The 57671-nt window shown below is 59.3% G+C and carries 52 protein-coding genes and 1 pseudogene; 23 read left to right on the top strand and 30 right to left on the bottom strand.

Annotated elements, in window-relative coordinates; translation table 11 throughout:
* Window positions 1-89: 89 nt before the first annotated feature.
* Both WNZ15_RS19800 and WNZ15_RS19795 read right to left on the bottom strand, forming a co-directional pair.
* Entirely contained in the window at window positions 90-2033 is a 1944-nt protein-coding gene (locus WNZ15_RS19800; protein ID WP_342894751.1) for a multiheme c-type cytochrome, read from the bottom strand.
* 86 nt (window positions 2034-2119) lie between these two features.
* Window positions 2120-3334, bottom strand: coding sequence for an AI-2E family transporter (locus WNZ15_RS19795; RefSeq protein WP_342894750.1), 1215 nt, complete (start codon window positions 3332-3334; stop codon window positions 2120-2122).
* A gap of 127 nt (window positions 3335-3461) precedes the next feature.
* Between WNZ15_RS19795 and WNZ15_RS19790 the strand changes: the two genes are divergently transcribed.
* Window positions 3462-3758 (top strand): hypothetical protein, encoded by a 297-nt coding sequence (locus tag WNZ15_RS19790; protein ID WP_342894749.1) that lies wholly within the window; start codon window positions 3462-3464, stop codon window positions 3756-3758.
* A gap of 9 nt (window positions 3759-3767) precedes the next feature.
* Window positions 3768-4259 (top strand): phage holin family protein, encoded by a 492-nt coding sequence (locus tag WNZ15_RS19785; protein WP_342894748.1) that lies wholly within the window; start codon window positions 3768-3770, stop codon window positions 4257-4259.
* A 113-nt stretch (window positions 4260-4372) separates the two neighbouring features.
* Here WNZ15_RS19785 and WNZ15_RS19780 read toward each other — a convergent pair whose 3' ends face one another.
* Both WNZ15_RS19780 and WNZ15_RS19775 read right to left on the bottom strand, forming a co-directional pair.
* Window positions 4373-4936, bottom strand: a complete 564-nt coding sequence (locus WNZ15_RS19780) for an HdeD family acid-resistance protein (RefSeq protein WP_342894747.1) — start codon at window positions 4934-4936, stop codon at window positions 4373-4375.
* A gap of 314 nt (window positions 4937-5250) precedes the next feature.
* Window positions 5251-5400, bottom strand: a pseudogene (locus WNZ15_RS19775) (pyridoxamine 5'-phosphate oxidase family protein); the annotation flags it as partial.
* A 66-nt stretch (window positions 5401-5466) separates the two neighbouring features.
* Between WNZ15_RS19775 and WNZ15_RS19770 the strand changes: the two are divergent.
* Window positions 5467-6282: a hypothetical protein gene (locus WNZ15_RS19770; RefSeq protein WP_342894746.1), complete on the top strand. Its 816-nt coding sequence runs from the start codon at window positions 5467-5469 to the stop codon at window positions 6280-6282.
* Window positions 6283-6484: 202 nt separating this feature from the next.
* Here the strand turns inward: WNZ15_RS19770 and WNZ15_RS19765 are convergent, their stop codons facing one another.
* Window positions 6485-7384 (bottom strand): helix-turn-helix transcriptional regulator, encoded by a 900-nt coding sequence (locus WNZ15_RS19765; protein ID WP_342894745.1) that lies wholly within the window; start codon window positions 7382-7384, stop codon window positions 6485-6487.
* Between the two features lie 112 nt (window positions 7385-7496).
* Here WNZ15_RS19765 and WNZ15_RS19760 point away from each other — a divergent pair, with 112 nt between their 5' ends.
* From WNZ15_RS19760 to WNZ15_RS19725, 8 genes are read left to right on the top strand one after another with little or no spacing between them, the layout of a single operon-like run.
* A complete protein-coding gene (locus WNZ15_RS19760; RefSeq protein ID WP_342894744.1) occupies window positions 7497-8999 on the top strand; it encodes an aldehyde dehydrogenase in 1503 nt (500 codons plus the stop codon).
* A 44-nt stretch (window positions 9000-9043) separates the two neighbouring features.
* The gene (locus tag WNZ15_RS19755) at window positions 9044-10342 is read left to right on the top strand and encodes an ABC transporter substrate-binding protein (RefSeq protein WP_342894743.1); all 1299 of its coding nucleotides are present in this window, start codon (window positions 9044-9046) and stop codon (window positions 10340-10342) included.
* A 15-nt stretch (window positions 10343-10357) separates the two neighbouring features.
* A complete protein-coding gene (locus WNZ15_RS19750) occupies window positions 10358-11089 on the top strand; it encodes an ABC transporter ATP-binding protein (protein WP_342894742.1) in 732 nt (243 codons plus the stop codon).
* Entirely contained in the window at window positions 11086-11811 is a 726-nt protein-coding gene (locus WNZ15_RS19745) for an ABC transporter ATP-binding protein (RefSeq protein ID WP_342894741.1), read from the top strand. Before WNZ15_RS19750 ends, WNZ15_RS19745 begins: the two co-directional genes overlap by 4 nt.
* Window positions 11808-12716 carry a branched-chain amino acid ABC transporter permease gene (locus WNZ15_RS19740; protein ID WP_342894740.1) on the top strand — a complete coding sequence of 303 codons (909 nt, stop codon included), beginning with the start codon at window positions 11808-11810 and terminating at the stop codon, window positions 12714-12716. Before WNZ15_RS19745 ends, WNZ15_RS19740 begins: the two co-directional genes overlap by 4 nt.
* Complete coding sequence (locus WNZ15_RS19735) at window positions 12713-13732, top strand: branched-chain amino acid ABC transporter permease (protein ID WP_342894739.1); 1020 nt, start codon at window positions 12713-12715, stop codon at window positions 13730-13732. Before WNZ15_RS19740 ends, WNZ15_RS19735 begins: the two co-directional genes overlap by 4 nt.
* A 13-nt stretch (window positions 13733-13745) precedes the next feature.
* A complete protein-coding gene (locus WNZ15_RS19730; RefSeq protein ID WP_342894738.1) occupies window positions 13746-14531 on the top strand; it encodes a coniferyl-alcohol dehydrogenase in 786 nt (261 codons plus the stop codon).
* A 14-nt stretch (window positions 14532-14545) separates the two neighbouring features.
* Window positions 14546-15991, top strand: a complete 1446-nt coding sequence (locus tag WNZ15_RS19725; protein ID WP_342894737.1) for an aldehyde dehydrogenase — start codon at window positions 14546-14548, stop codon at window positions 15989-15991.
* Window positions 15992-16006: 15 nt separating this feature from the next.
* On the opposite strand, the gene WNZ15_RS19720 is transcribed toward WNZ15_RS19725, so the two are convergent.
* From WNZ15_RS19720 to WNZ15_RS19675, 10 genes are all read right to left on the bottom strand, one after another.
* Window positions 16007-16933 (bottom strand): sugar phosphate isomerase/epimerase, encoded by a 927-nt coding sequence (locus WNZ15_RS19720; RefSeq protein WP_342894736.1) that lies wholly within the window; start codon window positions 16931-16933, stop codon window positions 16007-16009.
* Complete coding sequence (locus tag WNZ15_RS19715) at window positions 16930-17895, bottom strand: sugar phosphate isomerase/epimerase family protein (protein WP_342894735.1); 966 nt, start codon at window positions 17893-17895, stop codon at window positions 16930-16932. Before WNZ15_RS19715 ends, WNZ15_RS19720 begins: the two co-directional genes overlap by 4 nt.
* A gap of 4 nt (window positions 17896-17899) precedes the next feature.
* The gene (locus WNZ15_RS19710) at window positions 17900-18799 is read right to left on the bottom strand and encodes an ABC transporter permease (protein ID WP_342894734.1); all 900 of its coding nucleotides are present in this window, start codon (window positions 18797-18799) and stop codon (window positions 17900-17902) included.
* Complete coding sequence (locus WNZ15_RS19705; protein ID WP_342894733.1) at window positions 18796-19737, bottom strand: ABC transporter permease; 942 nt, start codon at window positions 19735-19737, stop codon at window positions 18796-18798. Before WNZ15_RS19705 ends, WNZ15_RS19710 begins: the two co-directional genes overlap by 4 nt.
* Window positions 19734-20756 carry an oligopeptide/dipeptide ABC transporter ATP-binding protein gene (locus tag WNZ15_RS19700; protein WP_342894732.1) on the bottom strand — a complete coding sequence of 341 codons (1023 nt, stop codon included), beginning with the start codon at window positions 20754-20756 and terminating at the stop codon, window positions 19734-19736. Before WNZ15_RS19700 ends, WNZ15_RS19705 begins: the two co-directional genes overlap by 4 nt.
* Complete coding sequence (locus WNZ15_RS19695; protein WP_342894731.1) at window positions 20753-21733, bottom strand: ABC transporter ATP-binding protein; 981 nt, start codon at window positions 21731-21733, stop codon at window positions 20753-20755. The genes WNZ15_RS19700 and WNZ15_RS19695 overlap by 4 nt, the downstream gene beginning before the upstream one ends.
* Window positions 21734-21783: 50 nt before the next feature.
* Window positions 21784-23349 (bottom strand): ABC transporter substrate-binding protein, encoded by a 1566-nt coding sequence (locus WNZ15_RS19690; protein WP_342894730.1) that lies wholly within the window; start codon window positions 23347-23349, stop codon window positions 21784-21786.
* A 115-nt stretch (window positions 23350-23464) separates the two neighbouring features.
* Window positions 23465-23956: a permease gene (locus tag WNZ15_RS19685; RefSeq protein WP_342894729.1), complete on the bottom strand. Its 492-nt coding sequence runs from the start codon at window positions 23954-23956 to the stop codon at window positions 23465-23467.
* The gene (locus WNZ15_RS19680) at window positions 23947-24570 is read right to left on the bottom strand and encodes a permease (protein WP_342894728.1); all 624 of its coding nucleotides are present in this window, start codon (window positions 24568-24570) and stop codon (window positions 23947-23949) included. The genes WNZ15_RS19685 and WNZ15_RS19680 overlap by 10 nt, the downstream gene beginning before the upstream one ends.
* Before the next feature lie 239 nt (window positions 24571-24809).
* Window positions 24810-25727, bottom strand: coding sequence for a LysR family transcriptional regulator (locus WNZ15_RS19675; protein ID WP_342894727.1), 918 nt, complete (start codon window positions 25725-25727; stop codon window positions 24810-24812).
* A 154-nt stretch (window positions 25728-25881) separates the two neighbouring features.
* Between WNZ15_RS19675 and WNZ15_RS19670 the strand changes: the two genes are divergently transcribed.
* The 3 genes from WNZ15_RS19670 to WNZ15_RS19660 are packed head-to-tail and all read left to right on the top strand — an operon-like array spanning window position 25882 to window position 28446.
* The gene (locus tag WNZ15_RS19670; RefSeq protein WP_342894726.1) at window positions 25882-26661 is read left to right on the top strand and encodes a CmcJ/NvfI family oxidoreductase; all 780 of its coding nucleotides are present in this window, start codon (window positions 25882-25884) and stop codon (window positions 26659-26661) included.
* A 15-nt stretch (window positions 26662-26676) separates the two neighbouring features.
* Complete coding sequence (locus WNZ15_RS19665) at window positions 26677-27645, top strand: LLM class oxidoreductase (protein WP_342894725.1); 969 nt, start codon at window positions 26677-26679, stop codon at window positions 27643-27645.
* A gap of 12 nt (window positions 27646-27657) precedes the next feature.
* Window positions 27658-28446: an SDR family NAD(P)-dependent oxidoreductase gene (locus WNZ15_RS19660; RefSeq protein WP_342894724.1), complete on the top strand. Its 789-nt coding sequence runs from the start codon at window positions 27658-27660 to the stop codon at window positions 28444-28446.
* 47 nt (window positions 28447-28493) lie between these two features.
* Here WNZ15_RS19660 and WNZ15_RS19655 read toward each other — a convergent pair whose 3' ends face one another.
* The 4 genes from WNZ15_RS19655 to WNZ15_RS19640 are packed head-to-tail and all read right to left on the bottom strand — an operon-like array spanning window position 28494 to window position 34053.
* A complete protein-coding gene (locus WNZ15_RS19655) occupies window positions 28494-29888 on the bottom strand; it encodes a sugar porter family MFS transporter (protein WP_342894723.1) in 1395 nt (464 codons plus the stop codon).
* Window positions 29885-31219, bottom strand: a complete 1335-nt coding sequence (locus tag WNZ15_RS19650; RefSeq protein WP_342894722.1) for a sugar porter family MFS transporter — start codon at window positions 31217-31219, stop codon at window positions 29885-29887. The genes WNZ15_RS19655 and WNZ15_RS19650 overlap by 4 nt, the downstream gene beginning before the upstream one ends.
* Window positions 31220-31237: 18 nt before the next feature.
* The gene (locus tag WNZ15_RS19645) at window positions 31238-32728 is read right to left on the bottom strand and encodes a GMC family oxidoreductase (protein ID WP_342894721.1); all 1491 of its coding nucleotides are present in this window, start codon (window positions 32726-32728) and stop codon (window positions 31238-31240) included.
* A gap of 11 nt (window positions 32729-32739) precedes the next feature.
* Window positions 32740-34053 (bottom strand): DegT/DnrJ/EryC1/StrS family aminotransferase, encoded by a 1314-nt coding sequence (locus WNZ15_RS19640; protein WP_342894720.1) that lies wholly within the window; start codon window positions 34051-34053, stop codon window positions 32740-32742.
* A gap of 686 nt (window positions 34054-34739) precedes the next feature.
* Between WNZ15_RS19640 and WNZ15_RS19635 the strand changes: the two genes are divergently transcribed.
* Window positions 34740-35726 (top strand): zinc-dependent alcohol dehydrogenase family protein, encoded by a 987-nt coding sequence (locus tag WNZ15_RS19635; protein WP_342894719.1) that lies wholly within the window; start codon window positions 34740-34742, stop codon window positions 35724-35726.
* 138 nt (window positions 35727-35864) lie between these two features.
* Here the strand turns inward: WNZ15_RS19635 and WNZ15_RS19630 are convergent, their stop codons facing one another.
* Window positions 35865-36878, bottom strand: coding sequence for a zinc-binding alcohol dehydrogenase family protein (locus WNZ15_RS19630; protein ID WP_342894718.1), 1014 nt, complete (start codon window positions 36876-36878; stop codon window positions 35865-35867).
* Between the two features lie 183 nt (window positions 36879-37061).
* Window positions 37062-37352, bottom strand: a complete 291-nt coding sequence (locus WNZ15_RS19625) for a putative quinol monooxygenase (protein ID WP_342894717.1) — start codon at window positions 37350-37352, stop codon at window positions 37062-37064.
* Window positions 37353-37456: 104 nt separating this feature from the next.
* Here WNZ15_RS19625 and WNZ15_RS19620 point away from each other — a divergent pair, with 104 nt between their 5' ends.
* From WNZ15_RS19620 to WNZ15_RS19585, 8 genes are all read left to right on the top strand, one after another.
* Window positions 37457-38365 (top strand): LysR family transcriptional regulator, encoded by a 909-nt coding sequence (locus tag WNZ15_RS19620; protein ID WP_342894716.1) that lies wholly within the window; start codon window positions 37457-37459, stop codon window positions 38363-38365.
* A gap of 563 nt (window positions 38366-38928) precedes the next feature.
* Entirely contained in the window at window positions 38929-39828 is a 900-nt protein-coding gene (locus tag WNZ15_RS19615; protein ID WP_342894715.1) for a LysR family transcriptional regulator, read from the top strand.
* An 87-nt stretch (window positions 39829-39915) separates the two neighbouring features.
* Window positions 39916-40800: a putative hydro-lyase gene (locus WNZ15_RS19610; RefSeq protein ID WP_342894714.1), complete on the top strand. Its 885-nt coding sequence runs from the start codon at window positions 39916-39918 to the stop codon at window positions 40798-40800.
* Complete coding sequence (locus WNZ15_RS19605) at window positions 40800-41837, top strand: TRAP transporter substrate-binding protein (protein ID WP_342894713.1); 1038 nt, start codon at window positions 40800-40802, stop codon at window positions 41835-41837. Before WNZ15_RS19610 ends, WNZ15_RS19605 begins: the two co-directional genes overlap by 1 nt.
* A gap of 31 nt (window positions 41838-41868) precedes the next feature.
* On the top strand, window positions 41869-42417 hold the full coding sequence (locus WNZ15_RS19600; protein ID WP_342894712.1) for a TRAP transporter small permease subunit: 549 nt from the start codon (window positions 41869-41871) through the stop codon (window positions 42415-42417).
* Entirely contained in the window at window positions 42414-43697 is a 1284-nt protein-coding gene (locus tag WNZ15_RS19595) for a TRAP transporter large permease (protein WP_342894711.1), read from the top strand. The genes WNZ15_RS19600 and WNZ15_RS19595 overlap by 4 nt, the downstream gene beginning before the upstream one ends.
* 159 nt (window positions 43698-43856) lie before the next feature.
* Entirely contained in the window at window positions 43857-44306 is a 450-nt protein-coding gene (locus WNZ15_RS19590) for a hypothetical protein (protein WP_342894710.1), read from the top strand.
* Between the two features lie 44 nt (window positions 44307-44350).
* Window positions 44351-45751: a hypothetical protein gene (locus WNZ15_RS19585; protein WP_342894709.1), complete on the top strand. Its 1401-nt coding sequence runs from the start codon at window positions 44351-44353 to the stop codon at window positions 45749-45751.
* Between the two features lie 581 nt (window positions 45752-46332).
* Here WNZ15_RS19585 and WNZ15_RS19580 read toward each other — a convergent pair.
* The 9 genes from WNZ15_RS19580 to WNZ15_RS19540 all read right to left on the bottom strand — a co-directional run.
* Window positions 46333-47088 carry a hypothetical protein gene (locus WNZ15_RS19580; RefSeq protein ID WP_342894708.1) on the bottom strand — a complete coding sequence of 252 codons (756 nt, stop codon included), beginning with the start codon at window positions 47086-47088 and terminating at the stop codon, window positions 46333-46335.
* A 134-nt stretch (window positions 47089-47222) separates the two neighbouring features.
* Window positions 47223-48011, bottom strand: coding sequence for a hypothetical protein (locus WNZ15_RS19575; protein ID WP_342894707.1), 789 nt, complete (start codon window positions 48009-48011; stop codon window positions 47223-47225).
* 121 nt (window positions 48012-48132) lie between these two features.
* Window positions 48133-51537, bottom strand: a complete 3405-nt coding sequence (locus tag WNZ15_RS19570; protein ID WP_342894706.1) for an AAA family ATPase — start codon at window positions 51535-51537, stop codon at window positions 48133-48135.
* Window positions 51534-52712: a metallophosphoesterase gene (locus WNZ15_RS19565; RefSeq protein WP_342894705.1), complete on the bottom strand. Its 1179-nt coding sequence runs from the start codon at window positions 52710-52712 to the stop codon at window positions 51534-51536. The genes WNZ15_RS19570 and WNZ15_RS19565 overlap by 4 nt, the downstream gene beginning before the upstream one ends.
* Before the next feature lie 67 nt (window positions 52713-52779).
* Window positions 52780-54624: a UvrD-helicase domain-containing protein gene (locus WNZ15_RS19560; RefSeq protein ID WP_342894704.1), complete on the bottom strand. Its 1845-nt coding sequence runs from the start codon at window positions 54622-54624 to the stop codon at window positions 52780-52782.
* Window positions 54621-56711, bottom strand: a complete 2091-nt coding sequence (locus WNZ15_RS19555; protein WP_342894703.1) for an AAA family ATPase — start codon at window positions 56709-56711, stop codon at window positions 54621-54623. Before WNZ15_RS19555 ends, WNZ15_RS19560 begins: the two co-directional genes overlap by 4 nt.
* Before the next feature lie 166 nt (window positions 56712-56877).
* Window positions 56878-57021 (bottom strand): hypothetical protein, encoded by a 144-nt coding sequence (locus tag WNZ15_RS19550; RefSeq protein ID WP_342894702.1) that lies wholly within the window; start codon window positions 57019-57021, stop codon window positions 56878-56880.
* Between the two features lie 32 nt (window positions 57022-57053).
* Window positions 57054-57401, bottom strand: coding sequence for a CHAT domain-containing protein (locus WNZ15_RS19545; RefSeq protein ID WP_342894701.1), 348 nt, complete (start codon window positions 57399-57401; stop codon window positions 57054-57056).
* A 91-nt stretch (window positions 57402-57492) separates the two neighbouring features.
* Window positions 57493-57671 (bottom strand): integrase core domain-containing protein (locus tag WNZ15_RS19540; RefSeq protein ID WP_342894991.1); only part of this gene is annotated, 179 nt, incomplete at its 5' end.

The following is a 57671-nucleotide window of genomic DNA, read 5'->3' as shown; positions in this document are numbered from 1 at the left end:
TTCAATCACGCATGATTTTTTTGAAAAAATCGAACTATAAGTATGTTACGTTACAAGAAATAATCTTTGGCCGGTGGTTTTTGTAAAGTCTATTTTTGCGAAAGCTGATTTCTAAGCCTCAATAAAATCGCGTTATCAGGAATATTTTGCAGTGCTCTTTGAAGGGCAACTTCCGCGCGCGCCAAATCGCCAACTGCCATATGCAACCGGACCTGCATGATCCAACCCCCGGCAAGTTGCCTGTCGAGACTGGTCGCTTCCTGAAACGCGCGGATCGCAGCTTTTGAATTCCGCAACACCAGGGCGGTCCCGCCGAGCGCCATGTGCGTTTCGGGAAAATCCAGTCTGGCGGCAAGACTTTCCTGCCATTCTCGCTGCGCCGACCGGGCGGCCGAGCGGACCGGTTCGGACGGCATCTCAAGGGGAACGCGGAGCAGTTGGCGCGCAGCAGCGATGCGCACGGATTTGACAGGATCCTCCAGGGCGTCGATCAGAGTGGCACCGTCATCTTGCCCCATACCCAGGAACGGCACAGCGGCAGCGCGAACGAGAGGGTCCGGATCGCTCAGAAGGGCTGCAGCCAGAACGCGTTTGTCCTCTGCCACGCGGTTTTCAAGCAGGCTGAGAGCGGAGGCCCGAACGATCCCCGGGAATTCCGTGTGCCGGGCTATGTCCAGCAGGTCAGCGCCCAATTCGCTCGTGTCGGCTCTGGCGGCGGCGAAGACCTCCGCAAAATGCGCGCTCCTGTGACGGCTGTCGGGATACCGCTGTACCAGGGCTTCCGTGGCCCAGGCAGCCGTCTTGTCCGTATGGCAATCGGTGCAGGCATTCGGCGTGCCGATCTTCACGCTGAGATCGGGACGGGGCACGCGGAACGAATGATCCCGGCGGCCGTCAATGCCCATGTAGGTCCGCTCGATCATGTGACAGGAAACACAAGCGGCGCCGTCAGTGTCTGTTTCATGAAAATGATGCGCCGGGTCGTCGTAGGACTTCAGCGCCAGCGAGGGAAACGCCAGGTTGCCTGCAGGCGAGTGGCACTGCGTGCAAACGGCATTGCCTTCGGCTTTCAGGCGCACGCTATGCGGATCATGGCAATCCGAACAACGGACCCCCTTCGCAAACATCTTCGACTGCAGGAAAGACCCGTGGACATAGACCTCGTCCTGGATCTGGCCATCCGCGTGATACAGCCCCGCGCGCAGCAAGGCGAGCCGGTAGCTGTCGTGAAACGGCGTGCCGGGGGTGGGGTTCCCATCCTCGAAAGCTTCCCGCCTCGAATGACAGCCGGCGCATTGCCCGATTTCGGTTGTGGCCGGTGTCTCCCTGAAACTCAGCAGAAGCCCTTTGGTGTCTGTCCCGGGAAACGGGCTCCGAAATCCGCTGCCGCCCTCGGCCGCCCATGCGACATGTGCCTCGCCCGGGCCATGGCAGGCCTCGCAGCCGACACCCGTTTCCACCTGGCTGCTTTCATACCGGCGGATACGGGCATCGTAATTCTTGCGAAACCCCGTTGCATGGCATTCCGCGCAGCGCGCGTTCCATGTCTTGTAGGGCCCCGTCCAGTGGAATCCGTCATCGGGAGGAAGAACCTGATCCGGATAAAGGTGGTACCAGGTCTTTTTCTCCTGATCCCAGACCACGTCGAAGGATTGCAGCCTGCCGGGTTCGGTTTCCACGAGATACTGCTGCAGTGGTGCGATCCCTGCGATGCCCTTGACTTCCAGCACCTTGGGCCCGCCGGCGACATCCGCGGTTTCGATGAGGTAACGGTCGCCGTCCCGGAAAAAACGGGTGGTTCTACCGCGGTGTTCAAAAAACGCGTCATTGAAGTCGCCATCGACAGTCTGGTCGGTCACCGGCAACCAGGCGTCGGCGTGATGACTGGACTGCCAGGACTTGAGGGCGTCCGAATGGCAGGTTCCACAGGAACCGGACCCGACATAAGACGGCACGACTTCGGCGGAGGCAGCCGCGTTCACAGCGCAGCCGAACCCGAACAACGCCAACAGACCAAGTCCCAGCCAGTTCATTGCACCTCCCGAGCGCCCGGTCATCATGGCGACTGTTTCCACTTCCCTCAATCAACTCACTATAACCACGTCTTCAATCGAAGATTTCACTTCCGTTTTTTCAACTCCTCCAATTCGGCGCGCAAGATTGCAATTTCCCGGTACGGGCCTTCGGTTTCCGATGCGGCCGGATCGTTTGAAACAGTGTCCGTCGCGGTGTCGTCAGTCAGGCCGTTTGTCCGCAGCGTGTGTTCGAAGACAGCCCAGACCGTCATGAAAAGTCCTGCGATAACCGGGCCGACAACCAGGCCGACCGCGCCGAAGGACGCCAGGCCGCCGAAAGTGCTGATGAGAACGAGAAGGTCCGGCATCCGCGTGTCGCGTCCGACAAGAATGGGCCGCAACAGATTGTCGACGGTGGTGACCACCATCGCGGTCCACACCGCAAGCCCGACGGCTGCGATCACGTGATCGTTCGCCGCCAGAACGATCACGCCCGGAATGAGAACGAGCGTCGGCCCGATGCCGGGAATGACGGACAACACTGCCATGACGCAGCCCCAGAATGCCGCACCCGGAAGTCCGGCCACCCAGAAACCGATCCCGCCCAGAACACCCTGGGCAACACCGATCAGGAAGGTTCCCTTGATCGTTGCACGGCTGATGGAAAGAACCCGGTCTCCAAGCTTTTCCTGCACGTCTCGTGGTAGTCCCGAATGAACCAGCATCTGCTGGAACATGTTGGTCGGCTGCGGCAGGAAAAAGACCATGGCGTAGAACATGATGAACAGGCTCAAAAAGAAGGAAGCCGTGCCCTTGGTCACATGGGACAACGCGGTAACGAAAAAATTGGCGATCTGACCGGCCGCTTCCCCGATCTTTTGCGTCACTGTTGCACCCAGGCCTGCAAGATCCACGTCAAACGGCAGCCAGGCCGGCAATGCCTTGCCGAGGGCCTCCACATCGACGGTCTCGACCCATGCGGAGGTCGATTTGGCGACAGTGGTGGCTTGCTGGACACCCAGGACAACGATCGCCCCGAGCGGCAACAGCACACCGACCGACAGGCCGACAAGTGTCAGTCCGACCGCGAGGCCCTTGTGCCGGCCGGTGTGGTCATAAATCCAGCGGTACATCGGAGCCGACATGGCGCTGAATATGGCTGCCAGGAACAGGGCGATCAGATAGTCGCCGATCAGTCCGAGAAAAACGGCGCCGGTCGCCAGCGCAATGAAGCCGATGACACCCATCTGGAACCGGGTTCTTTCGCCCTGTCTCTTGTCCTTAGTCACCTTGTCGCTCTCCATCGCCCACTTGCCCATACTGCCACCAGTTCAGGAAAACCGATAGTTCGCCCGGTTGCTCCAACCTGCCGGTATTCCGCAACTTTTGCCTTTGACGACGTGGAACCTTACGGTACGCTCTCCCTCGAACGCGAAGGAAATCTCAATGCCGGGCGCCTCAGATCTCAAGACCGAGATTTCACAATTGAAAGCGGAAACCGACAGCAAGCGCCGATCCCGCAAGCCGCGGCCCAGGAAACCGCTCGACGAGACGGCGGCCGCGCCGGCGACGGAGGACGCGGATCCGGCCGAACCTTCCGCACACCCTGAAATCAGCAATCTCGCCGACAGATTGTCGGAACTGGTCGAAGAGGCCGGCGACGAAATCAAGGAGCGTCCGGTTACGGCGGTGCTTGGAGCTTTCGCTCTCGGCGTTGTTGTCGGCGCTCTTCTTCGAAGATAGGAGATCGTCATGGACAGTCTTGTGAGGACCATGCGGATTATCTGGCGCGCGGAGCTCCTGATCATCGAGGCAAAACTCAATGTGGCTACCAAACGCATCGGCTCGATGGCGTTTGCCGGCCTGATCTTCGTGTTTGGTCTCGGGATGCTCAATGTCGCTGGCTTTTTCGCGCTGGAAGAGGGCTGGGGTCCTGTCTACGCGGCTCTTGGCGTGGCGGTCGCAGATTTTCTGATCGCAACACTGCTTGTTGTCTGGGGCTCCCGTCTGAGCACCGGCCCCGAACTGGACCTTGCCCGCGAAGTCCGGGACGCCGGCCTGCTTGAACTCGAGGCCAAGGCCGAACACATCCAGGACGAGGTCGACGCAGTCCGGGAAGAACTGCTGACGTTGAAAAAGGGCCTGCTGGCCTTTTCCCGAAATCCGCTGGATGGAACAATCAACGCTCTCCTGACACCGATCCTGACGTTGCTGATCAAATCCCTGACCAAGGGCAAAGGCTGATCGGACATTTGCGGGGCGGCAACCGGCCGGAAGACCTCTGTTGCCGCCTGGAAAACCCTTCCGGGCCGCAATGGCTCGGACGAGGCTCGATGGCGCCCCCGCGGTTTCTGGCGTCAAGCGCTTTCGTCGACGGCTCTGGACAGCATGATCATCGACAGGCCCGTCGACAGGAAATTGATCCCCATGATCAATCCGAGCACGAAGAGAGACGTTCCGGGCAGCTTGCTGACGATCAGCAACCCCGCGCCAATGCTGATCAAGGCCGAAACCAGCATCCAGCCCCAGCCCTTGGCAGGCCTGAATTCGAAAGCCGCGAACAGTTGATAGGCACCTTCGAACACGAACACCAGTCCGACGGTTATGGTGAGGATGAGAATGCCTTCAAGCGGGTTTGAAACAAGAAAAACACCCGCGACCACAGTCACCAGTCCCATCAGCAATGCGCCGAAGAAGGGGCCGGTCCCCTTGATCGAAAACGAATGCCAGATGCCGAGAACCCCGGCAAACAGAAACAGAAAGCCGACCATGTAGTTCGTGGTCACGGTCGCCGCGAACGGGAAAATGATGGCGACCGCCCCCACGACAGCCATGAGGATCCCGATCCACATGACGCTCGATCTGTTGTCCTTGAGGGCCTGTTTGAAACTGGCTGGGAGATTTGTCGATGTATCGGTCATGGTTTTCTCCTGATCTGGTTTGGAAAGTGTCTGTCGCACCATTTCGTACCTGAACTTCCAGATCCCGGCTATCCGTCCGGGAGGACATAGTTGAGATAGCTGTAGAACCGGATCGCGACGCGCCGGATCATCGACGTCTGCTGAATGCCCTGGCTGGAACAGATCGCCACCGCGCCCGAGGCTCCCGGGGGCAATTCACGCGCCTTTGCCTCGGTGTCGAATTCGAACAGGACGAAAATCTTTGCACGCGGCACACCTGCATCGGTGAGCGTCGGAACCGCGGTATTCGCGGCGATGATGCCGCTGCCGCTGGCCTCCGTGTTCTGCGTCCCCAGACACACAAACGGTGACCGCCCGATAAAGGCCTGTGCATGGACCCAGAGTGCAGGCAAGCACTTTTGAACGGCCAGGTCGTGCGTCAGACTGAACAGATTTCGAAGAGTTTGTTCATCTGTGAAGAAAATGACGAGGTGTTCTTGCGAGTCTCAAGCGCGTAAGGTCATGCAGGGAATGCCGGTGGAGGGGTCGACATGATGAAAACGGGACTGAAGAAGCGAGCGCTGCTCATCGCCACCATGGCTGGTGCGGCGGCATGGCCCGCCGAAACGGTTTTGGCCGCGGAAGACCAGCGAAATCAGGTCAACGTGCGGGTCGACCGGGCCTGGCAGTTCATCGTTGCGCCTTATTTCGTCGGCGCGAACATCACCGGCACCAGCCAGGTGGGACGTCTGCCCAATACGGACGTCGATGTCAGCACGGGCGACATCCTCGAAAACCTTCATTTTGGCGGCATGATCCACGCCGAGGCGCTTTACGACCAGACCTTCGGCGCGTTCATCGACATCGCCTACATGAAACTTGGCAATGCCCAGGATATCTTGCGCACGGGTGGCCGGGCGCGTGTGGGCGTCAGCCAGTTGATTGTCGAAACCATGCTGACCTACCGGGCCTACAGCTCCGGCAACGGCTTCATCGATATCTATGCCGGCGGCCGGTACTGGGACATCTCGATGGATCTCAATGTTACCGGCTCGATTGCCGGGAATTTCACCACCACCCGGGGCGACAACTGGTGGGACCCGGTAATCGGCCTGCGCGGGTCGCACGATCTGACCGACAAATGGTCGTTGAACGCCCGCGCCGATATCGGCGGCTTCGGTCTGGCCTCTGATTTCACCTGGAATGTCCAGGGCGGGGCAGGGTACCGTTTCAGCGAAGTCTGGGCGGCGCACCTGCAATACAAGGTCTTGAGCGTCGATTATGACAATGGCCGGAGCGGTACCTCCAGCTTTGCCTACGATGCCATCACCCATGGCCCGGTTCTGGGTGTTTCAGCCACGTTTTGAACCCTGCCGAGGTCATTGCCCGAGGTCCTTGAACGGGCTGACCACCCGGGAGCGGACCGGCCACCGGATTTCGGTCCCATTGGCCATGACACAGGGCATGGAGCATAGAAGAAGCGCGTGAGGTCTCTTCTGGAGATGCCCCATGCCGAACACTGCAGGGGCGCCTCTTCGGCAGGGCTGGAAATTTTCCGTTTCTCGTGTGTCAGGGCCAGTCGGCGAATTCACCCAACGCGGCGCCTTGCTGGCTGGTTCGCTCGGCATGCGCCATTGTGCGAAACTGATAGGGCGACACCTGCATCGCGCGCTTGAAGAAATGCGAAAACCGGGTCGGGTCGTTGAAACCCAGACGCTGCGAGATCGAATGAATGCTTTCGTCCGATTGCCTCAACCAGGTGGTCGCATCCAGAAGGATCCTTTGGTGAACCAGGGACAGCGGTGTCCGGTTCAAATTGCGTTGGCAGATGTCATGCAGCCGGTCGTAGCTTAGATTCAGATCCTGACAATAGTCGTTCACCTTCCTGCGGGACCGGTAGCCCAGTTCGACCAGTTGGCGAAACCGGTGCAGGATATGAATGTCATTGGTGCCTTCGACCAGTTCGTCGCCGATGAGCATCCGGCTTGCCGCGATCAGCAAAAGTCGAAACAACGCGGCCGCCGCCGCCTGGGAGCGTTTGGCCGGGTCGGCCAGTTCATCCGCCAGCAGGGGCAATAGCGGCAGAATGCTCCGTTCGACCACGTCGCGGTTCCCCGGTGTAAGCGTCATTCGGCCCAGCACCATGTTGAGCATCAGGCTCTCCGTGCCGCTGCCGACGATCAGTGGCTGCAGCGGCCGCGCAAAGCCGACCAGCCATGCGCGGGTTCCAGCCGGAACGCGGATCTGAGCAGGCTGGCCATGCGGCAGAATCAGGACCGCATGGCTTTCAATCTCGACCTCGACCTCTGCATCTTCGCTGAGGACGTCGGCGCGTCCGCGCGCCACGATCGCGAATAAATTGAAATCCGCAAAACTGCCCGCACCTGCGGAAAACGTGCGGGGCCGAAGCCCCGACTGGATGCTTTCGAACCTGATCAGCGAAACCAGCGCGCTGTCTTGAGCCACCATGTCGTCAAAACTTCCCAGAAAACAACATTACTTATCCATTTTACATCATGTCATGTTCAAAGGAAACGTGTGAGGCTTTCCTGCGCTTTGAGGAAAGCGTTGGGAGGACATCTTGGAAAACACGCCGAAACCGACTCGTTCAGAGCAGGTTCCGATCACAGATGATGGACAGGCATCCCCGGTCCGGGTGGGACTGTTCATCAATGGCGAACAGGTTCCTGCGGAAACGCGCGGCAGCTTCGAGCGCCTGGATCCGACAACCAGTCTGGTCGCGTCCCGCGCCGCCAGCGGACGTGCAGCGGATGCGGAGCACATGGCGGCGGTCGCCGCCGAGAATTTTTCCGGCTGGGCTGCGCTGTCCGGACAGAAACGGGCCGCCGTCCTGCTGCGGGCAAGATCCCTGCTGCCGGCATATGCCGAAAGATTCGCCTCCCGCATGACTTCCGAGATGGGCGCGACAGCGGACTGGATCGCGTTCAATCTGACGGTCGCGACCGACGTCCTGACTGCAACCGCCGAACTTGCGGAGAAATTCAATTCCGACCTGCCGGCGCTCGGCGAAACGGCATCGGTGATTGTGCGCCAACCTGTGGGTGTTTGCCTGGCTATTGCGCCCTGGAATGCGCCGATTGCGCTCGGCATGCGTTCGATCGCCTTTCCGCTTGCTTTCGGCAATTCGGTGATCTTCAAGGCATCCGAACTGTGCCCGGCAACCCATATGCTGCTGGCGGAACTTCTTCATGAGGCGGGCGTGCCCGCCGGTGTGCTCAGTGTGATGACAAATGCACCCGAGCATTCCGAAGAGGTGGTTGAGACCCTGATCGCCCATTCGGCGGTGCGTAGGATCAATTTCACCGGGTCCACCCGTGTCGGCCGGATCGTGGCGGGTATCGCTGCGGGACATCTCAAGCGGTGCCTGCTGGAACTGGGCGGCAAATCGCCGTTTGTTGTCCTGGCCGACGCGGATCTGGAAGCCGCCGTCGAGGCGACGATATTCGGTGCCTATCTGAACAACGGCCAGATCTGCATGGCCACCGACCGGATCATCGTGGAAGACGTGGTGGCCGACGCCTTCGTCGCGGCCCTTGCCGAGCGAACCCGCCTGCTGGTTGCCGGAGACCCGCGCCAGCCGGGCATCCGGCTCGGCCCACTGGGCACGCCCGGAATTGCGACCCGCCTGTCCGCCCTCATTTCCGATGCACTGGAAAAGGGCGCGCGCCTTGTGACCGGCGGGCCTGCGCACGGGCCGTTCATGGACGCCACCATTGTCGATCACGTTTCGCCGATGATGCGGCTTTATGCCGAGGAATGCTTTGGCCCCCTGGTCGGGATCTACCGCGTGGGATCCGCGGACGAGGCCGTCACGGTTGCCAATGATTGTGAATACGGCCTGTCATCGGCAGTGTTCAGCGCCGACCTCGACAAGGCGGCCGCCATAGCCGCTCAGCTTGAGACCGGAATTTGCCATATCAACGGCCCGACGGTGGCCGATGAGCCGTCGATGCCGTTCGGCGGCATGAAGTCCAGCGGCTATGGCCGGTTTGGAGGCGTTTCCTGCCTCGACGAATTTACCGAAGTCCGCTGGATCACGACGTCGGGCCGCACTGCCCGCTGACACATCAAACGAGAACGACAACAAAAACAACAGGGAGAGAGACCGTGAACACCATTTTATCCAGAGCTGTCCTGAACCGCCGGAGGTTCGTCACGACGTCTGTCGCCGCCGGAACAATCGTTCTGGCCGGCGCCAATGGCGCGCTGGCGCAGAAAGCCGACACGATCCGTATCGGCTTCGTCAGCCCGCGCACCGGACCGCTTGCCGGCTTCGGCAAGACCGACGGCTATGTTCTCGACCGGGCACGCGAGGCACTCGCCAACGGACTGGAGATTGGCGGCAAGACCTATGCCGTGGAAATCCTCGACCGGGACACCCAGTCGGACCCCGCGCGCGCGGCACAACTTGCCAAGGACCTGATCAACGAGAACATCGATCTGATGCTCGCCATTTCCACGCCGGAAGTCATCAATCCGGTGGCCGATGCCTGCGAAGCCGCCGGCGTGCCGTGCCTGTCCACGGTGATGCCCTGGGAGGCCTGGTATTTCGGCCGCGGAGCCAAACCCGGCGAACCGTCGCCTTTCAAGTGGACCTACCACTTCGGTTTCGGCGTCGGCGAATTTCTGAAGACCTATCTGTCGCAGTGGGGACTGATCGAGACCAACAAGAAAGTTGGTGTCATGTACCCCAACGACGCCGACGGCAACGCGGTCCGAGCCGTTCTGGCGCCGCAACTGGAAGCCGGCGGATACACCATTGTCGACCCCGGCGCCTATGAGACCGGCACCACCGACTATTCCACCCAGATCGCGCTGTTCAAGGACGAGGGTGTCGAGATCATCAACACCTTCCCGATCCCGCCGGATTTCGCGGCATTTTGGCGACAGGCGGCCCAACAGGGACTGACCTCGCAAATCAAGATCATCCAGACCGCCAAGACTGGCCTGTTTCCCGCAGATATCGAGGCACTCGGCTCCCTTGGTCTCAATATCTCGTCAGCGGCCTATTGGCACCGTGATTTTCCCTACACATCGCCGCTGACCGGTCTGAACGGACAGGAACTCAGCGATGGCTGGGAAGCGGAAACCGGCGAGCAGTGGACACAACAACTGGGCGCGACCCTGTCGCTGCTGGACGCAGGTGTCGAGGCCCTCAAGGCCTCGGCGGATCCCACGTCCCGCACAGCCATCCGCGACGCGATTGCCGTCTTAAATGTGGAAACCATCTCCGGCAAAGTGGACTTCACGTCGGGTCCGGTGCCCAACGTGTCGCCGGGGCCGATCATCGGCACCCAGTGGGTTCAGTCGCAGAATGGAGATTATCCGCTCGATTATGTCGTGACGGAAAACGCAACCGACCCCAACGTCCCGGTAGCAGCCGAGCTGCTGCCCTACAAGCGCTAGGCAGGGGCAAGCGGCATGGCCCACGACGTCCACCTCAGCGCGACCGGGATCCACAAGTCCTTTGGCGCGGTCTCGGTTCTGAACGGCATCGATTTTTCGGTGCGGTCGGACGAGGCAGTCGGTGTCGTGGGTCCGAACGGGGCCGGAAAATCCACGTTGCTTGCGGTGCTTTCCGGAGCACTTGCACCAACCAGCGGCACTATCCGCATGAACGACGCGGATATCGGCGAGCTGCCGGCACGGGAACGGGCAAAACGGGGTCTGGTGCGCACACACCAGATCCCCAAGCCGTTCCTGGGAATAACCGTGTTTGAAAACGTGCTCGTTGCCGCCACTCACGCAGGCGGCGCCAGCCAGTCTGATGCCTACGACCTGGCGCTTGATGCCCTTGATATCTGCGGCATGATGCCGGTCGCCAACCGGTCCGCCGAAAACGTCGGACTGCTGGACCGCAAACGTCTGGAGCTGGCCAGGGCACTGGCGACGCGACCCAGACTGCTGCTGCTCGACGAGATCGGCGGCGGCTTGACCGATGCCGAAGCTTCCGAACTGGTCGAGACGATCCTCCAGCTCCGGGCGCGCGGAATCGGCATCGTCTGGATCGAGCACATTGTCCATATTCTTGTACAGGTTGCCGAGCGGCTCGTCTGCATGGATGCGGGCCGCATCATTGCCGAAGGCGCGCCGGACGCGGTCATGAGCGACGCCGACGTGATGAAGGCCTACCTTGGGGGGGCGCCGGCATGAGCATTCTATCCGTGAAGGATCTCGATGTCCGGTACGGGCAGTTCCGGGCCGTGCGCGGTGTCAGCTTTGACATTGCCAGGGGCGAAGTCCTTGCCCTGGTCGGGGCCAATGGTGCCGGCAAGACCACCTTGTTGCGCGCGCTCGCCGGAGCCAACCCCGTGTACGCCGGGTCTGTTCACCTTAACGGCACCGACATCACCCAAATGCCCTCCCATCGGCGTGTCGCGGCCGGACTGGCACTGGTTCCCGAGGGGCGCCGCCTGTTTCTCGACATGACCATCGAGGAGAACCTGTCGCTGGGCCGGACCGCCGGCCGTGAGGGCGAGTGGGACATCGACCGGGTGCTCGAGACATTCCCCAATCTGGTGAAACGCCGTCACGCCTTGACCGGCACCATGTCGGGAGGCGAACAGCAGGCCACCGCCATTGGCCGCGCACTGATGTCCAATCCGGACATTCTGATCCTCGACGAGGTCAGCCTGGGCCTGTCGCCGCTGGTAGTCGATCAGGTTTATGCGTCCCTGGATGGATTGTTGAAAACCGGCACCACCATCATTCTCGTCGAGCAGGACCTGACCCGGGCCATGACGGTCGCCGACCGCGTCATATGCATGCTCGAAGGCAGGGTCCAGCTGGACAGCGCGATGACGAACACCAGTCGAGACGCCATCACCGATGCCTATTTCGGCAACTCCCGCCGAAAGGAAGGACTTTCCGCATGATCAATATCCTGCTCCAGTCCGTGCTGCTCGGTGGCTATTACGCCCTGATCGCCTGCGGTCTGGCATTCATGTTCCAGGTGATGAAAATCATCAATCTCGCCCACGGATCCCTCGCGGTGGTGAGCGCCTATATGGTCTGGTCTCTGGCTGAAACCACCGGTGTGTCTCCGTTCCTGACACTCCTGGCCGTGATCCCGGTCATGGGATTGGCCGGCTGGTTGCTGCAACGCGCGATGCTTGAACGCGCTGTCCGCGGCGGCGACCTTTTGCCGGTGCTGACCACCTTCGGCCTGGCTATCGTGCTGGACAACCTGATGTTCCAGCAGTTTGGTGCCAACATCAGGTCGCTGGCCCCCTATGTCGGCGACCTGAGCTGGGAGGCCTTTGAACTTCCCGGAAACATCTATGTCGGCAAGTTGCCCGTCTACATTCTCGTGAGTGCCATAGCCATTATTGGCGCCCTCGACCTGATGCTCAAGCGAACCGCGCTTGGCCGCCAGATCCGCGCCACTGCCGCCGATCCGGTGACCGCCGGGCTGGTCGGCATCAATGCGCGCCGCGCGGCAGGAATCGCCGCCGCCATCGCCACCATGACGGTCGCCGTTTCCGGAGCCGCCCTGGGATTGCGCGGCACCTTCGACGCCTATGCCGGCAGCCCGCAGCTGTTGTTCGCATTCGAGGCGACGATCATAGGAGGCACCCGCTCGCTGTGGGGCGTGCTCGCGGGCGCCATCGTTCTGGCGATTGCGCAATCGCTGGGCGCACAGATTCATCCGCAGGGATTTCTGCTCGGCGGACATCTGGCGTTTCTGGTGGTCCTGTTTCTGCGCCTGGCAAGCCACGGCAGGCCTTGGTCGCTTGCCGGACTGATCTCGATCGTCACACCGAAGGGGACGGCACGATGACCATCCAACGCTGGACGCCTCTGGCACGGACTTCTTTCGTCATCGCGGCGCTTTTCCTCGCCCTGCTGGTCGTCATGCCTGCGTTCGCGTCCGTCGGTGCCATGCAGCGTCTGACCGTGCTTTTCATCTACATCATCATGGCGGCGATGTGGAACGCGCTCGCGGGCTACGGCGGTCTCGTTTCAATCGGCAACCAGCTGTTCTTCGGCCTCGGGGCCTATCTGACCATTCGCGTGGCCAATGCCGGGATCGACCCGTTCGCGGCATTGTTGGTAGCCGCAGTGATGGTGGCGGCGATTTCCTGGGTGCTGTCGCAATTCATGCTGCACCTGAGGGGCGGTGAATTCGCCATCGGCATGTGGGTTCTCGCCTCCATAGCGCATCTGTGCGTCAATCTCGATCCGCTGATCCAGGGCGAAACCGGCACCTCGTTGATATCACTCAACTCCTACGACATGGACTTGCGCCGGTATTACATCTACTGGGCGGCGCTCAGTGCCATGGTTGTATTGCTCGGCCTGCTGTTTGCCGTGCTGCGCACACCGACAGGGCTGGCAATGCAGGCAATCCGGGACGACGAGGAAGCCGCCGAGTCCCTCGGCGTCAACCCGATGCGCAACAAGCGGCTGTTCTTCGTGCTGGCAGGCTTCGGAACCGCCATCGCGGGCGCGCTCTGGCTGGCTCAGGTTCAGTCGTTCCAGCCCAAGACTTATTTCTCGGTGCAATGGACCGCCTACATGATCTTCATGGTGCTCGTCGGAGGCCTGGGCCGGTTCGAAGGGGCCATCCTCGGGGCGCTGATCTTCTTCGCAGTGGAAACCTGGTTCGCCGATACGGGCGTCTGGTACCTGATCGGGCTCGGCGCGACGGCCATGCTGTTCTCGCTGTTTCTGCCCAAGGGCCTCTGGGGGGCCATTGCCTCACGGTCCGGTGTCAGCGTGATGCCGCTGGGATATCGCGTCAGGACATTGCCGGACCCCGGTTCACCAAGGGACGTAACCCGCTCAACGGAATGAAAGGACAAACGTCATGCTTTTCGGAAAGACCATCGTGGTCACAGGTGTTGCCAGCGGCATCGGTCGCAGAACCGCGGAACTTGCCGGGCAACTCGGCGCGGAGGTGATCGGCGTCGACCGGAGCAGACCGGACCGGACCACAGGCACATTCGTCGAGGGCGACCTGTCGACCGAAGCCGGCGTAAAGGCTCTCGCCGACGTTTTGCCCGGACAACTCGACGGGCTGTGCAATGTGGCGGGCGTATCGGGCAACACCGGCGCTGCCAACACCCTGGCCATCAACTTCTTCGGACTTCGCGGCCTGACGGAAGCTCTGCTGCCGAAGATCCGCGAAGGCGGATCCGTGGTCAATGTGGCCTCGATCGCCGGCTTTGGCTGGCGGGAAACCCCGGGCAGGGCAGCGGCCATTGCACGGACCAGCGGGTTTCCCGATGCCGGGAGCATTGTGGCCGAGCATCAGATTCCCGATGAGGCCGGCTATCCCGTCTCGAAGGAAATCCTGCTGGTCTGGACCATGCTGGCGGCCCACCAGGATGCGTTCCGGGCCCGCGCAATCCGGGTCAATGCGGTTTCCCCCGGACCGGTCGAGACACCCATCCTGACCCAGTTCAGAGAGGTTCTGGGCGACGAACGGGTCAATTCGGACGTGGACCGGGTCGGACGGGCAGGCACGCCGGGAGACATCGCACCTGCGATCCTGTTCCTGTGTTCTGACGCGGCACGCTGGATCAACGGCCACAACCTGGCGACCGATGGCGGACTGGAAGCCGCGATTGTCGCCGACACCCAGAATTTCTGACAGAGAGAACGGACATGACTGTACAATTCGTCATCAACAACACCGATACGGACGCCTCCGGCGGCAGGACATTCGACCGCCACGATCCGGTGACCAACAAGGTTGCAAGCACCGCCGCGGCAGCCTCCGCCGATGACGCGCGCATGGCGGCCCGGACGGCTGGTGCGGCGTTTCCGGCCTGGGCGGCAAAGGGCCCGGGCGAACGCCGTTCAGTGCTCAACAAGGCTGCCGATGTGATGGAGAGCAAGCGCGACGCCTTCATCGCAGCCATGATCAGCGAGACCGGCGCGACCGGTCCCTGGGCCGGTTTCAATGTCATGCTCGCGGCGGGGATCATTCGCGAGGCGGCGGCACTGACTACCCAGGTCGGCGGCGAGGTCATTCCGGCCAACAAGCCCGGGACACTGGCCATGGGCGTTGCCCGCCCCAAGGGTGTCTGTCTTGGCATCGCCCCGTGGAACGCGCCGGTCATTCTGGGGACCCGCGCCGTTGCCACGCCGCTGGCATGCGGCAATACGGTGATTTTCAAGGGCGCTGAACTCTGTCCGCTGACCCATCGCCTGATCGTCGACTGCTTCGTCGAAGTCGGCCTGCCGGAAGGCGTTCTGACGTATATCTCGAACGCGCCCGCCGATGCTGCCGAGGTGGTCAAGGCCCTGATCGAAGCGCCCGAGGTCAAGCATGTCAACTTCACCGGCTCGTCGGCGGTGGGCCGCATCATCGGTGGCCTTGCCGGCCAGAACCTCAAGCCGGCCCTGTTGGAACTGGGGGGCAAGGCGCCACTGGTGGTTCTTTCGGATGCCGATATCGACGGTGCGGTGAACGCGGCGATATTCGGGGCATTCATGAACCAGGGCCAGATCTGCATGTCCACCGAGCGGATCATCGTTGATGACGGCATTGCCGACGATTTTGTCGAAAAGCTCGCGGCGCGCGCCGCCGGTCTGCCATTCGGAAATCCGCGCGAACAGGTAGTGCTCGGTTCGCTGGTCACGCCTGAGGCGGCTGAGAAGATGGACGCCCTGATTGCGGATGCGACCGCGAAAGGCGCGAAGGTCGTTGCCGGCGGCACCCGCGATGGCGCGATGCATTCGGCAACCCTGCTCGATGGTGTCACGGATGCCATGCGGATCTATGCCGAAGAGAGTTTCGGTCCGGTCAAGTCGATCATCCGTGTCAGCGGTGACGCCGCAGCCATCGCGTGCGCCAACGACACCGAATACGGCCTGTCGGCGGCGGTCTTCAGCCAGGACATCACCCGCGCCCTGTCCGCCGCAAACCAGATCAAGAGCGGCATCTGCCACATCAACGGCCCGACCGTGGCCGACGAGCCGCAGATGCCTTTCGGCGGCGTGGGAGATTCCGGTTATGGCCGGTTCGGCGGAAAGGCGGCGATCGCCGAATTCACCGATCTGCGCTGGATCACCATCGAGGACCCGAACCAGCACTATCCGTTCTGATCGGAACCTGCAGCCTCAGGCCCTGCTAAGGGCGCTCGCGAACAGTCGGGCGCCTTGCAGGGTTTGCGGTGCGCTGTGGAGGAAATGGTTTTCCTTCAGCTCAATGACAATGGCAGTGCCTTCCTGGACGGTCAGGCCGGCGGCGAGCCGGTCAAAGTCGATCTCTCCCATGCCGGGAGGGGCATGCATGTCGCCAACGCCGAAGAAAAGCCGTTCGCCTTCGTTGTCCCACTGGATCGTTGCCGGAATGCCGGTTGAATCGGAAAAATGAACATGCCCGACATGGGGCGCCAGGACCTTGACCTGATCGTACATGTCGAACCCCTGCAAAACGGCACCCTGCCGGGCATGACTGACATCGAGACAGGCAACCAGCGCCTTGTGGCCGACGGCCGCCAGCTGGGCCGCCAGGGCCGCCATGTCCAGCGCATAGGACGTTTCCGTCCCGCCGACGATCCGACGGTTCGGGCTCATGTTTTCATAGGCGATCCTGACACCGAGTTCATCGGCCCGGTCGGCCAGCTCGGAAAGTGTGTCCTGTTCCCTGTTGAGGAGCGCCCGCGCCTTGTCGGCCCAGAGCGCGGGATGGACACGTCCGGGATGAATGACGACGGTATCGGCCGCGCATTCGCTCGCAAGTTCAAGGCTTGCCCTTGCGGCCCGGAGATGGAGATCGAGATGCGGCTCGTCCATCAGGTTGACGGCGATCGGGGCGTGCAATGTGTAGCGAATCGCATGTTTGGCAAGCACGGCCCTGAGCGCGACAAGCCGGTCCTCCAGCAACCGGCAGGCAGAAACTACATCGAGGCGCACGGCTGCCAGTTCGCAGACGTCGCCCCCCAGTTCCACGATCGTGCCGATCCGGCGGTCCAAAGCAGCCAGATCGCCCTGGGTGCCGAACTGACCGGCATTGAAACCTGTGTGGGAAACGGGACCACTCATTGCTGTTTCTCCGGGCGTTGCGCCACTTCCAGGGCTTCGGCCAGCGGCAATTCCGAATTCCAGTACCGCGCAAAGGCTTTTGCCGAGGCGGCCACCTGGCCCTCGACCGCGCGGTAGCGCCCGCGCAGCTCGATCATGGCATAGGTTCCCGCCCGGAACTTCATTGCCGGCAACACCTTGTCCCAGGGAATGGTTCCCCAGCCCATGGGCAGATGCAGATCGCCGATGCCCATGGAAACCCGGGACCCTTCGTCCGCATGGGTTTTCAGGTCCGGGCGTCCGAAATTGTCGTGCAGATGGAGATGCCAGACCTCTTCGGAAAAGGCTGCCATGGCCTCCACGAAGTCGAAGTTTACCACCGGCGCGGACAGATAGGCGTGGCCGAAGTCGAGGCAGCCACCAATGGCCGGGTGCTCCGTCCTGCGCAACTGGTCCGCCAGACGCCGGGGATCGGCACCGGACACCACACGTTTGCCCGAAGGATCGGCAATCAGGTTTTCAACGGCGATCCTGACACCGGCGTTGGCGGCAAGATCCCCGAGGCGCTTGAAGGCCTCCCGCTCGAGATCCAGCAGCTTGCCCGCGGAATCGAGCCACACATCCACCGGCGCATTGCCGGAGTGGATTACCATGGAAGTCATGCCGTAGCGGCGACAGAGGTCCACGGAGGCTTCCGCGACAGCCCACTGCATGTCGGCGCCTGGAAGATCCATGAAATTGATCGCGTGATCGGCATGCAGCACGTAGGACAGGGGATGTTTTTCCAGAACCGCCTGCATCGCCGAGGCGCGCTCTTCGATGATCCGGCCACCGACGATCACGTCGAGGCGGCGGGATGTGATCTCGACATGGCTCTGGTCATAGGCTTCATACTGACCCAGCAGAGCATCCAGCCCCGCCGCGTCTCCGGCCGCCAGGAAGTTGGTGTTCAGGCCGGAGCCTCTGCAAATCTGGTTCGTCATGAAATCAATCCTGAAGGGAGGGGTCAAATCGGGTGCGCAGCCAATCGCCGAAGATCGACATGGACAATGTGGTGAGAAAGATGATCGTGCCCGGAACCACGGCGAGCCACCAAGCGGTGATCATGTAGTCCCGTCCGTCACCCAGCATCTGGCCGAGCGAGGTCATGGGCGGGCGGATGCCCAGCCCGAGAAAGGACAACGACGTCTCGAACAGGATGGTTTCCGGAAAATTGATCGTCAGCTGAACGATCAGGGGCGACAGGATATTCGGCAGGACGTGCCTGAGATAGATCGTGCGCGGTTTGCCGCCAAGCGCGTGAACCGCGCGGGCATAGCCTTCCTCGCGGGCGGCCAGCACGAGACCGCGTGTGACGCGTGCATAGCGTTCCCAGCCGTACAGGCCCATCAGCAGCAGAAACACGGTCATGGAATTGCCCATGAACGCCAGCACGGCAAGAGCGATGATGAACCAGGGCATCGCCGCCTGGAAATCGACCAGCGTGGAAATCACCTCATCCACCCATTTTCCGAAATGAGCCGACACGAACCCGAGGACTGTCCCCAGCACCGCTCCGATCAGGGTGCCGAGCAATGCCAGCAGGATCGAGGTCTGTGTCGCGATCAGAAGCCTTGAAAGGACATCGCGGCCGAGTTTGTCCGTCCCGAGCGGGTGGATGAGCGACGACCCTTCCATTGGAAAGGGCGGTGCCAGGCGCGCGCGCAGGTCCATCTGATCGAATTCGAACGGCAAGATCACGCGTGCGAACACGGTCACAAGAGCGACCGTCACCAGAACCAGGACGGCAACAGTCACGCTCCACGGCATGTTGGCGAACGGTGCGGCCAGACTTTGCACAAACCTGCCGGCGACGGTCTTCGGTGTCGTGTGGGAAACAAGGCTCATCGGCTCGTCGCCTCCCGGGTACCGACCCGCACACGGGGATCCATCCAGCCGTAGAGGAGGTCGACCAGCAAGTTGGACAGGACCATGGTCAGAGCGATCATCATCAGGATGCATTGGACAACGGCCAGATCGCGCGTTGCCACCGAGAAGGTAAGCAAGCGGCCGATGCCGGGCCATGCAAAGACATTCTCGGTAATGACGGCGGAGCCGATGAGCTCTCCGATCTTGAGCCCGACGATCGTCACCACCGGAATTGCCGCGTTGGGAAGTGCGTGGAGATATAGTTTTCGGCTGGTACCCGCGCCTTTCGCGTCGATCGTGCGCATGTAGGGACGGTTCAGGACATCGATCATCGAGGAGCGGGTGAACCGGGCGATTTGCGCGCCGAACGACGTCCCCAGCGTGATGACCGGCATGATCATGTGTTGCCAGGAGTCCGACCCGGAAGACGGCAGGATCCGCAGATGCAGGGAGAAACCCAGGATCAGCAGAATTCCGAGAAAGAAATTGGGCATCGAAAATCCGAACACCGCCAGGCCCATGACGAACCGGTCGAAGGCGGTGTTCTTTTTCAAGGCAGCAAAGACGCCCAGCGGAATACCGAACACCAGCGCGAAGGCCAGCGCCGTGAAACCGAGCAGCGCGGTCTTGGGAACGCGCGACAGCACGAGATCCAGAGCATCCTGACCGTCGCGGAACGATATCCCGAAATCGCCCTGGAACAGAGCGGTGATGTACTTCCAGTACTGAACCAGAATGGGCTGATCGAGCCCCCAGAGCCTGCGGTAGTGGTCGATGGTGTTCTGGTCGACATCATCTGGCAGGAGCTGAGCGACCGGATCGCCCGTCAGCCGCAGAATGAAGAAAACGAAGGTAACCACCAGCCAAATGGTGACGACCGCTCGCAGCAATTTCCAGCAGACATAGGTCAGGCTCACGGGGCGTTCTCCGGAAAATGACATTGGACCTCATGGCCATTGAGGAACTGGCGCTCAGGCGCTTGTTCCGAACAGATGCCAACGGCCACGGGACAGCGCGTGTGAAAACGGCACCCGGCTGGCGGGGTATGCGGGGAGGGCGGGTCCCCGGCGAGAAGGAGCCGGGTGCGTTTCACTGCCGGATCCGGCACAGGAACCGCAGAAAGAAGGGCTTTTGTGTACGGGTGCCGGGGGTGAGACAGGACCTGACCGGCCGGCCCGCATTCACAGACCCGGCCCAGATACATCACGGCGACCCGGTCGGCGATCTGACGGACGACGGCCAGGTCGTGGGAAATGAAGACAAGCGTGAGACCCATCCTGGATTTCAGGTCTGCCAGCAGGGACAGGATCTGAGCCTGGATCGAGACATCGAGCGCGGACACCGGTTCGTCACAGATGACGAGCTCCGGTTTCATGATCAGCGCCCGGGCGATCACCACGCGCTGTTGCTGGCCACCGGAAAGCTCGGAAGGCACGGCTTGCCACAGGTGCCGGCCGAGCTGGACCGCGTCCAGCATCTCGCGGGTGCGCGCGGCCCGGTCGGCCCTTGAACCTATTCCATGCAGGTCCAGCGGTTCGCGCACCTGAATTTCAACCGGCAGACGCGGATCCAGCGACCCTGCCGCATCCTGAAATATGATCTGCACATTTCTGCGGCTTGCCCGCCAGTCTTCCGCCGAAAGCGTTGCGTAGGAATTTCCCCGGAAGGTGGCCTCGCCCGAAGACGGTGGCATGAGACCGGCGATCAGACGGCCGAAGGTGGATTTGCCGCAGCCTGATTCACCGACGATGGCGAGCGTTTCGCTGCGTTCCAGGCAAAGAGAGACCTTGTCGACCGCATTGAAGATCTCAGCCGCGCGGGTCAGCGAGGCTTTCCGGTAGACGAAGGCCTTCGAAACGTCCCGTGTTTCGGCGATCGTTTCCCCGACCGGGTCAGGGCGCGGCGACGGCGCCTTAAGGTCTGCTGTCATGCTCATGATGCTTGTTCCGCGACCGGTTGATGGCAGGCCAGATGGCGTTGGGAGGTGCTGGTCAGTTCCGGTATCTGCCGCCGGCAGATTTCGGTCGACCGGAAACACCTGGGCGCGAAGGCACAGCCGCTTGGCATGGCATTGATTGGCGGGACCTGGCCCTCGATTACCTGAAGGTCCGACCGTTTCATGTCCATGCGCGGCAGGGAATTCAGCAGACCTGCGCTGTAGGGATGACGTGGCGCGCCATAAAGGTCCGCCACCCGCACACTCTCGATGACCCGGCCCGCATACATGACCACGACGGTGTCCGCGATCTCTGCGACAAGGCTGAGGTCATGAGTGACAAAGATCACCGCGAGGCCATAATCCGCGCGCAGGTCGTCGATCAGGGCCAGGATCTGCGCCTGGATCGTCACGTCCAGCGCGGTTGTCGCTTCATCGGCGATCAGGAGTTTCGGCCGACCGGCCATCGCAAGCGCGATCATCGCGCGCTGGTTCATTCCACCGGACAATTGATGCGGAAAGTCCCTTGCGCGGGAGGACGGATCGGGCATGCCGACCCGCTCCAGAAGCGCGACAGCCCGGAGCCGCGCGGCTCGCCAGGACACATTCTCGCGCAACACGACGGATTCGGCGATCTGCCAGCCGACCGATTTGACCGGGTTGAGACCGTTGGTGGCATCCTGGAAAACAAAGGCAATGTCGCGGCGGCGGACCTGGCGCATGGCCTTCGGGGACAGTCCGGCCAGATCGGTTCCGTCCAGAACCGCCTGGCCCGCATCGATCCGTCCACGCTTGGGCAACAGGCCCGAAACGGCAAGACAGGTCATGGATTTGCCGCAGCCGGACTCTCCGACAAGCGCGAGCGTTTCACCCTTTTCCAGAGAGAAGCTCGCGTCTCGCACGGGATAAACGGTTTCACCGCTGCGCGCCCTGATGGCGACACTCAAACGATCGAGAAAAAGCAATGGAGAGGACATGATACCGGATCAAAAAAAGCCGTGGCCAGGGCGGCCACGGCTTGTTGGATTTACTTGGCTGAACCGAACTGAAGATTGTCGGGACGGAAATCCATGTAGTAGAGGGACACGGGCTTCCACTGAATGTCCTTCTTGAGGGCATAGGTTTCCAGCGGGTTGTACAGCATGGTCCCAGGTGCCTCGTCCACCCAGATGTCCAGCGCCTCGCGGTAGGCCTGCTGACGCACCTCCATGTCGGTCGCTGAAACGATGACATCATGCAACTCGTTGAACCGGTCGGGAGCGTCCCAGGACCTTGAGGCGAGTTGCTTGTTGCTCTGGACCCAGGAATCCTTGCCCCATTGCGGGACGAAGGAGCCGATCGGGTCCGGCATCCGGTGGGTGTTGGACCACGGACGAATGTGAACCGTGGCATCCTTGTCGTTCACCTGCGCCCAGTTCTCGACAGGTTCAAGCTTCACGTTGAGGCCCGCATCCTTCCACATCTGCTGCATCGCCTGACCGGCTTCCAGAGACAGCAGGTAGTAGTTCATCGGCAGCTTGTAGACGATTTCCTCGCCGTCATAGCCGGCTTCCTTCAGCAGCTCTCTGGCTTCTTCCGGATCGTAGTCGAACTCCGGATAGTCCTTGATGTGCATGACATAGGACGGCAGCTGGTGACCATTCGGCGTGTAGTTCTTGTCTTCCCAGAGTGCCTCGCGTAGCAACGCCCTGTCGATGGACTTGGAAAGCGCCTGACGAACAAGCTTGTTCTCGAGCGGACCTTCGTTGAAGAAGACGAGCATGTGCGTGTTGTCGAGAACAACGGATTCGACCTTCACGTCGCCATAGCTTTCAAGAACCGGCACCTGATCCGGCGGAACGTTGACGATGATGTCGTATTCGCCGGAAACAAGCCCTGCGATACGGGCGGAGACTTCCGGAACAATCTTGAAGGTGATCGACTTCGCGGTCGGTTTGCCGCCGAAATAATCATCATGGGCGGCCAGGCGCACGTATTCGCCGTCGACCCACTCGTCCATCTTGTAGGGACCGGTTCCAACGGGATTGCGCGCGAACGCGTCCTTGCCCTTCAACATGTATTCCCGTGCATTGACGATCCACATTGCGTAGCCGGCAAGGCGCTGGTCCAGCAGGACATCGGGTTTTTTGGAGACGATGCGAACCGTGTATTTGTCGACCGGTTCGACGTGGGACAGGGTCAGCATGAACCGGCGGGCCGCTGCGACCAGCGGATTGTGGCCATGGCCACGGCCGGCGGACAGGGAGAACACCACATCGTCGGACGTCAGTTCGTCACCGTTGTGGAACTTCACGCCTTCGCGCAGCTTGAGTTCCATGGTCCTGTCGTCGATCTTTGTCCAGCTTTCGGCGAGGCCCGGAACGAGCTTCGAGGAGGCGCCGGTTTCATCCGCGAGGAAATCACGGCGGATCAGGCTGTCGAACATGGAATAGGTGAGGCGAACAGCAACATTGCCCATCTCTTCGATGGATTCCAGGCTGCCCGGCAGACCGTTTACAGCGACGACTATTTCAGGTCGGTCATCAGCGATTGCCGGCGCGGTAAAGCCAAGAGCCAAAACCGCGACCGCAAGCGCCTTTTCAAAGATGCGCATGGGGTATTCCCTATCAAGGATTAAAACAAAACCTCGATAGCACGGCGATTTCCTTGCGAGATAAATGTAATATGAATTTTACATGAATTTTTTACCAATATATTTTATGAATAAACTAAGTCATCAAAGTAACTATACCGCCAATAACAACGGGAAACGGCAATGAAATCGCATATCGAAGGGTTGTGAAGGGCACGCCCATGATCGGAGTTTCCCAAATGATCGTCCTGTTGGAGGACATCAGAAGCCAGCCCGTCAGAAATGCGATCACTTGTCCCGAGCCCGCACCGGCTTCAAGCGCTGCTGCTCCGACGGAAAAAGCGACAACCGGTCCACCGGGTATGATCAGTCCGGCACCGGAGGCCATCAACAGCCCAGGAAAACCGGACTCCGAACCCAGAACCCGGCTGACCAGGTCGCCAGGCAGCAACGCGGCAATGAAGCCCGCGCCCAGTACCCCGATCAGCAATCGCGGCGCAATGAAAACGGCTTCCCGCACCGCGTCCCGGGCGCCGGACCGGAAACTGCCGTCCCGCCGTTGATAGGCCAGCCAACCCAATGCCCCTGTTGCGCTCCAGAGAAAGATTGAAAACAGGATCAATGCCATCGTACGACCTTGCGAAAAGTGTCCGGAAAGACGGTCTCGAACAATTGAGCGCATCCTCCGAACAGGAAGGGCAAGGGCAGGCACAGGGTATACCGCAGACCAACCAGGGAATAATCGAGAAACGCCATTTCCCAGACGATTGTCCGGTTGGCTCCAAGAAGCAGCCAGCTTGTCAGGAACGCCACCAGAACGCCAAAACCCGCACCGGCCTGGAACAGCGCAATCGAGAGCGGAAAGGCCGTCATGGGTCCACCGGGCAGGATGATCCCGAGAATGACGGCGATCGACATGCCCCGGACACCTTGCCGGCCACCGAGATATTTGCCGATCTTGTCCCTGGGAAGCAGCAACCGCAGCCAGGCCGCCAGCAGCACGGCCGCCATCACCTTTGGCCCGATGCTGACGATCAGTGCGATGCCCTCGGCCGAGATTTCGATCATCCTGCCGGCACCGTCCCGGCGCCAGACGAGCAGTGCCCCGGCGACAGAAACCGTAAGGACCATGAAAAAACCGGGGTCGAACATACGGCGTTTCGGATTCCCGGGTCTCCTGGCGGTTCCGCCATCCGGCACCAGTTGACTTTCAGGAGAAGTGTCCTGTTGATCTCTTGTCATGTGTGCCGATTTCTCCAGAGAACCTGATCCCATACGTTCAGGATGACGAATACCCGGTAATTGAACCGGCTTGAAACTCAAGAACACTCATTCGAACCCGCCGGTCCGCACGTGACTTGGCAGCCGGCACGGCCTGGAATAATCCACTTTTGTGTCGGTGATTTAATTCTATCGACAACGAGGCTGCAGAAACGCGTGAAGTCCGCGGCCAACGCGGATACCTGCGCCACCCGATGGAGTCAGTCGTTGAGCGCCCTGTCCCAGACAGGAGATTTGCCGATGCGCTCCAGCAGGAAGTCCATGAAGACACGAACCTTCGCCGAAAGAACATTGGTCTGCGGATAGACCAGCCAGAGAACCGACTGGTCTGTGACCAGATATTCAGGAAGAACCTGGACAAGGCTGCCATTCGCCAATTCGCCGTGAACGCTCCAGAGTGAATTCATGGAAATCCCCGCGCCGGCCATGGTCGCCAATTTCTGGCTCAACCCGTCGTCAAGGACCAGATGACACCCGGCGGCACGCGGGTCGAAGATGCCGGTGCGCCCGTCCGGCCCTGACAGGGGGCGGGCGGTCTGATTTCGAAAGGCAACAAGCTGGTGGTCTACGAGATCCTCGGGATGATCGGGCTGGCCGGACTTCTCGATATAGGCCGGTGAGGCACACAGGATCCGTTTGTCGTCCGCCAGCTTTCGGCCCTTGAGACTGGTGTCCTCCAGGGCGATGTTGCGGATCGCGAGATCGAAACTGCCTTCTATCAGGTTGAACTGGGTGTCCGACAGGCGCAGGTCCAGCGTGACCTCCGGATACAGTTCGAGAAATTCCGGGAGGACCGGAGCAATGTAGAGCTGGGCGAACGTGCTTGGCGCCGTGAAACGCAAGGTTCCGGTCACCAACGGATTGCCTTTGCCAAGCGCGGCAATCGCCGCATCTTCCTGAGCAAGAATCTCGCGCGCAAACGGCAGGAAATCCAGACCTTCCAGCGACAGTGAAACCTTCCTGGTCGACCGGCGCAGCAAGTCTGCCCCCAGGGTTCGTTCCAGTTTGGCAAGACGCGCGCTGGCCACCGCGGGTGCGAAACCGAGTTCGCGGCCCGCAGCACTGATGTTCAATTTGTCCGCCGCCAGAACGAAGAGACGAAGGCTGTCAGTGTCCATCCAATTATATCCAAAAGCCGAATTAAGATTTCAAATAACGGGCATATCCATGTCTTTTGCAATGCCTATCTTCGCCGTGAAGCCTCGGTCCGATGGATTCCATGAGACCGGTTTGCAGTCCCGACAAGCCGGGCACAGCAGAAGGAACGGAAACATGCCGCGTATGGGAACGGTGAATTACCACGTCCACAAACCCGAACGGCAGGCGTTCCGGATCGACGCGGATGGTGTTCCCGGGCGTCTGGTATCACCCGAGCTGGTGGCCACCCGGGTTTCGGTGAAGGACCTGCGCACCGGCGAGGTGGCCGTTTCCTTCGCAAGGGACGGTGTCGCCTTTGCAAACCATCCGACATCCGTGGGCTCGTTCGCGACCGAGCCTGACTGGGCCCCCGTCTACGACAGTGAGCTTGCCGATCTTCTGACCCGTGATCTGGGCGTCAGGGACGTGGTGGTCTTCGATCACACGATCCGGGAAGACGATCCCGCATCCGACCGCAAACCGGCCAGAAACGTGCACAGCGACTACAGCCGCGACGGGGCCGAAAAACGTCTCGTGGACATTCTGGGCGAAGCGCGGGCGTCCGAATGGAGCAAAGGCCGCTATGCCTTCATCAACGTGTGGCGCCCGCTGGACAATCCCATCAACAGCGCACCCCTCGGTTTCATTCGCCCGTCCGGCGTGGCTGGGTCCGACTGGATCCTGCTGGACCTGATCTATCCGGACCGGCGCGGTCAGATCCTTGGACTGGCGGCAAACGACAATCACGAGTGGGTCTACAGTTCCTGCATGAAACCGGACGAACTCTTCTATTTCAACATCTTCGACAGCTGCGGACTGCCTTCGGTCGCGCACAGCGCGGTGGATCTTGTCGAAGACCCGGATATCGAATCCATCCGCAGAAGCATCGAAAGCCGGACGCTGGTTCGCTACTAGGCCGTGGAGAAAGACATGCTGGACAAACCCTCGAAAACGACCTTTGCGGACATCAACCGGGCCTACAATTCGGTTTTTTGCCCGGACTGTCTGAGCATTGGCCTCGTCGTGCCGGTCGAGACATATGACAAGAGCCCGGTGCCGACCATGAAACGCCACATTGAACGGGCGCAACTCGCCGACGACCTCGGTTTTTCCGCCCTGTGGCTCCGCGATGTTCCGTTCAACGTGCCGAGCTTTGGCGACGCGGGACAACTTTACGATCCTTTTGTCTATCTCGGTACGCTCGCTGCCATGACAGCCGATATCGCGCTGGGGGTCGCCAGCGTCGTTCTTCCGCTGCGCCATCCCGCCCACGTCGCCAAGGCGGCGGCCTCCGTGGATGCCTTGTCCGGTGGACGCCTGTTGCTGGGCGTTGCCTCGGGAGACCGCCCGGAAGAATATCCCGCGCTGAACAAGGGGTTCGCCGACAGAGGCGACAGGTTCCGCGAGTCAGTGGACTATATCCGGGCGACCGCCGGAACCACTCCCGATTTCGCGAACGGATACGGCACCCTGTCGGGCGGAATGGACTTGCTGCCCAAACCGGTCGGTGGCCGTCTGCCCCTGCTGATCACCGGCGGCAGCCGCCAGTCACCGGACTGGGTTGCCCAGAACGGCGACGGCTGGATGACCTATCCGCGTGACGCGTCTTCCCAAGGCAGGGTGGTTGCCGATTACCGGCACCGCGTCGCCGACGCCGGCGGCGAAGACAAGCCGGTGATGCAATCCCTGTATATCGATCTCCTCGACGCGCCGGACGCCGGCCCAAAGCCGATCCATCTGGGCTTCCAGTCCGGGACGACCTATCTGCGTCACTATCTGAACGAAATCCAGGCCCTCGGGATCAACCATGTCGCGCTGAACCTGCGGTTCAACACGGCGGACACGGAAACCACGATGAAGCGTCTGGCCGCAGAAATCCTGCCGGACTTCTCCTGCTGAAAGGCATGACTGATGACCAAGACCATTCTGATTACCGGCTCGACCGACGGCATCGGCCTTCTGACAGCCCAGGTTCTGGCCGCGGAAGGCCACAGGATCCTGCTCCATGGCCGGAACGCCTCCAAACTGCAACAGGCCGAGAAGACGGTCGGGGGCACCACGGAGACCTGTCTTGCGGACATGTCCCGGATCGCCGATGTCACCCGGTTGGCCGACGACATTCTCGCCCGGCATGACCACATCGACGTCCTCATCAACAATGCGGGTGTCTACAAGACCGCCGCGCCGCTGACCGGCCAGGGCCTCGATGTCCGCTTCGTCGTCAACACGATCGCGCCCTACGTCCTGACCCGCCGCCTGTTGCCGGCCATGACGGCGGAAAGCCGCGTTGTGAACCTGTCGTCCGCCGCCCAGGCGCCGGTGGACGTGGCTGCAATGAAGGGCAAGAAACGCCTTGACGACATGGACGCCTACGCGCAGAGCAAGCTCGGCATCACCATCTGGACCCGCGAGCTGGCCCGGGAGCTTCCGGACGGACCGGTTTTCATCGCTGTCAATCCCGGCTCCCTGCTTGCGACGAAGATGGTCAAGGAAGGCTTCGGCATGGCAGGCAACGATCTGGGCATCGGTGCGGACATCCTGTCCCGCGCGGCCCTTGCATCCGAATTCGCCGACGCTTCGGGAAAATACTTCGACAACGACAGCGGCCGCTTTACCAACCCTGAAAGAAGCGCTCTCGACCAGTCCCATGCGCTGGCCGTGATGACGGCGATCGATGAAGTCGCCGGACAGGCGGACTAGTCTTCGGCGGATGGCGGTGTCCCGGACACCGCCATCCACCGGTCACTTCAGGTCCCAGCCGGTTCCGAAACGCGCTGATGTCCACCATCGGCATCGCCCAGTTGGCGAAGGGGGATTCCGGTAATGACGTTGTTCTCGATCATGCCGAGATTTCGCGACTTGGTTTCCGGCAGCCAGACCAGCGAGATGACCAGCGAGCAAACACAGACCGCGGCGAAAATGAGAAACACCCCGTCAAGTCCGATGCTGGAAACGCCGGTCAGGAAGACAAATGCGATCAGGGCGTTGAACAGCCAGCTTGTGGCGGACGCCACCGCGATGCCGGTTTCCCGGATTGTCGAGGGAACCAGTTCCGACATGATGACGTAGGGCAGGGGTCCGAGGCTGATGGCGAAGGCGCCGATATAGACGCACAGGGCGACCAGGCCGAGCATGGGAAGGGACCAGACCTGCGCGCCGACGACACCCAGCAGACCGATGACCATGACGAGGGATCCGACGATGGCCAGCGGCCTTCGACCGAGGCGGTCGACGGTCGCGATGGCCACCACTGTTGCGATCAGATTGATCAGCCCCAGTCCGAACGTGGCTCCCAGGGCTGCCGTTCCAGGAGAAAAACCCAGATCGACAAAAATCGCCGGCGCATAATAAAGGATGCCGTCGATGCCGCTCAGGTTCTGCAGAATGAACAAGCCGCAGCACAGGGCCAGAACCGCCGGTGTCGAGCCCATGCGCAGTGTTTTCCAGAGGGATAACGCCGGCCGTGCCGGCCCTTCCGGGACCGGAATCCATTCCAGGCCAAGGGACGCGACGACGGATTGCGCCTTTTCGATACGTCCGACCCTTGCCAGCCACACCGGGCTTTCCGGCACCATCAGCAGCGCGGCAAATCCTGCCAGCGCGATGGCGCCGCCCAGACCGATCCCTGTGGCCCAGGACGCCGGGTCGTCGACCACGAGCGGCACGGTATAGGCGGCCAGTATCCCCATGGTGACGGCGAGCTGGAACAGGGACACGACACTGCCGCGAAACCGGGCGGGTGTCGCTTCGCCCGCATACATCGGTCCTGCCATGGAAGACAGGCCGACGGACAGGCCGATCAGAATGCGCGCTACGACCAATCCGGTCAGATCCGGATGGGTGAGAACAAGACCGTAGCCTGCTGCTGCCAACCCGAATGCGGACAGCAGCGTGATCCGCCGCCCGAAGGCACGCGCCAGAGGCCCGGCAAGGACCGCCCCAAGAAAGCAGCAGAACACCAGCGAAACGGTGACATATTCCTTGCCCCCGGTTCCGAGGGAGAATTCACGGCCGATTTCGTCCAGCCAGCCTGCAATGCTGGCCGTGCTGTAACCGAACAGCAGGCCCGTGCAGATCGTCAGGAACGACACGCGGCCTACCATCAGGTAGAGCCGCGTGCCCGTGGCTTGCGTGGGTGTCATGCCGTGGCGGTGCTGTGGCGCATTTCGATCTCTTCCAGACTGACGCCTTTTGTTTCAGGCGCGTGGAACCAGGAGAAGATCGCCCCGATGGTGCAGAAAACGCCGAACAGGGCGAAGGTCGCCACCGCGCCGAAATGCGCCAGAAACACGGGGAAGGAAAACACGACGATGAAGTTGCAGCTCCAGTTGGCGACGGAGGCCATGGCCATGCCCCGGCTGCGCAGGGCAAGCGGGAACAATTCGGACATGTACAGCCACGGCAACGGCCCAAGGCTGACAGCAAAGAACGCGATATAGGCGAACAGACCTGCCAGGGCCAACGGTGCCAGCTCGGGTTTGTCGGGCTGCATGGCATAGGCGATCACCACAAGGCTCAGCGCGGTGCCCACAAACCCGAGAATGAGCAGAGGGCGGCGGCCGAAACGGTCGACGACGAACATGGCCACGACAGTCATCAGCACGTTCACCACCCCGATGCCGACAGTGGCGGCCAACTGCGTGCTGGATCCGTCGAAACCGGCATGTTTCATGATGATCGGCGCATAGTAGATGACCGCATTGATGCCGCTGACCTGCTGAAAGACAAAAGCCGCGATCGTGAAGATCACCAGCGGCCGGACGCTATCGGTCAGGAAGGCCCCCCATCCCGGCTCGGGCGCTCCGGACGCTGTCGTATGTTCGATTTCAGTGACGATGTGCGCGGCCTGCTCCTTGGAAAGATCCGGCTGAACAAGGCCGATCACCTTGATCGCCTTCTCCCGTGCCCCGTTCATGGCCAGCCAGCGCGGGCTTTCCGGTGACATGGTAATTCCGACCAGCGTGACCAGTGCGGGCACCGCTCCAAGCGCCAGCATCCATCGCCAGGCGCCAAGGGGCTCAAGGACCATGTCGATAAGATAGGAGACCAGAATGCCGACGGTGATCATCAACTGAAACGCTGAAACCACCGCGCCCCTGTATTTTGCCGGAGCAAGTTCGGCCAGGAACATCGGAGCCGCCAGGGCGGAGGCCCCGATGGCGACACCGAGCATCAGACGCGCGCCAATGAGAATTTCCAGACCGGACGCCAGACCGGCCCCGATCGCACCGATTGCGAACACGAAGGAGCACAATATCAGCACCTTGCGCCGACCGAGACTGTCGGCATACATCGCCGCCAGAATGGCGCCCGCGACCGCTCCCAGCGGCACTGCGGCGGTCATGAAACCTTCGCCGGTGGCCGAGATGTCGAAGGCCTTGGTAATCAGCGGCAAGGCTCCTGCAATCACGCCTTCATCGAACCCGAAGAGCAGGCCGAACAGGGCGGCCAGGGAAACCAATCGTATCAGCATTCAAGTCATCCTTCGGGTTCAGGCCGACAAGCGCGCATAAACGCCTTCGGCATGGCGCAGAGACCATGCGGTGATCGTGAGATAGCTGTTGGCCGATCCCTGCGAGGGCCATGCCGCGGCATCGGCGACCGACAGGTTGGGGAGCCGCCAGAACCGGCCGAACGGATCGGTCACCCCGGCATCCGCATCCTCCGACATGCGCAGCCCGCCGATCTCGTGCAAGGCCGCTCCGAGCGGATTGACCTGGGTCCGCAGGAGTTCCGCATCGATGGCTTCGGCCACCTGCGGCAGGAAGGCGTCCATCTCGCTCAGGATGCGTTTGTCGCTGTCGCTGCGGTCGGCGATGACCGCGTATTTGCCCAGATCGCCAGGACCATCACTTTGACCCTTGGTCAGGACGACCTCATTCGTCTCGGAGGATTCCCCGACACCGAAGCAATAGGCCAGCAAGTACAGGCCATCGGGATCGCAATCGAGCCACACCGTCGCGTGATACGGCGTGTACCAGGTTTCTGCAAACGGACCCTGGATCTGGATGTGATAGGGCCGGTCCTTGGTCGGCGGAATAAAGGCGTAAATCGGTTCGCTCAGCGGCTTGCGAAGCTTGAACAGGCCCTGGATGAACTGGTGATCGGCAATATGCGTGCCGACCTGGGGATTGAGGTCCTTCAGGCCCGACGCCAGCGCCAGACGGGTCGACTGGATCGCGCCGCCGGCGAAGGTGTAATGCCGGGCAACCAGGCGGAACCTTTGTTCCTCGTCGGTCCCCTTGACGATCAGGCCAGTGACATTGTTGCCGTCATGATCGACCCGCTCCGCGATTGCATCTGGAACCAGCACGATCCGCCCGCGCTCAACGTCACGCGACAGCAGCCCGCTGCGGATCAGCCGGTCGGCAGCGCTGTCGAAGCCGCGCGGCATGTAGCCGTTGCGGGGCTCCTGGGTATCGACACCGGTCGAGGCGTGCTCGGCCTCGATTCCGGCACCATGCAAGCGGTCGAGAAAGCCTGCTTGCGCATCGCCCCGGAAGAAGGCCGGGTGGTCCGTATTCGGACCCGACACATGCATCAGCTTCTCTGCCTGCTGGTAATAGGTCTCGAACTCGTCGTAGGTGACGGGCCAGTCGGCGAAATCCCACTCCGTGAACCGTGGGGTGCAGCCCCCCCAGAACAGGGTACGGCCACCGACAGTCGACCAGGCGTCGCTGTTCAGGGGCGGAGACACCTTCTCGTCGAAATGCTCGCGATCCGTCCACGCGGTCCTGTAACGCACAAGATTGTGGATCTGGGGCGTCAGGTCGCTGCGGCTGCGGAACGGGGTCGACCCGACATGGCTGGGAAGCACGAACGGCCCGGCCTCGAGAATCACGACGGACAAGCCCTTGTTTGCCAACTGGATGGCACTGGTGACACCCGCCGTGCCCGATCCCACGATCAGGACGTCGATGTTGGTCGTGGCTTTTGCGATGGAAAACAGGTCGGAGGTAACGACCGAAGACAGGGTTTTCATGTACTTGAGCCTCAGCGCTTGAAATATACGGCAGCAACTTTGCGGAATGCCCGAACGATGTCGTCGACATCCGTGTCGGTCAGGATGGAAGCAATCGACAACAGGCCTGAACGGTCATGCAGGTCGTCGCACACGGGCAGTAGCCCGCGGTGGTAATCGATCTGGGACGCAAAGGCGTTGTCAGGATGGGTCCAGGGATATCCGTCCCTTGAGTTCGATCGTTTTTCGGTCAGGCTGGGAATGTTGAAATACCAGTGCAATCCCCAATCGCGCATGGGCAGGCAACTCAGCGATCCTTCCGGACCGTGAATACCCTCGGCTCGAACGGCGGCCATGAAGCGCGAACAGATATCCCCGTCCTCGAATGTCATGATCAGGAAGGGACCACTGTCGCCCTCCGGATCGATGACATTGCGGAACTGAATCTCTGGAATGTCCGACAGGGCTTCGCGGATGCGCCATTTTGCATCCCGCATGGCGCCGGTGATCCGGCCCAGCTTGCGCGATTGCGCCAGGGCCATCGCCCCGGTCAGGTCCGACATGCGCGCGCCGATACCCCAGAACTGGCAGGTTTCGTCCGTGGGATCGAACCGGCCGGCATCATTTCGGGCGTAGCCCAGATCGTGCATGGCAACGATCCGGCGGTACAGTGCGTCATCCTTGCAGACGATCATTCCGCCATCGCCGGACGTCATGTTCTTGTTCATCTGAAAACTGAAGGTGGCAATGTCGCCGAACCCGCCCGCGGGCGTTCCGTTCTGGCTGGAGCCGGCGGCCTGGGCGCAATCCTCGATCAGGCCCAGCCCGTGCTTTTGCGCGATCTCGGCAATCTCGGTGACATGTCCGGGCGCGCCGCTCATGTGAACCAGCAGGATGGCCCGGCTGCGGGAACTGATCTTGCTCTCAAGATCCTTGACGTCCATGCAGAAGGTGTCGTCGATATCGACAAGCCGGGGAATGGCACCCGCCCGAACGATGGCGGAAATGCAGCTCACCCACATGTATCCGGCGACCAGAACCTCGTCACCCGGACCAACCTCGAGCGCGGACAGGGCGATGGACAAGGCAGCCGAGCCGGAGGAAACACCAAGCGCATGCTTGTGCCCATAGGTTTCACACCATTCCTGCTCCAGGGTTTCCACCATGTACTGGGGATCGATGCCGTAGAACCGGAACGGACTTTGCGCGCGCAGCACCCGGTCGACCAGTTCGCGTTCCTCCTCGCCGATCCAGTGCGCGCCGGGAAGTTCCCAGGGCAAGGGTGTCGTACGGACCGGAACGCCGCCATCAATAGCCAGTTTTTGAGTCTGATCGGTCGCTTGCACCTGGCGAGCTCCTTCATAAGAGTTTGACGGGCATATCGGACGCCCGCGATCGTTCAGGACGAGACACCTGACAAGGCCTGAGAGTGCCTGGTCCCGAGGGTCGTCCTTGCCTCATGCACGCGTCAATCAATGACGCGACCCCGGAGTTCAACATGGTCTGAATCAATTCATGGAAGCAAAATCCTGCCCGGATGCCGCGATCCCGAGTTGCCAGAAGAGCCGAACTTCAATTTTGTTGGGCACCCCCCGGCGCGCACCAGTAAATGTCTTGTATCTGAAACCGGCACTTGCTTTGGCACCAGCCGAATAGCTCAGCAAAAATAACACCTTAAAAATTAACATATCCCTACTTGGGGTTGATGCCAGGTCCCCTGGAAACGCTTCGGCCCGATCCTGTCGGACGTTCTTGCTTAAGTGAGGAAGACGACAGGGAATTGACGCTTCTGCAAAAGCGCCGTGCCAAACCCACCGTCCATCCGACGCGCCGACGGAAAGCATCGGCAGCCGATCCACCCGGAGAAGACGCCCAGGCAGGACCGGTGGAGATCTTCCGAGGGATCGGTCTGATCGATTGACACCACCTGTTATACAGAAAATCGGAAAACTGAATTCAAAACCTAGGTTCTTATTGCGTTTTTCTAATTAATCTACATTGCAACTCACCGAAACACCTACGGAGTAGTCCGATGAAATCGATGATCCTCAATGCTTATGGTGAGGGTGCCGCATTTGAACCTGCCGATATTCCCGCTCCCGCTGCGAAGGCGGGCCACGTCGTGGTGCGCATTGCGGCCACCAGCGTGAATACGGTCGACACCATGATCCGCCAGATGGGCAAGGATCTGCCGCTGTCTCCGGACCTGCCCGCCGTCCTGGGTATGGACTTTGCCGGCACCGTTACAGAAGTGGGCGAGGGCGTCTCCGGATTTGCGGTGGGCGATGAAGTTTTCGGTTGTGCAGGTGGACTGGCGGATCTCCAAGGTGCCCTGGCCGAATTCATGGTTGCCGACGCAAGACTGATCGCCCGCAAGCCGAAGACGCTATCCATGCGTGAAGCGGCGGCCCTGCCGCTGGTCGGCATCACAGCCTTTGAAGGCCTGCAGCGCGCAGGGACGGGCGCCGGCAAGAAGGTCCTCGTTCAAGGTGGCGCCGGCGGTGTCGGTCACCTCGCGATTCAACTGGCCAGGCACTTCGGAGCCGAGGTCTATGCAACGGGCACAGGGGACAAGCAGATGGGCGTGATCGAAGGTTTCGGGGCGACCGGGATTGATTTCATGGCTGAAAAGATCGCGGATTATGTGGCGCGCCACACGGACGGCGCCGGATTCGATATCGTGTTCGATACCGTTGGCGGAAGCAATCTGACCAACTCGTTCGAGGCCGCGGCCCTGAACGCCCATGTCTCGACAACCGTGTCTTTGCTGGAACTAGACCTGACACCGGTCCACTTCAAGGGACTGTCGCTTCACGTGGTCTTCATGCTGATTCCGATGCTTTACGACCACAAGCGTCAGGACCATGGCGACATCCTGGCAAAACTCGCTGACATCGCGGATGCCGGCGCCCTCAGGCCGGTGCTCGATGAAATGCGGTTCGGATTGTCCGACGCCGGTGCCGCCCATGACCGCCTGACAGGCGGCAAGGCCATCGGCAAGGTCGTCATCGAACTGTAAAGCGCGCATCGAGACGGCAAGCCGGACAACGCTGCCCGGGAAACCGGTCCGAAAGCACGGCACACCATTGCACCAGACCACCTTCCACTTGGGCGGGTGGTCTGGAGAGCGACGTGTCCGAGGTTTCGAACCCGCGATTTAAAACCCTTCCAGAACGATCTTGCCCTTGGCTTTGCCGCTTTCGATCAGCGCGTGGGCCCGTTTGAGGTTTTCCGCGTTGATCGCGCCGTATGTCTCGGTTGCCGTTGAACGGATCTTTCCAGAATCAATCAGGCCAGCCACTTCATCCAGAATCTCGCCCTGCCGCGAAATATCCGGCGTGGTGAACAGGGAGCGGGTGAACATCAGTTCCCAGTGAATGGAGACCGCTTTTGCCTTGAACGGCATGATGCTGAGGTCTGCAGGATCGTCGATCAGGCCGAAACGTCCCTGAGGGGCGATGAACTCGGCGATCTGCGGCACATAGGTGTCCGAGTAGTTGGTCGAGAACACGAAAGCCGGCGCGCCGATCCCCAGTGCGGCGATCTGTTCGGGCAGCGGCCTGGAATGGTCCACCACATGATGCGCGCCGAGATCCTTTACCCAGTCCTGCGTTTCAGGGCGGGAAGCTGTCGCGATGATGGTCAGGTCCGTCTGGGCGCGCAGCAGCTGGATAGCGATGGACCCCACGCCGCCGGCACCGCCGATAATGACGATGGCATTGGCCGCGCCGGGCACCGGATCGGTGACCCGCAAGCGGTCGAAGATCATTTCCTGAGCGGTCAGTGTCGTCAAAGGCAGCGCGGCGGCGGAAGCCGTCGGGATGGATTTCGGCGCATGACCGACGATACGCTCGTCCACGAGGTGGAACTCGGCGTTGGTGCCCGACCGGTTGATCGAACCCGCATACCAGACCTTGTCGCCGACCTTGAACCGGCTGGTCTTGTCGCCGGATTCGACCACTTCCCCGACTGCGTCCCAGCCGAGAATAGCTGGTGCATCGCTTTCCGCCGGACGGTTTGTGCGTATCTTGGTGTCGACCGGGTTCACGGAGACAGCCTCGACCTTGACCAGAATGTCATGGCCGTCGGCGGTGGGCTTGTCGATGTCCAGATCGATCAGGGCGCCGGCACGATCGATCGCGCCGTTTTTTGTATAGCCTACTGCTTTCATCGGAGGTGTCCTTGTCTGTGTGAATTGCCGCGCCGCTTCAATGATCCGGACGGCTGGCGCCAGGGGCGGAAAGCGGAAAATGGTTTCGTGCGAACTGATGCGGGCATGGGTCTCGAAGAGGAGTATTTCGGGCCAGAGAAGCGCCAGGACCGTTTCCCCGGCCGGGCCCGGGCCTGCCAGCCGTCAGTCGATCTGAGACATTTCGTTGAGAATGAACTCCGCGACAGCTCCTTCCGTTGCAGCCAGGTAGGCTGCAAGATGGGGCGCGTTCATATGTTCCTGCCAGATTTCACGGCTCTCCCAGTTTTCGTAAAACATGAAATGTGCCGGATTTTCGGTGTCCTGATGCAGGTCGTAGTTGATGCAGCCCTTCTCGGCGCGGGTGACCGCGATCAGTTTCAACAGCTCGGATTTCACCAGTTCGATCTGGTCAGGCCTGGCGTGAATGTTTGCGACAACAGTGAGTTTAGGCATTGATCTGATCCTTTGATGAACCGTTTCGGTATGGCGGATATACAGTCCGGACTATTCAGGATAAACATGCGCGGATCGAAAAGATAATCCGGAAAATCCGTGCAATGCTGATTGACAACATTCGCCTGTTCCTGACGATCGCCGAAAAAGGCAGTCTTGTCGCCGCGGGACGGGAGGCCGGCCTGTCCGCAACGACGGTGTCCGAACGGCTTGCAGCTCTAGAGGCCCATTACGGTGCCGTTCTCTTCAACCGGACGACACGCTCGCTCAGCCTGACGGACGAAGGCCGAATTCTGCTCGGCGGAGCCAAAGTCGTGCTGAGCGAAATTGAAGACCTCGACACGCGCATCCGTCACGGAGCCGAGACCCTTTCAGGACCGATACGGATCAGTGCGCCCGTGGATCTCGGCCGCAGTGTCGTGTCGGACGTAATTTCAGGATTCACGAAAGACCATCCGGCAATCTCGATAGAACTGTCGCTATCCGATGGTTACATCGACATCGTCGGGCAGGGATACGATCTGGCCCTGCGCTTCGGAACTGTCACTGACAGCACCTTGCGGATCCGGAACCTCGGGCACTACCGCCGGGTCGTCTGCGCGTCACCACGCTACATCGAAGCGATGGGTGCGCCGCAGCAACCCGCCGATCTGACGCAACACAATTGCCTCGTCATGCGGTTCGGAACGACCCTGGACAATGTCTGGCGCTTCGGGCACGGGAAGAAGACGCAGACTGTTACCGTGCGCGGAAACAAGACGGTGAATGATGGCTCCCTGGTGCGGCAATGGGCGCTGGCCGGGGAGGGGATCATCTTGAAATCGGAACTTGACGTGGCACCCGACCTGGCATCCGGAAAGCTTGTCGCCCTGCTTGAAGAGCACGCGGCCCCGCCAAATCCTTTGCAGATGATGTTTCCACCCGGATGGTCCCGGCCAAGGCGGGTGCGGGCGCTGGCGGAGGCGTTGAGCGCCGCAATGGCGGAAAAAGAGAAGAGCGGAACCGATGCTTAGGGCAGGAAGCCCAGACAGCCCCTCTTGTCCCCGCTGCCTTCGGATCAGGACAAGGGTCTGATGGCAGCTTGATTGAACCGCATCTGGTGGAGGTGCATGCCAGTCGCGCAACGCCGGCAACGCAAGGCCTGCGTCCAACCACCTTCCAGGGAGCCATGCGCCCGGAACCGGATGTCATCTGCCGACATGGAAATCGCAATCCGCAAGGTTCGAAGCGCCTGGCAGGTCGCCAGATAAAGACGTGAGAAGTCTTTTCCGTCCATGGGGTGATATTTCTTGCAATCGCGAACTGACAATAGGCATATTTTCGGAGTAATACCAAAGAGCATTGATTATGACTCATCCGACCGCGCCGGGACGCCCTTCGGCCAGACGCGTGTCGCCAGGCAACGCGGTGTACCGGAAACGACATGCAACACGGCGCGCCTTGCCGGCAAACGGAAATGGACCGTCAAATGGGTCACGATCAGCACGCTTTGGAATAAGCAAGACAAATATGCTCAAGCGACCATTTTGTTCAGCCGACAAATTCTATCCTTCAAAAGAGAAAATTATACTTGGCCATGCGTGCATTGAATTTGGATCAGATACGCGCCTTCCTGATGGTGTGTCGGCTTGGCGGCGTGCAAAAGGCCGCCCAGAACCTGCATTTGACGCAGCCTGCGGTCACGACACGCATCAAGAAACTGGAGGAAGGCCTCGGGGTGGCGCTGTTCGAGCGTCAGGCTTCGGGCATGAAACTGACGAAACGTGGCGAATTGCTGATGCAATATGCCGAGCAATTCGAGCGGTTGAGCGATCGTGTCGAAAAAGTCGTTGTCGCCCCGGAAGGAATAGACCGGCGTTTGCGGGTGGGGGCGTCGGAGACAATCGCGCAATGCTGGTTGCCGGATTTTGTGTCCGCTCTGCATGCCAAGTATCCACGTCTGGAAGTGGACATCAACGTGGACATCTCGGTCAATTTGCGCGCCGGGCTTCTTGCCCGGGAAATCGATCTCGCCATGCTGCTCGGGCCCGTCTCGGAGTATTCCGTCGACAATGTCGTCCTGCCCGGATTTGAATTGACCTGGTATTCGGCCTACGGCATTGCCCAGACGCAAGAGGGCGGCAATCGGCTCCTGCGGGAGAAGCCGGTCATCACATATGCGCGCAACACCCGTCCCTGGCGGGAGTTGAAAACGCTTCTGTTCGACCAGGTCGGGCCGGATGTCTCGGTGTTCCCGTCATCCTCGTTGTCGGCCTGTTTCCGGCTTGTCGAAGCAGGTCTGGGTGTGGCAGCGCTGCCCCGGGTGCTCGGGCGCAGCCTGGTCGAGGAAAATCGTTTGCAGGAATTTGATCCGGGATGGAAACCAAGCGACCTGAGCTTCACCGTTTCCTATCTCGGCGATCCGCACAGTCATCTGGTTGAAGCCGCGGCAACTCTTGCAAGAACTGTCGCCGAAGACTGGCACCTCGTGAATTGAAATCGCGCCGGCATTGCAATCAACGGCTGCGTATAAAAAAATATTATAAAAATTAGCAAAAAATATCAATTTGTGTTTATTCGTTGGATGACTGAGTTTGCCAAAAAAGAGGATTTGGCAAACGTGGCGAAGAGCTATCAGACAGTGCGGGACCTGGGGGCAGACGCCCGGAAAACAGCAATCCGGCGTGGTGACTACAAATCCCACACAGCGGGGCTGGCCAAGGGGTTTCTGCAGGCGAATGTCGTCATAACACCCTCCGACTACGCCTTGGATTTCATGCGGTTCTGCCATCGCAACCCGAAACCGTGTCCGTTGATCGGCGTATCGGACACGGGCAGTCCCATAATGCATACGCTTGGTGCGGACATCGACATCCGGACCGACATTCCGGCCTACAACATCTACCGTCACGGAGAGCTGGCGGAATCCGTGCATGATATCTCCGGCATCTGGGACAGCAACCTCGTGGCCTTCGCGCTCGGCTGCTCGTTCACCTTCGAGCACGCGCTCATGGAAGCTGGCATTGATGTCTGGCATATCAGCAACGACCGCACCGTACCCATGTTCCGCACCGCGATCCCGACCGTACCGGCGGGCCCGTTTCAGGGCAACACGGTGGTTTCCATGCGCATGATCCCGACCGACCGGGTGGAAGAGGCGGTCGCCATTTCCAGCCGTTTTCCGCTCGCGCATGGCGCCCCGCTCCATATCGGAGATCCGGGAAAAATCCGGATTGCCGATATAGGCGCCCCTGACTGGGGCGATCCCGTGCCGACACCGGGCACGCATACACCGGTGTTCTGGGCCTGCGGAGTGACGCCGCAAGCCGTCATCCGGAATGCGCGTCTGCCGGTCTGCATCACGCACAAGCCTGGGCACATGTTGATCACTGATGTGCCGGATGGTGCAGAAGTGCCCATCCTTGTTGATCTACCTTCTGAATCAAACAACCAAAAAGGGGAACTATGATGAAAAGAACAATCCTGGCACTTGCCGCAACCGCGTTGTCGACATCATTCGGCATGGCGGAAGACCTTTCGGTGGTCGGAAGCTGGTCCAGCCTGCCGCTCCACAAGCAGTATGAAGCGCCTTTCTGGGAAAAGACGCTTCCCGATGCATCGGGCGGGAAGGTCTCGGTTCAACTGACCACGCACGATCAGATGGGCGTGGGCGTGGCCGACGTGTTCCGCATGCTCGGCGACGGCGTTTTCGATGTGGGCATGACCGTTGGCGATTATGCCGTCGCCGATGCCCCCGAACTCGAAGGCCTCGACGTGCCGCTGGTGGCCTTGACCGCTGACAAGGAGCAGGCCGTTGTCGAGGCAGCCCGGCCCATGATCGAGGAAATCTTCAACAACAATTTCAACTCCCATGTGCTGGCCATCGCGCCGTATCCGCCCCAGGTGGTGTTCTGCAACAAGGAAATCTCCGGTCTTGACGACTTGAAGGGCCTGAAGATCCGCGCGTCCGGCCGCATGACCGCCAAGTTCCTGGAAGCGCTCGGCGCCGAAGGCGTCAATGTCGCGTTTTCCGAGGTGCCGGGCGCTCTGCAGAAAGGCGTTGTCGATTGCGCCGTGACCGGCGCCGGCTCCGGCTACAGCGCGGGTTGGTGGGAAGTCGCCACCCATTTGCTCACGCTGCCGCTCGGCGGCTGGGATCCGGTCGTTACGGCCATCAACATGGACAAGTGGAACAGCCTTGACGCCGCGACCCAGGACCTGATCTCGACCCAGGTCAGCGAAAACTTCGAGGCCCCGGCCTGGGCATCGGCCGAGGGTGCGCTTACCAACGACGTCGCCTGCCTGACGGGCAACGGCGAATGCGCGTCCGGAGACGCACGGTCGATGGTCCTGGTCGAGGTGACCGACGCGGACATGAGCAAGGCGCGTGAAATCCTGGAAACGCAGGTTCTGCCGGAATGGGCGGAGCGTGCCGGCAAGGAATGGGCGCAACGCTGGAACGACAGCGTCGGTGAAGTCGTCGGTGTTTCGATTGCGTTGAACTAACTTCAGCCGAGCCCGTCCGAGGAGGACCTCAATGGCCCAACAGACCCTTTCGATGTTACGCCGGGTGAACAAGATCGTCGCAGTCTTGATCGGCATCCTGCTGCTGATCTGCGCCGGCTCGGTGTTGCTCGATATCGTCTTGCGGAAAATGGGGTCCTCCTTCGGCGGGACCGACGAAATCACCGGCTATGTGATGGCGATCTCCACTGCCTGGGGCATGGGCTATGCCATGCTGGAACTGGCCCATGTCCGCATCGATTTCCTGCGTGGCCAGGTGAACCGGGTGGGGCGCAGCCTGATGGATCTTGTGGCCATGCTTGTCCTGTCCGCAACGGTCAACGTCATCGCGATCCGCTGCTGGTCGGTGCTGGAAACCACCCTTGCCAACGGGTCCCGTGCGAACACACCGCTCGAAACCCCATTGGCTCTCGTTCAAATTCCCTGGTTCGCCGGCTGGATCTGGTTCGCCACCATGGCCTGGGTGACTTTCCTTGCCGCGCTGGCCCTCGTCTACCAGGGCCGGTTTGAACAGTCGGAAGCCGCTATCGGAGCCTTTGCCGAACAGGATGCCGCGTTATGATTACCTTTGTCACGGTTGGTCTGCTCGGACTGTTGAGCTTGTCGATTCCGGTAGGTATCGTCCTGTTTCTGCTGGGTTTCGGTATCGATACCTTTTTCAGTTCCTTTCCGCTCTCCAAGGGGCTGGGCCGTCTGGTGTGGTCCTCGTCCAACAGCTCGACGCTGATCGCCATTCCGTTCTTCGTTCTCCTGGGGGAGGTTCTCGTACGAAGCGGATTGGCGGCGCGAACCTATGCGGCTCTTGATCGCTGGGTATCCTGGCTCCCCGGAGGTCTGGTGCACGCCAACATCGCCACGGCAACCATGTTCTCGGCCACATCCGGATCGTCGGTCGCAACGGCTGCGACCGTCGCAACGGTGGCAATGCCGCAAGCGGAAAAACTCGGTTACGATCAAAAGCTGTTTTCCGGTGCAATTGCGGCCGGCGGCACACTGGGCATCATGATCCCGCCCTCGATCAACCTGATCGTCTATGGCTTTTTGACCCAGACATCCATTCCGCAGCTGTTTGTTGCCGGACTGCTGCCCGGCATTGCCCTGGCCGTCAGTTTCGTCCTGGCGACCGCAATGATTTGCGCTGTGCGTCCTGATCTCGGCGGGGACCGCCGGATCTTCCCGTTTTCGGAGATGATGCGTGCGCTTGTGGATCTGGTGCCCATCATTCTCCTGTTCACGGTGATCATCGGGGCCATCTACAAAGGCTGGGCCACGCCGACCGAAGCCGCTTCGGTCGGGGTAGGGGGCGCGATCCTCATCGCGGCCCTGTTCGGAGGCATCAACGTCAGGATGATAACGGAAGCCCTGGCGGGAACCGTCAAGATCACCGCGATGATCATGCTTGTCGTCATCGGGGCGTCTTTCCTGAACTTCACGCTGTCCGCCGCCGGCATGGGTCAGGAATTGCGGTTCTTCCTGGAAGGGTTGGGCTTGAGCCCGCTGTGGACGCTCCTGGTGATCGTCGTCATGTATGTGGTGCTGGGCTTTTTCATCGAGACGCTGTCGCTCATGGTCGTGACAATTCCGATTGTCGTCCCCCTGGTGGTCAACCTCGGCTACGATCCGATCTGGTTCGGCATCCTGATGATTGTACTCATCGAGATGGCGCTGATCACACCGCCGGTCGGACTCAACCTCTATGTGGTACAGGGCGCGCGCAAGGGCGGCAAAATGAGCGAGGTCATGCTGGGTTCGATTCCGTTCGTACTTGTCATGACGCTGATGGTCATTGCCCTGATCATATTTCCGGATATCGCACTCTATCTGCCACGTGCGCTGCAATAACCGGTTGGCTTTTGTTTTGTGAACCCCGCGGAGCGTCCGGCGACCCGATGCCGGCCATTCCGCGGGGTTTCTGTGTCCGGTCTCTTGAAAAAGCCGGGTGCCGGCGGGTCAAACGACGCCGGTGGAGGGCGCGAGCCGCGACGGTCATTCTAATGACAGATGACCAAATTCCAGGATGAATTCCGCGCTCTGGTTGCCGACTACCTGGTGGACCAGGGAAAGCAACCGCAGGAGATAGAGGCCGGGGACGACTACCTCTTGAATGCGCAAGACAGGATCCTTCAGCTGCGGCTGGGGATGGGTGGCGCCATGCTGCTGTCGACCATGATCTTCTACAATGACGGCGACACGGTGCAAGTGCTGAACGGCCCGATTGCCGAGTTCAATGCCTATCACCTGTTTGCGGGCGGGTACTGCCTGCATGTCGACGCGGCCAGCGGGTCGGTTTACGTCGAGCAGGAACTGACGACCGGCCGGTTCGACGCCGGGAGCTTGCGGCAGCACCTGCTGGACTTCGCCGACCGGGCGACCAGTTGCGCGCGCTGGTATCTCGACCAGTCAAGGGAACAGAGCGCTGCCGGCACATCCGGTGACGTGATTATCGCCTGAAGTGCGGCCGCCGCGAACAAACATCACCATTTGGGAGAACAGCCGTGTGTAAAGTCGGCAGCACAGGACAGAACCAGGTCGGCCGGATCGGTAATTCCGGCAGCCAGATCTCTTCGAATACGCATACCAGCCCCGATATCAACAGGGCACCGGGATCGTCAAACGGCATACGATCGGACTCGGGCTCGTTCTCCAGTGCCATGACCCCGACCGGCAATGGCACCGGCGGCCCCTCCAGTTCATCCGACAGTGATGTCAGCCTATCCAGTGTTTTGCCAAAAATCATAGCCAGGCGAGAATACAACCTTCAGAATCCCGGCAACACGCAAAGTTCTTCCAGTACCAGTAGCTTCCGCAGCAGCAGTAACAGCAGCTCCGAAGTGTCAATCTCAATGGAGCCGTCGACAGACCACGGAAATGCCAACAGCAACGTCAGTTCTACGAGCGGCGACGATGGTTTCCAGATCATTTCTTCGTCCGGTTCGCAATCCACCACAAGCGTCACAGGCTATTCAAGCGTCGGAGGTTTCAGCTCGATAGAGACCGATGAATCAAACTCCATTTTCTTCAGCGACGACACCACACCGCCGGACCACCAGGGCTCGGGCGGATGTTGTGCCTGTTGGGACAAGACCGCGCACAGTCTGAAGGCCGGCCTGGTTCAGGCGGCATCGACTGCCCTGACCTTCGGCGTCAAACCTCTGGTTGAGGAGGCTGTCAAGGCCGCGTTGCTGGAAACGCCGCTGGATCCGGGGACGGCAGATGTCATCAGCCGGATCGTTGGTGGCGTGTTTGTCGGAGCGATCCATACAGGCGTCGGCACTGTCGTCTCCGGCGTCCTGAATTCGGCGCTGTCGATGACCACCTACAAGCCTGTCGAAAACCAGTTCGGCAATGAACTCCTCACGATCGATGCCCCCGTGATGGCCGCCTTCGTGGCCGGCTATGCGCTCCAGGGGGGGCTTGTCGCGCATCTTGGTCTGGACGATGGCGTAGTGAAAGCATTGTCAAAAACAATAACATCGACCGTGGCCGGGTTTGTGCAAGGGGCACTCACGGACGGCCTGCGCCAGACCGTGGCCAAAGATGGCTACGAGCCAGTACAAGCGCCTGAATTCTCGAAAGAGATTTTTGCCGAGAACCTCGACAAGGCGATCCGGAACAATTTCGGCAGCAAAGAGAAACTCGGCCACAACTTCATCGGCAAGATTGTCGGGTCGGCCGTCGGCAATTTGACGGCGCCGTTATGGGGCGGTCTCGACCTGGGCGGCATGGCCACAGGAGCGATGGGAATGACCACCTATCTGACAGGCTGGTTCGGCGGCATTCATGCATTCTCCGCAGTTCTCGGGTTGTGCGAAGCGCAGGATGACATGGAGTTGTCCCTCGAAACCGTTTCCATCGATTATTCGGACGTAACGTCCGAATCGGAATACAGCGTCTGACGGATGTTCTCGGCAGTTTCGCGCGATCAAACGCGCGAAACTGCCCTGCCAATTGCCCCATCCAGAATTTCGAAAGGTCGGCCGGGCCTCCGCACAAGCGGATTGACCGGTTTTGGAGCCCGCTTGACCACGGTACCCGGCGCTTCCCGACGCGCGCCACATCCAGGCTCGAATAACGCCCTCAACGGAACACGCTGGCGGGCCATTGGCGGTGAGCATTGAAGCACTTCTCCCAAGTTGAAAATACTCCAACTTGCTGCCACCGGACACGATTGCCGATGTGTGAGAGAAGTTTTTGCGTGATGGATACTGACTGAACAACTTACGGAAAATTTGGCTGGGGAACCTGGATTCGAACCAGGACTAACGGAGTCAGAGTCCGAGACTTAAATAGGTAAGATACTGAAAAGAAAACAAGAAATGAAACTAATTGTGTGAGTGTGTGAGGGATGTGTGAGTCAGTCGAGCAGGCGTATTGCAGAATTGATGAAACTGATTGGTCCAAGGGAGAGGCCGGTTTTCAGTCAAATAAGGCGGGAATTGGGCGAGCGTCGAATAGAGACCGCTCAGGGATTTCCTAACTAACTGCCAGCTTTCCAGCGTTCATACCGTCCTTCAGGGTCGTGGAAGCCTGATAGGCTGGGCTTGCTCTTTAGCGACCAAACCTTCTTGGCAAGCGCTTCCAAATCGGAAGCGGCAGAAGGGCTCCAGTTATGGCTGATAGCCCACGATTTTATGGTTCCAGATGGATCATTGTGCCCTTTGGCCCGTAGGATGCGCAATATCTCGTTGGCCATTTGCTTGTCCCGAGGATGTCCAAGACCAGTCGACAGATTGATGATAGTGGTCAACGTCTCCAGGGCTTGGACCACAATTGGATCGTCAATTAGCACTTTAGGCGGTTGCTTCTCTTGTCCATGAATGTGGGTGTTCCATCTTGCGGCCCATCCATCGGCCTCTCCAGGGACCCAAGGCACTGCGACAACGCCAGCGATGCCGTGGAGTCCATCGAGAAAATCGAGAAGCGACTCGTTTGCATAGTAAGCGATGACCACTGAACTTCGAGCTTGGTAGCGCATGGTTTTCATGGTCTCGCCACGAAGCTTACCACCCCAAGCTAAATTGACCGTCTTCCCTTTGGTAAGGGCTTTGGATGCCGCAGGGCCTAGGAAATGAGACAGGCCCGTGCCATCAAGTTGCGCCCGAGTGTGGGTAAGCAGAATGACGTCCAAAACTCCGGCAGTGGTGGCGATCTTTTCTGTGTATGCCAGCGCCAGTCCGAACGTCTGTTCATCCTGGCTATCGAGCGGAAGGAGAACGCGAATTGTCTTGGTCATGGCACACTCAATGAGAGAATAATGAGAAGAAAGACAACCCTTCCAGAGTCTCACGCTTATTGCCATCGACCAAGGGCTCATGGCCGACGCCTTTCCACACCATTCCGGTTGGGCGCAGGGCGAAACGGCGTTTCTTACTCTTTGAGCGTTGATTGCCCATCCAAATGCTTGGCTAATCCCATCACCATGGAATCCATCAGGGGTTTATAGTCGAGTAGATGCATCGGAGGTGCATGTAGGTGTCGGTCCTTTGGATGAAGAAAACCCGGTGCATTTCGTTTTGAAGCCGGAAGCCGCGGGATGGCTAAGTGACAGAGAAAGCCCTGCAGTACGACGGAGAATCCAAAATAGACAGTTGGCTTCTTGCGTCCCCAGCTCAAACGGTGGGCACTCACCGGCATTATGATTTGTGAAACTACATCCTGCGTAAAGCCATCATGGTTCTTGTAACGCCGATCTTTAAGGCGACGAATTGAGCAAGAGCACAGCTTCAGGACTGCCTCCTCTTCGCCCTGCACAAGGGAAAGAAGCGCATTAGCATCGTGCATACTAACTCTAGCGTGCGCATACATATCATTTCCGGAAACACTCGCGCGCCAGAAAATGGATGCCAGGCTTTGGGCCATCTGGTTGGGCGAAAACGCTATCCGAGCTGAGAAGCCTTCCTGCTGGATCTTGCGATCCCACAATTTCATGGCATTGACCAGTGGTCCATCAAATCGCCGGTTAAAAAGGCGTTCGCACGCTTCGCAAAGAAGATCTGCCTTGCCAGAATCTTGGCTGAGGTGAACTTGACCCGCCCCTCCGGGAATGGTTATCAGCTTGCCGTTGTTGCGCCGAGATATCGCTTTGAAAAAGCCATCGGGAATGGAATGTGAAGCGCAGAGCTCCCTGTCATTCCAGCAATAGGCACAAATAGCCATTTCTCAAATCACTGCTTTGTTGCGATGAACACCTTGGTAATCAAAGCATCGGTTTCGCCAATTTCAGGTCATGAACGTTCGGAAGCGTGATACCAGCATTCCTAGAGCGCTTAATGCCATATCAAGTAGGCATATCCACCACGGAAACCCCCGGAATGCTCTTACGAGCCAACTCGACCAGATGCGCGTGATGCGTGAAAATGATTGCCTGACCGCTACGTCCAATCTCCGCGCAGAGGTTTAGTGCGGCAGATGCGCGGGCATCATCGAAGGTCTCCATAATATCGTCGAGGATCATGGGAAGGGGACCTGGATCGCGGGCGAAACTGCGATACCCGGCAAGACGCAGGGCAAAATACAATTGGCCCATGGTCCCGGTGGACATTTTTTCGACCGGTACCCGGCTTTCGTCTTTTTTGATGCCGACAAGTTTCTCGCCTTCGGTTTCGCCCCAAACCTCGACTTTCTCCCATTCCTTCGCTGTTATGGTGACGAAGGCGTCTTCCACATCCTTGAGCATTGTGCTGCGACGTTCGGCGGCCAGACCTCTCAGTGCGCCCCGCGCAGCCAGAACCCCGAGTTTTGCGACAGCGGCCTGGCGTGCACTGCTTCGCAGCTCTTCGAGTATAGTGGCCTGTTCCGTGATTAGCGCACTATTGTCAGCGGCGTTGTAGGCCTCGTCATAGAGGCGTTTCTTTTCATTGGAGAGATCGCGAGCGGCATCACGTATTGTTTGCGCATCGTCGAGTTCTTGTTGCAGTTCTGCCCCTCGTGTTGCGTTTGGCAAACGCGCTAACTCTTCGTCGAAGAGCGTATGATCCACGCCGTTGCGCGCTTCATTGCGAAGCTGATCAGCATTCGCGCGACCTTGTCGCAATTCGTCGCGCTCTGCCAAATGTTCAGCTCGCTCCGTTGGCGGGAGATCGTCACCGCCTTGCCCTTCAAACAGGTTCTCCAGCTGGGTTTGCGCTTCGTCACGCACGGTGAGTGCACGCTTCCGGCCTATCACTTCCTGGTCGAGAAGCTCCTGTTCTCGTTCTCTCACACGATCCGCTTCAGCGGCTTTGGTTACGCGCACACGAGCGCGCGTGATCACGGGGAGGGGATCGTCCTTCGGATTGAAAGTCTCTCCTAGGATCTCCGCCAATCGTGCGGCGCTCTTTGCCAGGGTGGCAACGGCGCGTTCTAAGGCATCAACACGTCCTGCCAGGCTTTTATGATTGCCGTGAAGCTGTTGCAGCGTTCGCAGCTGCGGCAGCGCGGTTTTTACGCCGGTGGCCGAGCGATCAGGAAGAGGCAACGCCGAGGTCAGCGTTTCCAATCGGTTCATGGCTGCCTTATGATCTGTCTTTGCTTGAGATACGGCTTTCTCGTAGTCGGCAATGGTGCGTTCACCGCGACGCCAGTTCTCCCATGTCAGACGGACATTCTCCTGAAGTGTTAGAGCCTTGCCAACCTGCTCAGGTAGGTCACTTTCTTCACCTTCGATGTCGACAAGGCGGGCTGCGGCGAGCAGATCGTCAAAGGCTGCCTTTCGGCGCATGGTGCGATCCTCAAAGGCATTCTCCGCAATCGTGACCTCGGCGGCAATCTCAGCCGCTGCCGTCAAGTTAGTAAGTCTCGCAGCAAATGCAGCCGGCCCCGTATCGGCGGGAAAGCCCAGAGCCGTCGAAAGTGATCCGACCCGTTTCGTCAAGGCGTCGAGTTTCCCGCTCAGTACTTCGAGCTTGTCTTTTGCCGTGTCACGTGCGGCTTTTGCGGCGCTTTCTTGCGCGCGCGAGTTCGCAAGCTGCTTTCGCGCCTCCGTGCCCATCAGATAACTCGTTCGGGCGCCATCATCAGCATACATGGCCTCCTCAAAACGCTCTGCCGTTTCGTCGGAGAGACTGCCACGATGCGATTGCCAGGCTGTGTCGCGCAGACGGCGCGTTTCTTCCGTCGCTGCCGCGTCAATCGAATCCGGTGCGCTTTCGTCGGCTTCGCGTTTCGCGCGCGCTGCTTTGTACTCCGCTTCGCGACCTTCCAAATCTTCTGTGGCGGAAGCGATGTTGGCAGTCAGGGTGTTCCATTCCCGCAGGACCTCATCGAGACTTTCACGGGCAGGCAGACCGTTCTCGATAAGTGTCTGCCAGAAGGTAGGCAGGCCAGACACCGCTTTGGCAAGCCGGGCGCGTTCCGATCCGAGGTTATGTTCAAGGCCTGACACATCTGAAACTTTTTGCCATGCTTCAAATGCGACCTGCAGCTGAGATAAATCCTTCGGTTCGGTTGGAGCATCCCCCAACTGATCGCGGGCGGTCTTTAACACGTTTGATGCCGCTCGCAACTCTCCCTCGGTGGTCAGACACGCCTGCACCGCATCTGCGAGTGCCTCCAGTTCTTCGGTCGTCAGGACCAACGCCTCTGCAGGCTCGTTAGATACCGCCAACGCCGTCAGAATCTGTTTTATTTGGCGTGCCGTGTCATCGCGCTCACCGGTGCGCTTTTCCAGATCCGATCTGGCCGTATCCGCCCGCGAGGTGAGGGAAGCTCCATCGATCCTGATTTGATCAAGCTCTGCGAGTTCCGCGACGAGTTGTCCGGCAGCCGGGTCAGCCTCGTTTTCGGAAATGGTCGCTTCATGGCGCGCAATTCTGTCATCGGCGCTTGCGATACTCTCTGCTTTCTCCGACAGGGTTGTTACGAGTTTGGCAACGTCTCCAGCCATGCCATTTTTCAGATCCGGGCCTGCGGGAAAATCAGCAAGTTTTTTTTCGATTTCACGAATTTTTTCAGTCTGATCGTACCATGTCTGAGCAGATTTGCCCGCCGCCTGACGATTTCGGGCACGGACGAGTTCGGCGTCCGCCTCTTCGAATGCTTTTCGGGCTTCAACTTTGTCTTTGCGAAGGCTTTTCTCACGATCCGGGGTCAATCGTGCTGCTTTCAGGATATCACTGATTTCTTTCAACCGGTCTTTGCCGGTTTTGAGCGCGGTACTCCGCGCGCCTTTCTTGTGAAATTGCTCAGCGCGAGCCGTCATGGCTTCCAGCGTCTCTGCCATATTGGTCAGACCCGACACACCGGCGTGCAAAAGCTGTCCCAGGTCGCCCTTGGCACCAGCGATCCTCTCACCACCTTCCCGAAGACCTTTGTCATTCAGTGAGAAGCGTTCGACATAGTCGTCCTCGCCCAGCCCGTGGAGCGCGCTCGAAAGGATGGTTTCTTCTACAGGGCGGTCCTGATGATCAAGCAGGGACTGGGCGCGCTTACCGTTGCGGCGCAAGATCATTGCTCCACGCCCGGGTATTTCGAGTTCTGCGCCGACGAGAAGATCGCTACGGTCAAATTTGAAAGCATACGGGTGGGTTCCAGACTTCATACCGAAAAAGAGTTCCAGAAACCCGTTGAAGGCCGTGGATTTCCCTGACTCATTTAGTCCATAGATGATCGTCACGTCTGGGTGGCCGTCTGCAGGGCGGGGAAGCTCAATCTCCGCACCGTCAAAGCGACCATAGCGGATTAGATCAAGTCGATTCAGTCTCATTTCGCGGCTCCCGCGTGCAGAGACAGTGTGACTTCGCCGATGGCTTCCTGCAGAAGGTCATCCAAAACCTCCTCAGCCAATTCGTCGGTGATTTCGCGAGGCAGTGCATTTCTGAGTTCTTCGAGGATCTCCTTGCTGGCAAGCTGGAAGCCCGGTTCGGTGAGCTCTTGCTGCATTAGGCGCACCAGGTCATCCGCCTTTGAATCGACCAGCATCTTTGGGGCTGTCACTTTGATTTTGTCGACAAACACGCGATCGATGCTTTCAAGCACTTCGTCGGCAAGGGCCATCAGCATGTCAGCCGTGTGATGAGCTGTGGTCACCAGAAGACGGACCGCCGTGAGGTGTTCGGGATCCCGAAGGCCTTCAAACTCGCTCCTAAGTAATCTCAGAATTTCCGGGGCATCGGAACAGTCGGTCAGATCCAGTGGGCATTCAACGAACCTCAGATGCCCGACCTGATGCCTCTCGAATGCGGGTTTGCCGTCACCAAGCTCGACAATCGTGACAGTGCCGCCGGTCCGCTCCCCGAAGTAGCGTGGCTGGGGGATGCCAGGCATGACAGCGAGAACCGAACCGGATGATCGCTCGAATGGCGCGTGAATGTGTCCGAGGCACCAAAGGTCATAGCCATGCGCCAGCAGATCATGCTCGGAGCAGGGAGCATAGGGGTCGTGTCCCGGAGACCCATCAAGGGACGTGTGCATCAGTCCGACGTTTTTCCGGCCAGTCACCGGCGCGGGGTAGTCGGGCAGGAAGCTTTTTGAGACGTGCGCCGTGTCGAACGACAGTCCGTGGAACCACACGCCACCGATTTCCACGCTGGGCTCGTTCTTGTGCAGCAAATGAATATTCGGGCCCAGGTTACCGTGGGCTCGGTGATCGAGAAGGGCATCGTGGTTGCCACGGATCAGGACTGTGGGAACACCCGCGTCAGCGGCGCGTGCCAATTGCGAAATCAGAAATGCCCGCGACTTCAGGTCCGGTTGGTCATTATCAAAGATGTCGCCGGCGAGAACCAGAACTTCGACATTTTCCGATATGGCTAGATCGACAATGCGGATGAACGTGTCCCTACTTGCCTGTTTCAGGTGATCGCCCAAATCCGGATTGCGCATCGCGGCCGAGCGGATTGGCGAACCCAGATGAATGTCGGCTGAAACGAGAAGGCGCATAGATTTCAAATCTTCCTGAAAACAATCGATGCGAAATAGTGAATCTGCATAAGGATCTGTCCGGTACCTATAAAATTGAAACCTGGCCGTCCTGGAACAGACCGCGCTCGACCAGTTCTTTTTTGGCAGCTTCCGCGTCTCTCGAAAACATCAGGATCCTAAGGTTCACTTCCGCCCGTGAAAAACAGACATAAGCCAGTTTTTGAGTGAGTTCTTGCTGCCGGTCGGTTGGATTGCCCGCGACACCAGGGGTCAGAACTTTCGAAAAGCTGTAGGTATTCCAGGCTGCCTCGATATCGTCGATCATGACCAGCACGTTCTCATACTCTTCGCCTTTCGAGCCGTGCTGAGTACTGAAAGGAGAATTTTCATCCAGAAAATCGATATATTTTTCGAGTTCGCCAGCCTTCAACTTGAAGAATTCATCAGCCAGCCAATCGCCTTTTTCCTTTTGGTGATCCTCATTGCCGGAGTCATAAGCTTCGCGGGGAGCGCGAGCCAACTGACCTGCAAGGCGGTCCGAAATTGGATAAAGCGCGTTCGCGCTACAGTATTCCAGAATTTCTTTGACCGTATTGCCTTCCCATTTTTCCGCCAAATCAGCGGCGTGTTTTGAGGCTTTTTCGAGCATCTGTTTGAGAGTTTTGCTCTTGTTCGCTCCAGTGTCGTCAAAAGCAGGGCTTATTCTTCGGAGTGTTTCAATCAGCTTCTTAGGATCGTTGTTGCGGGATGCATCGACCAATGGAAAAATGCCGTCCACAAAGGGTTTGAGAAGATAGTGCGTGCCGTCTTCATAGTCGGATTGGGATCTGGACGACGAATAGTCACCTGTAAAGAGCCTGTGCAGGGTGACAAATCCGAGCCTCCGCGCAATCATTTGTCGCGCCAGAAAAAGGTGCTTTACGGGCGCGTCATCGGTCCACCCCCATTTTCCAACGGCTTCCTCGAACTTCGCCGTTACTTCATCGAGTTGTTCAGCGGTATAGGTTTTCCGTGGACCGGCTGGGTCGGGAGCCTGCGCAACCGTAGTCAAGACGCTGCCCTCAACGTCGGAGTTCTTCCCACCCGCAACTTGCTTCAGATCGGTTCTGAAGTTGTTGAGAAGGTTGATCACGGAGGTCGAGCTACGAAAATTCTCTTCCTTCGGAATCTTTTCGGAGCCTTCAGGACCGGCAAAATCCCCGGCGCGCTTATCGTAAATCTGCTGCATCGGATCGCCGAAATATCCGACGATTGGTAACCCTTCACCCGCGCACACAGCATTGAGCGCCTCGACGACCTTCGGGAAGGTGTCTTGAGCTTCATCGACGAAGATGTAGGGGTATTTGAACCCGAGGCCTTTGCGCAAGAGCGGTTTGTTCGTGATCAGATAGGCCGCGACGTCAATAACATCATCATGGTTCAGGACACATTTGGAATAGTCACTGATAACGGTTTCTTCGTAAGAAACTGATGGTTTTTGTTCGTTTAGCGCAGCAAGTTCGGCGGTCAGGCGTTCCAGATCTTTCCTGGCTTTTTGCGCTGCCTGCGACGTCCCTCCATTATCTTTCTGGCGGGCCTTTTCCATATGCTGCGGAATGATCGCATCACGAAGGCCCTCCCGAATAGCGTCCTGAAAACGAGCAATTTCTACCCAAAGAAATCCGTGTAAGGTGGAGACGTAAAAGAGTTCATCGAAACCAAGACGAGATGAAATGACTCCAACGGCACGGTTTGTGTATGTGATACACACGACGCGCTGACCGTTTTTCCGAAGCTCGTTTCCGCGGGTCTTCTGAATTCCTTTCAGAGCTTCAACGAGCGATGTGGTTTTGCCTGAACCGGCGCCTGCGATAACCGAAAAAGAAACGTCCTTGGCGATGCACTCAGCAATTTTCTTATCGGCCTCAGTTGGCTTGAGTTTTGCCGTCATTCGCCGGCTCCCTGGTTTTGGGAGAGACGTGTCTCCAGCCATTTTAGGCCTTCGTCGATGTAGTGGGGGACATTCCAGTCCCGGTTCTGTTCCGCATTCGCTTCTTCGTCCTCGCCTGCCGGTATTTCGAAGGCAAGGACATCCATGGCAAATTCGGTCTTTTTGAAAGTGTCGCTTTTGATGCGTTTCCAAACGGCCTCCTGCAATTCGACTGGATCTGCAGGCAACTCGACGCCTATGCTGAGACCTTCCGCATGAAAATGATCAAGGTTTTCGTAGACAAAGGCTTCTTCAAGGGTTCTACCATGGAAGGTATGGGGATTGCCCTCGCGGTCGATCACTACAGGCTTCTGGAAGGCGACGAAACGCATTCCCTCGGCTTGCAGGCAATCGTCGAAGGTTTTGCCGGAGAGTGCGGCGACTCCAGTCTCTCCAAAGAAATATCCCAGAGTCGCATTCGACGAAACGGCTCCCGGATGGGTGGCGACGCAATTCGCCCGGTTTCTCGCGGGATCAACGGAGTCGATGTCGGTGATGACCAAATAGGGAATTTCGAGGAATTCGAGCAATCCGGCAAAGCGCATCCCATAAGCTCCACCTACCTCCAGAATTGTCAGATACTTCTTGTTCAGTTCCTGCGCCGATATGTCGATCATGCGCGGCAAAAGCAGTTTTTCAGCAGACCCCTCAACGAGTATGGCAGCATCGGAGAAGAACAGGTCGCAATGCGTAAGTCTCAGATATTTTTTGAGAAAAGAAAGTGCTTCCTCTGGCTCAATCACATCGCCGCCCAATTCGAGTGGCTCAGGTTGAAATTGCCGAAGGCTGTGCACGGTTGTTCCCTGATAGGTCACTCCCTCCTGTTCACCGGTTATCTGGCACCGGCGGAAGTAGCGGATTTTTGAGAAATCCACGGTATCGAGGATGTGCGACGAGTGGGTCGTGATTGTGAGCTGGGGCTTGCTTTCGCCTTCTGGTGCGTCGGCGGTGAGCACGTCCCACATCTGGCGAATGAATGTTTGTTGAACCTGAGCGTGCAAATGCACTTCCGGTTCTTCGATAAAGATCATCTGGCACAGCGGACGGTTGTCTTCGGTCGCGAGCCATTGCCGATAAAAATGATTGACCTGAATGGCCATGAACACCAGGTTCTTGAAACCCAGTCCGTTATAAGCCTCGGGAAGCTCATGGTTGGTGCTGGCATCGACGTAGAAGAGTTCGGTGTTACCGCGTAACGCAACCTCCGAACTGAGTGTCGAAACGACCTTCATCGCGCGGTCGTTGTCGGAGGGAAGGCCAAGACCTCCGATCATCGTCATCAGGGGTCTGAAGCGTTCGTCGTAGTGCCTGGTCAGATTTTCATTATTCTGTTCAATGATCGCGATAGCTTCTTCGGCCAGTTCCGCCTGCTCCAGGTTTCTCCGGTAATACGTCGCAAAGGCGTCTGACAGCCTGTTGCTCCTCGCGGCATTCTCGTCGTCAATATTCCGCTGGGCATCAACGAAATCGACGCGCAGCAGAGAATTGAGAATCTTCTTGCCTTCTTGCGCGGAAAGTGGCGTCGCCACAAGTTCCTGTTCGAGCTTTTCCAGCGAAGACACCTTGATGCCGAAATACTTTTTCAAATTGCCTTCCATTCCAAGGAAGAAGCTCAAGGGGCGCTTGCGGGTGCCATCGTCCTTTGGCGGGAAAGCTGAATCGTAATGCTTCCAGAGTTCTGCTGCGTCATCCACGGCGAACGCGCAGCGCATCCCGATTTCCGAGAAATCAGCGGAAAGGCTCGTTGCCAAGGCAAAGACCCGACCGAACGCAATTGAGTCCGGATCGATGTGAAACCAGAGATCAAGTTCTATTTGGGGTAGGCTGGCTTCGTTCCCGGGAGCGTAGGCGTCAATAGAGGTAATTGCGAGAATGGAGAAGTCATGAATTTTGAATTCCCGGTTCCCGAGAAAGCTACGAATGGCAGCCGTTGCAGAAGTCTTGCCGCTGTTGTTCGGGCCAACAAAAACAGTTTCCTTGCTTTCGAAATCAACGGACACGTCATTCAGACGCCGAAAGTTTCGAATGGATATACTACTTAGACGCATCCAATCCCCCTTAAATTGCGACTATGATAACAATCATGGGTTGAAGTTGGAAAGGATAAATCTGCGTCCAAAGCCTATTGTTTTTAAGTCAGCAAAACTCTGTGTCCCGAGAGAAGGGGTGACGTAAAACCGCCTTGCGGGTTGCAGGCAGGGGAAGCCTTTCCCCCTACCATTTCAGCATGTAGTAGCGTTCCCAGGCATTGGCGATGTCTTCAAAGGTCCATTCCCGCAGCCGCCCATGGGCTGGACTGGGCCGGGACACACAGTCCACCAGCCCGGATTCCTGCTTGAACCGATGCAGCCAGGTCATGGACTTGGGCTTGCCATTCGAGCCGATTCCAATCACCCCTTATTAGGTGGCTTGATTAGCACAACCTCATTCGGATCCGTGTCGGGGCGACTTAAAATTTGCGGAAGTTCTGCATCTTCGCGGAGCAGCGCTTGTTTCATCATCGCTTTAGCCTGCCGCAGAGCCGATCCGACTGACTGCGCACTCGCAATTGCAGCATAAAACTGACTGGCAAATACGCCGGCACCAGCATCCCCAACCGTATCGGACATGGCGATAAGAACGGGCACGGCCTCAAGAAGAATGTCTGATCCGTCCAGCGTATTACATGCGTTCATTACCAGCAGCTTGGGTGGGAGGTCAGTCGCATCAAGAAGTTCTGCTAAAATATCGAACTCCATCACTTCTGTTTTTGGTTGGTCAAGGCTGGCATTGTCAAACGCCAGTAGTCCCGGTAATCATCCCATTTTTAGTGGGCTGGAAAACTGGACTTCAGGCCGCTGTTTTCAGTTTCATTGCGGGTGTAATTCCGCCGATGGCCATGTTGGGCCGCTCGTTGTTGTATGTCCATAGCCAGCGTGTGGCGTGGTCCTTTGCCTCCTCGATCGTTTCGAATATGTATTGTCCGAGCCATTCATGGCGTACCGTTCGGTTGTAGCGCTCGACATAGG

The sequence above is a fragment of the Roseibium sp. AS2 genome, assembly GCF_038900065.1.
Classification (GTDB): Bacteria; Pseudomonadota; Alphaproteobacteria; order Rhizobiales; family Stappiaceae; genus Roseibium.
The sequence above is the reverse complement of the archived record's forward strand: the minus strand, read 5'-3'. Positions and strand labels throughout refer to the sequence as shown.

Excerpts from the sequence above, each read along its gene's own strand:
- WNZ15_RS19655 (WP_342894723.1), bottom strand. The coding sequence starts at position 29,888 with ATGACACCCACGCAAGCCACGGGCACGCGGCTCTACCTGATGGTAGGC.
- WNZ15_RS19595 (WP_342894711.1), top strand. The coding sequence starts at position 42,414 with ATGATTACCTTTGTCACGGTTGGTCTGCTCGGACTGTTGAGCTTGTCG.
- WNZ15_RS19765 (WP_342894745.1), bottom strand. The coding sequence starts at position 7,384 with ATGGTGGCTCAAGACAGCGCGCTGGTTTCGCTGATCAGGTTCGAAAGC.
- WNZ15_RS19630 (WP_342894718.1), bottom strand. The coding sequence starts at position 36,878 with ATGAAAGCAGTAGGCTATACAAAAAACGGCGCGATCGATCGTGCCGGC.
- WNZ15_RS19635 (WP_342894719.1), top strand. The coding sequence starts at position 34,740 with ATGAAATCGATGATCCTCAATGCTTATGGTGAGGGTGCCGCATTTGAA.
- WNZ15_RS19735 (WP_342894739.1), top strand. The coding sequence starts at position 12,713 with ATGACCATCCAACGCTGGACGCCTCTGGCACGGACTTCTTTCGTCATC.
- WNZ15_RS19680 (WP_342894728.1), bottom strand. The coding sequence starts at position 24,570 with ATGACAAGAGATCAACAGGACACTTCTCCTGAAAGTCAACTGGTGCCG.
- WNZ15_RS19780 (WP_342894747.1), bottom strand. The coding sequence starts at position 4,936 with ATGACCGATACATCGACAAATCTCCCAGCCAGTTTCAAACAGGCCCTC.
- WNZ15_RS19545 (WP_342894701.1), bottom strand. The coding sequence starts at position 57,401 with ATGGAGTTCGATATTTTAGCAGAACTTCTTGATGCGACTGACCTCCCA.
- WNZ15_RS19715 (WP_342894735.1), bottom strand. The coding sequence starts at position 17,895 with ATGACGAACCAGATTTGCAGAGGCTCCGGCCTGAACACCAACTTCCTG.
- WNZ15_RS19580 (WP_342894708.1), bottom strand. The coding sequence starts at position 47,088 with ATGACCAAGACAATTCGCGTTCTCCTTCCGCTCGATAGCCAGGATGAA.
- WNZ15_RS19590 (WP_342894710.1), top strand. The coding sequence starts at position 43,857 with ATGACCAAATTCCAGGATGAATTCCGCGCTCTGGTTGCCGACTACCTG.
- WNZ15_RS19565 (WP_342894705.1), bottom strand. The coding sequence starts at position 52,712 with ATGCGCCTTCTCGTTTCAGCCGACATTCATCTGGGTTCGCCAATCCGC.
- WNZ15_RS19570 (WP_342894706.1), bottom strand. The coding sequence starts at position 51,537 with ATGAGACTGAATCGACTTGATCTAATCCGCTATGGTCGCTTTGACGGT.
- WNZ15_RS19600 (WP_342894712.1), top strand. The coding sequence starts at position 41,869 with ATGGCCCAACAGACCCTTTCGATGTTACGCCGGGTGAACAAGATCGTC.
- WNZ15_RS19720 (WP_342894736.1), bottom strand. The coding sequence starts at position 16,933 with ATGAGTGGTCCCGTTTCCCACACAGGTTTCAATGCCGGTCAGTTCGGC.
- WNZ15_RS19800 (WP_342894751.1), bottom strand. The coding sequence starts at position 2,033 with ATGAACTGGCTGGGACTTGGTCTGTTGGCGTTGTTCGGGTTCGGCTGC.
- WNZ15_RS19785 (WP_342894748.1), top strand. The coding sequence starts at position 3,768 with ATGGACAGTCTTGTGAGGACCATGCGGATTATCTGGCGCGCGGAGCTC.
- WNZ15_RS19740 (WP_342894740.1), top strand. The coding sequence starts at position 11,808 with ATGATCAATATCCTGCTCCAGTCCGTGCTGCTCGGTGGCTATTACGCC.
- WNZ15_RS19690 (WP_342894730.1), bottom strand. The coding sequence starts at position 23,349 with ATGCGCATCTTTGAAAAGGCGCTTGCGGTCGCGGTTTTGGCTCTTGGC.
- WNZ15_RS19725 (WP_342894737.1), top strand. The coding sequence starts at position 14,546 with ATGACTGTACAATTCGTCATCAACAACACCGATACGGACGCCTCCGGC.
- WNZ15_RS19770 (WP_342894746.1), top strand. The coding sequence starts at position 5,467 with ATGATGAAAACGGGACTGAAGAAGCGAGCGCTGCTCATCGCCACCATG.
- WNZ15_RS19730 (WP_342894738.1), top strand. The coding sequence starts at position 13,746 with ATGCTTTTCGGAAAGACCATCGTGGTCACAGGTGTTGCCAGCGGCATC.
- WNZ15_RS19575 (WP_342894707.1), bottom strand. The coding sequence starts at position 48,011 with ATGGCTATTTGTGCCTATTGCTGGAATGACAGGGAGCTCTGCGCTTCA.
- WNZ15_RS19670 (WP_342894726.1), top strand. The coding sequence starts at position 25,882 with ATGCCGCGTATGGGAACGGTGAATTACCACGTCCACAAACCCGAACGG.
- WNZ15_RS19795 (WP_342894750.1), bottom strand. The coding sequence starts at position 3,334 with ATGGGCAAGTGGGCGATGGAGAGCGACAAGGTGACTAAGGACAAGAGA.
- WNZ15_RS19745 (WP_342894741.1), top strand. The coding sequence starts at position 11,086 with ATGAGCATTCTATCCGTGAAGGATCTCGATGTCCGGTACGGGCAGTTC.
- WNZ15_RS19620 (WP_342894716.1), top strand. The coding sequence starts at position 37,457 with ATGCTGATTGACAACATTCGCCTGTTCCTGACGATCGCCGAAAAAGGC.
- WNZ15_RS19550 (WP_342894702.1), bottom strand. The coding sequence starts at position 57,021 with ATGACCTGGCTGCATCGGTTCAAGCAGGAATCCGGGCTGGTGGACTGT.
- WNZ15_RS19665 (WP_342894725.1), top strand. The coding sequence starts at position 26,677 with ATGCTGGACAAACCCTCGAAAACGACCTTTGCGGACATCAACCGGGCC.
- WNZ15_RS19695 (WP_342894731.1), bottom strand. The coding sequence starts at position 21,733 with ATGTCCTCTCCATTGCTTTTTCTCGATCGTTTGAGTGTCGCCATCAGG.
- WNZ15_RS19675 (WP_342894727.1), bottom strand. The coding sequence starts at position 25,727 with ATGGACACTGACAGCCTTCGTCTCTTCGTTCTGGCGGCGGACAAATTG.
- WNZ15_RS19710 (WP_342894734.1), bottom strand. The coding sequence starts at position 18,799 with ATGAGCCTTGTTTCCCACACGACACCGAAGACCGTCGCCGGCAGGTTT.
- WNZ15_RS19660 (WP_342894724.1), top strand. The coding sequence starts at position 27,658 with ATGACCAAGACCATTCTGATTACCGGCTCGACCGACGGCATCGGCCTT.
- WNZ15_RS19790 (WP_342894749.1), top strand. The coding sequence starts at position 3,462 with ATGCCGGGCGCCTCAGATCTCAAGACCGAGATTTCACAATTGAAAGCG.
- WNZ15_RS19610 (WP_342894714.1), top strand. The coding sequence starts at position 39,916 with ATGACTGAGTTTGCCAAAAAAGAGGATTTGGCAAACGTGGCGAAGAGC.
- WNZ15_RS19750 (WP_342894742.1), top strand. The coding sequence starts at position 10,358 with ATGGCCCACGACGTCCACCTCAGCGCGACCGGGATCCACAAGTCCTTT.
- WNZ15_RS19700 (WP_342894732.1), bottom strand. The coding sequence starts at position 20,756 with ATGAGCATGACAGCAGACCTTAAGGCGCCGTCGCCGCGCCCTGACCCG.
- WNZ15_RS19605 (WP_342894713.1), top strand. The coding sequence starts at position 40,800 with ATGAAAAGAACAATCCTGGCACTTGCCGCAACCGCGTTGTCGACATCA.
- WNZ15_RS19560 (WP_342894704.1), bottom strand. The coding sequence starts at position 54,624 with ATGACGGCAAAACTCAAGCCAACTGAGGCCGATAAGAAAATTGCTGAG.
- WNZ15_RS19685 (WP_342894729.1), bottom strand. The coding sequence starts at position 23,956 with ATGGCATTGATCCTGTTTTCAATCTTTCTCTGGAGCGCAACAGGGGCA.
- WNZ15_RS19650 (WP_342894722.1), bottom strand. The coding sequence starts at position 31,219 with ATGCTGATACGATTGGTTTCCCTGGCCGCCCTGTTCGGCCTGCTCTTC.
- WNZ15_RS19625 (WP_342894717.1), bottom strand. The coding sequence starts at position 37,352 with ATGCCTAAACTCACTGTTGTCGCAAACATTCACGCCAGGCCTGACCAG.
- WNZ15_RS19615 (WP_342894715.1), top strand. The coding sequence starts at position 38,929 with ATGCGTGCATTGAATTTGGATCAGATACGCGCCTTCCTGATGGTGTGT.
- WNZ15_RS19645 (WP_342894721.1), bottom strand. The coding sequence starts at position 32,728 with ATGAAAACCCTGTCTTCGGTCGTTACCTCCGACCTGTTTTCCATCGCA.
- WNZ15_RS19555 (WP_342894703.1), bottom strand. The coding sequence starts at position 56,711 with ATGCGTCTAAGTAGTATATCCATTCGAAACTTTCGGCGTCTGAATGAC.